Below are 57,456 nucleotides of genomic sequence, written 5' to 3'. Positions count from 1 at the left end.
AAGGAGTCCTTGAACCACTCCACGATGTCGCTGGCGCTGAAGTAGTCAAGGCGGAAGGACTCCGGACCCATTGAGTAGACCTGGCCTGCCTGGACGGAGGGCAGGTTTGCGAGCGTCGGGTCCGCGGTGAACGCTGCCACGGTGTCCTCTGTGGAGCTGATCAGGAAGGCGTAGTCCCCGGTCACGGAGGCAGAGAGGCCCTCGTACGAGGTGAAGGCGAAATCCTCGCGCTTCTGGGCCGAGGTGTCGTACTGCTCATCCGGTTCCGCGACGGTGAAGCCCAGTGCGCCGAGCAGCTGGGCGTGCGGGCCGGTCCCCTTGCCTACAGGGGAGACGTCACCGGCGTTATAGCTGACGATCGACGCCGTCGTGCCCTGCTCGATGTTCAGCGCGTCGGCGGTTTCAGCAAGCGAAGAGTTGAAGTCCTCAACCACAGACGCCGCCTTGTCCTCCAGCCCGGTGGCTTCACCCAGTTCCACGGCCAGGTCCTGCCAGGTCTGGTCCCCGTAGTTGACTACGATGGTCGGCGCGATGTCGCTCAGGGCGTCGTACTGGTCCAGCACTGAGTCCGCGCCGGAGGTGGACACCACAATCAGGTCCGGATCTTCGGCGATCACGGCTTCCAGATCCAGTTCGCCAATGGTGTAGAGCGGCTCCACTCCGCGTTCGAGGGCGGTATCAGCCCACTGCGAGAAGAAGCCGTTTTCATCCGCGGTGCCGCTGCGCGCCTTGCTCACGGACGTCGCGGTGACCGGAGCGTCGATGGCCAGCAGGGTGCCCGTGACGGACAGCGAGGTGGAAACGATGGTCTCCGGCTGGGCGTCGATAACCGTATCGCCGGCTTCGTGCGTGATGGTGCGCGGCCATTCCGCGGAGGATGAGCTGCTGGCGGTGGGTCCGGACTCGGCAGCGTCACTGCTGCAGGCTCCGAGGGTGAGTGCCAGGACGGCTGTGGCAGAGAGTGCCAGGGCCTTTTTGGGCAGGGGGTAGCGCAAGGGGTACTCCTAGGATGCTCGCCGCCACTGCGGGATCGTGGGGCGTATGAAGGTGGTGTATGCGGACTCATTCCGCAGCAGTGTTAGCCTAGCCTAACTTCACGCGAATTACGCAACGTTACTGTTCGCTAATGCCCTGACAAGGTCATTTATCGCAACGGTTCCGAAGCCAGTGAGGAGGCTCTGGTGCAGTCAGAGAGTTGGGCCTATGGTATTTCGCATGCGAAATATTGGGCTGCCGGGGGCGCCTTCAGAGCACGTCAGCATTGGCGTGCGGACCAAGGACAGTTTGAGCGGGATCCTGCGGCTGCCGCCGGACGGGGACCCTCAGGCCGCCGTTGCCATCCATCCGGCCACCGCTGTTCCGCAGCGGCTGTACAGCGGTTTTGCCGAGTATCTGGCCACCCGGGGTTTCGCCGTCCTGACCTACGACTACCGCGGAACCGGATCCTCCGGCAGCGCCCGGGAGAACCGGCGGCTGCGGATGCGGGACTGGATGGACGTGGACGTTCCGGCAGCCGCGGCGTGGCTGCGCGCACGGTATCCGGACCTGCCTCACGTCGCCGTCGGGCACAGCCTGGGCGGCCATGCACTCGCACTGGACAACGGAGGAGAAGGGCTGCTCGGGTTTATGACCGTGGCTTCCCACGCCGGAGTGACCCGTTCAATTCCGGACCGGGCGGAGCGGGCACGGGTGGAACTGATCCTGCGGGTACTGGGTCCCGGCTCGGCACGGGTGCTGGGCTACGTTCCCGGGCGCCGGATGGGGCTCGGGGAGGACATGCCCGCGGCTGCGATGCTGGAGTGGAGCAAATGGTCCAGGACCCCCGGGTACTTCTTCGACGACCCCACCATGCATGCCCGGGAGCGGACGGCACGCGTGCGGACCAGCGTGCTGTGCGTGGGCCTGGATGACGACCCCTGGGCGACGCCCGCGCAGATCGGCGTGATTGCCCGCCAGCTGGTCAACGCGCAGGTCCAGACCCGGACCTACGCGACGTCCGACGCCGGTGTGCCGGCAATCGGGCATATGGGGTACTTCCGCCGTGGTCCCGGGGCCGTGCTGTGGCCGGACGCCGCCGGCTGGCTGGCAGAGCGCGCGGGGATCACCGGGCCATGAAATCCGGCAAACCTCCCCGGCTGGTCTTCCTCACGCTGGAAGCCGAACGGCGGCTGGCACGGTGGATCAGCCGCCGGGGACGCAGCCGCGGAATCAGCGCTCCGGCCGCCGGCGTTCTCTTCCACGTCGCGGCCGCGCCCGGAACCACCACCGGCGAGGTGGCAGCCGCGCTGCACGGCTCCGCTGCCGGTACCTCCGGCCTGCTCGCACGGATGGAGCAGGCCGGGCTGATCCACCGGGAACCTGATCCGGAGGACCGCCGGACCATTCGGGTGAACCTCGCCGAAGCCGGTGAGGACGCCCTTGATGATGTCCGGGCGGCAATCACAGACCTCAACAACCTCATCACCAACGGATTCACCGAGGAGGAACTGGAGACCGTGAGCCGCTGGCTGCGGCACGTTTCGCGGTCCGTGGGATAACGGGGTAACTAGGGAGTGTCCACCGGAGCCGGGTGGGTCAGCACGCCGTCCCGCATCCGCACCACCACGTCAGCCAGGGGAAGGAACTCGACGTCGTGTGTCACCAGGATGGTGGCCACCTTGAATTCCTCCGTGACCTCGCGGAGCAGCTTCATGATCGAGGCGGAGCGCTCATGGTCCAGGGCAGCGGTGGGTTCGTCCACCAGGAGCAGTGACGGGTTCCCCATCAGGGCCCGGGCGATGTTCACGCGCTGCCGCTGGCCGCCGGAGAGCTGGTGCGGGCGCTGGCTCGCCTGCCCGCCCAGCCCCACGATGCCAAGCAGCTCCGCAGCTCGCTCCGCAGCCGGGCCGGTGGATTCGCCCCGCAGGTGCGCCACGGCAACGAGCTGTTCAACGGCGGTGAGGGAGGGCAGCAGGTTCGGCTGCTGGAAGACGATCCCAATTTCCTCCCGCCGCAGCCGGGCCCGGCCGGTGTCATCCAGCCCGCCGACGTCGGACCCGTTGACCTCCACAGTTCCGGATGTAGGCGGGATCAGGGTTGCCGCGACCGCCAGCAGGCTTGACTTGCCGGAACCGGAGGGTCCCGCCAGTCCGGTGACGGTGCCGCGGACGGCGGACAGGCTGACGATGTCCAGTGCCCGGACGGTGTTGTTCTGCCCGTCCGGGTATTCGAGGGTGACGTCCTTCAGGACCAGGGCCGTGGTGGTGTTGTTCATGGGAGTGTTCCTGTCTGTAGCTGGTGGAGTGCACGGGGGATCAGTTCCCGCCCAGGGCCAGGAGGGGGTCTACCTTGGTGACGCGGCGGACGGCGAGCGCTGCGCCGGCCAGGCCAAGGAGGAAGACGCCGGCAACGGGCAGCACCGTGGTGGCGGCGGTGGCGGCGAAGGGTGCAGCCGTGGCGGCCACGGCACCCGCAGCGGTTCCGAGCAGGCCCCCGGCTGCCGCCCCGGCGGCGAGGATGACGGCGGCCTGGACCAGTGCGTCCCGCAGCACGTAGGAACGGGTTGCGCCCAGGGCCCGCAGCACTGCAATGTCCCGGGTGCGCTGCAGTGTCCAGACGGTGAGGAAAGCCACGATCACCAGCGCGGAAATGCCGTACAGGAAGGCCTGCATCATGAGCAGGGATCCGTTCTCGGAGCTGTAGGCGGGCAGCGCCGTCAGGCTGTCCGAGCGTTCCAGGCTGGTGGTTCCGGCGGCGCTGTTCGCAGCGTCCATCGCGGCACCGTCCCGCGTGCCGCCGTCGTAGTCCACGGCCAGGACCGTACCGGCAACATCCGGTTCGGTGTGGGCCGCGTCCTTCCAGTCAGAGAGCGAGATCCAGACGACAGGGGTGTGGCTGTACCACTGGTCTTCCACCACGGAGGCAACGGTGAACGGCTGGCCGTTGACGGACGCCTCCGAGCCGGGCTTCAGCCCCAGGTCATCGGCAAATTGCTGGCTGACCACGGCTTTCCCCGGAGAAACGCCCTCCGGCGCGGTGCCGGCGCCGGGGTTCACTCCGAAGATCGCCGCGGAAGCCGTGCCTCCGGCCTGGATGCGTCCCTGGGTGATGCCCAGCGGCTCGGCACTGCTCACCCCGGGCGCGTCCTGCCACGCCTGCAGCTGCTCGGGGGTGACCGAGGATTCGGTGAAGGAGGCTTTGGGGTCGGTGCCCGCAGGCGCGCCGAAGACCACCTCGTCAGCCGGGAGGAGCTTGATGCTGGAGGTGGACTGGTTGGACAGGCCGGCCGTGAGGCCGGAGAGCATCACGAGCAGGAAGCTGATGAGCGCAACGACCGTTCCCATCAGGGCGAAACGGCCTTTCGCGAAGCGCATTTCTCGCAGGGCCAGGTACATGTGGATTTTCCTTTGATCGTGTAGACCGGTTTTCTCGGGATTCCCCCTGCTTCAACTGTTCCGGCGGGGAGGCTGCCCGGCATCGGTGGACCGTACGGTCCGGGCGCATCAAAGGGTGCAGCGGGCGGTCAACCATTCGGTTGATGCGGTGCTGCGGCCCGGTGGCTAGGCTGGCGGTATGTCCGCTGAGTTGGGCCGGCCGCGGGCCGGCGAGCGGGTCCTGCGTGTGCTGCGCCTGGCCCTGCACGTCGGGTTTGCCCTTCTGCTGGCTGTTGCAGTGGGACGGATGCTCCTGATGGCTCCGCTGTCCTGGAATTCCGCAGCAGCCCTGCTGCTTTCTGCCGTGCTGGCTGCCGTGTATGTGGTGGGCACGGTCGCCGAAAAGCGCGCGTCCGACGGCGTGCGGCGACGCCGGGGGCTGCGTTTCGATCCGGAGCGGCACGGCTTGGCCTGGCTGGGGGTGGTCACCGGTCTCTGGGCCCTGCTTCTGCTCCTCAGCCCGGACTTTTCCTGGCTGGCCTTTCCGCTGTTCTTCCTGCAGCTGCATTTGCTGCCCCTGCGTCCGGCCCTCCTCACCGTTGCGGTGACCACTGCCGCCGTCGTTGCCGCGCAGTGGGCGCACGCTCAGGAGTTCCACGCGGCGATGCTGCTGGGGCCGCTGATCGGAGCGGCATTCGCCGTCATTATGGCGCTCGCCTACCAGGCCCTGTATGCGGAGGTCACCAGCCAGGGAGAAGCCCTGGACGAACTGCGCCGCACCCGTGCAGAACTGGCGCGCAGCCAGCGCGAACAGGGCGTGCTGGAGGAACGTGAGCGCCTGGCCCGTGAAATCCACGACACCCTGGCCCAGGGACTGGCCAGCATCGTGCTGATGAGCCGCTCTGCCCGCGGAGCGCTGGACAGCGGGAACCTCGAAACCGTGCGGGGCAGGCTGGACACGGTCGAGGACACCGCTGCGGAGAACCTGTCCGAAGCCCGGCGTTTCGTCCGGGACCTGCGCGAACCGGAGGATGCCCGCGGCTCCCTGTCGGAACGCCTGGCCCGGGCCTGCCAGTCGGTGCAGGAACGTGCCGCCGCGCAGGGCCGGCAGCTGGCCTGCAGTTTCCGGCTGGAAGGTGACCCCGTACCAATGCCGGCACCCTACGAAGTTGCTGTGCTGCGGGCGGTGCAGGCTACGCTTGCCAACGTCCTCCAGCATGCGGACGCCAGCCGGGCAGTGGTCACGCTGGCCTTCCTTGGCGGGGATATCACGCTGGATATTTTCGACGACGGGCGGGGATTCGATGCGGACGCTGAACGTGCCCGATCAGGTCCGCGCCGGGACGGCACCGGCTATGGGCTGATCTCCATCGCGGACCGGATTGCAGCGCTGGGGGGCAGCCTGGACGTTGAATCAGCTCCGGGGGAAGGGACGGCAGTGGGAATCCGGCTTCCGCTTCCCGAACCGCAGCAGGCCGGGGCTGCACCCGGGCCACAGGCATCCGCTCAAGGCACAGGAAAGGAAAGCCGTGGCTGAACTGCGGGTACTGCTGGTGGATGACCACCCCGTAGTGCGGGCCGGCCTGCGCGCCATGTTCTCCGGGTTCGAGGACGTGTCCGTCGCCGAGGAAGCGGCCAACGGCGATGAGGCGCTGCGGATCCTTGAACGTGAGTTTGCGGTAGGCGGAACAATCGACCTGGTGCTCATGGACCTCCAGATGGCACCGGGCATGGACGGGGTCACGGCGACCCGGCGAATCAAGGAGCAGTACCCGAATCTGCCGGTGCTGGTCCTGACTACGTACGACACGGACGCCGATATCCTCGCCGCAGTGGAAGCAGGTGCCAGCGGCTACATGCTCAAGGACGCTCCGCCAAGCAGCATCCGTGATGCGGCCCGGTCAGCTGCGGCCGGACAGACCGCCCTGGCACCTGAAGTCGCTGCGAGGCTGATGGGGCGGATGCGCAACCCGGCACCTTCGCTGAGTGCCCGTGAGATCGAGCTGGTCGAGCTCCTCGCCACCGGTATGTCCAACCGCGCCATTTCCCGTCGGCTGTTCATCAGTGAAGCCACGGTCAAGACCCATCTGGTCCACATTTACGAAAAGCTCGGTGTGGATAACCGCACCGCCGCCATTGCCGTGGCGCGGGAGCAGAGGATTATCCGCTCCTAGCGGCCGGATATTAGGCCGCCCCTCTGGTGGCGGGTTGAGCGCGGGATTAGTCTCGGCGGCCAGGGTAGGAAACAGGGGTCCCAATGTCACCCCGGGAACGTTTCCACCTCATTACTCGCACCCGAGGGGAACCATGAACACTGAGCAGTCTCCTGCCCGCCGTGGAACCACACGCCGCACGCTGCACCGAAGGCTCAGGGGCATCGCCGTCCTGGTGCTGTCATTCCTGCTGCTGCTCCCCTTCGCCGGGCCGGTCCAGGCGCGCATAGGCGAACCAGTCCGGAACGATCCGGTGGGCACCTCCGAAGAGACGGACATCGTCATCACGTCCCTGGGATTTGGGCAGGCCGTCAACGGGGCGCTGCCGCCGGCCGGCACCACCTGGCCCATCGATTCCTATCCCACGTCCATTCCCGCCGGCTACGAAACAGAGAATGTTGACTTCGCGGGAATCATCGAGACCCAGGACGCCCAGGGCACCACCACCGCCCAGATGTACTGCATCGACCTGCGCACTTCTACCCGCGTGGGCATCGGCTACGTCAACGGCACCTGGTCCGAGGCCAATGTCCCCAATATCGGGTACGTGGAGCGGATCCTGAATACCTACTACCCGTCCTCCAACCTGCCAGCGGGGCTCAACAACAACCAGCGGGCGGCGGCAGTGCAGGCAGCCATCTGGTTCTTTACCGACGGCTACGTGGTGAGGCCCGGTTCCCCGATTTACTCGGCCGTGGCCGGAATCGTGAACGCGACCATCGCCGCCGGCCCCCAGACCGAACCTCCGGCACCGGATATCTCCGTCACTCCTGCCACGGCAGAGGCCTCGGTGAACGGCGTGGCCGGTCCCTACACCGTGCAGGCGCAGGAAGGCGCCGAGATTAACGTCAGCGTGTCCGACGGGTTCACTCTCTATGCCGACGCAGCCGGCACCGTGCCCATCACCAACCCGGTTGAGTCCGGGACCCAGGTATGGGTGAGAAGCGATGCCGGAGACACGGGGCCGGCCACCATCCTGGCGCAGGCGGCGGTATCGGTTCCGACAGGAAACGTGTACCTGTACGACGGCGCCACGTCAGGAACCACCACCGCCCAGAAGCTGATCCTCGCCGCCACCCGGACGCTGACCTCCAACGCCACCGCGCAGGCGGAGTTCTTCGAAGTTGGTTCCCTCGCCGTGACCAAGACGATCGACGGTGCGGCAGCCGGCAGCCAGGGAGCCGTAGCCATCAGCATCGACTGCGGCGAGGGCTACCAGTTCACGTTCAACATCGATGCGGGGACCACGGGATCCGTCAGCGAGACCTTCAACGAGATTCCGGTGGGATCCACCTGCACCATCACCGAGCCCACCAACGGAGCCACGGCTACCGTAGCGGTGAGCACCGTCCTGCCGGACCCGGTGGCCATCACGGCAGGGACCACCGCGACGGCCACCGTCACGGACACCTACACCTTCGTACCCGGAACGCTCTCCGTGGGCAAGACCATCGCCGGTGAAGCTGCCGGCGCCCAGGGCGAGGTAGTTCTCACGGTGGTCTGCACCTCAGGCGAAACGCAGGTGGTCAATGACACCATCACCATCCCGGCCAACGCCACGGAGGTCACCCCCACCGAGTACGGAAACCTGCCCGCTAACACCAGCTGCGTGGTCACGGAAACCAGCAGCGGAGAAACCACCAGCATCGCTGTGGAGACCACAGGTACGGGCACGTACACCGTTCCCGCCGCCGGCAGTGTCCAAGCCGCCGTCACCAACACCTACACCTTCAGGACCGGTGTCCTGGGAGTCCGGAAGCTGATCGAGGGCGCAGCCGCGGGCCAGCAGGGCCCCGTGACGCTGAACGTCGTCTGCACCGGCGCCTCTACCCTCAACGAAACGATCACCATCCCGGCGGGAGCAACCGAGATCGATCCGGTGGAATACACCGGCCTGCTCGCCGGCACGAGCTGCACCGTCACTGAAACGGCCAACGGGTCCAGCACCGAGATTGGCGTCGAGACAGTGTTTGAACCGGCTACGGGTACGGTCACCATTCCTGCGGAGGACGGTGTGGAAATCACCGTCACCAACACCTACACGGTGAACCCGGGCTCATTGACTGTCTCCAAGGCCATCGCCGGAGCAGCGGCGGGACAGCAGGGTGAGGTACAGATAGACATCCTCTGCCGGCTCGACGACGTCACGACCTTCAGCACTTCGGTCACGATTCCGGCGGGGACTACCGCACCGCAATCGCAGACATTCACGGACATCCCGGCCGGCAGCGCGTGCGCAGTGACGGAGTCGGCCACCGGCGAGACTGACGAGATCGCCGTCGTCGTCGACCTGCCGGACACCGCGACCATCCCGGCGGGAGGCACGGCAACTGCCGCGGTCACCAACACCTACACGCAGAAACCCGGCATGATCACGGTCTATAAGAATTTCGATGGTCCGGCTGCCGGCAGCCAGGAAGCTGTCCTGGTTGAGGTCACCTGCACGCTGAACGGGGCGACCGTCCTGGAGGAGACCTTCCAGGGCCCGCCGCAGGCGGCTTCCCCGGTCTTCGGCCGCTTCCTGAACGTGCCGGCGGGGGCATCCTGCTCGGTAACGGAACTGGAGGACGGCAGCACCCCGGCCATCCTGGTGGAGACGGATCTTCCGGATCCGTTCACCGTTCCTGCCGGAGGTGACGTCGAGGCCACCGTCACGAACACCTATACCTTCGCTCCCGGATCAATCTCCGTGAGCAAGGTCATCGACGGTGAAGCGGCCGGGAACCAGGACGACATTGTCCTGCAAACGGTCTGCACCCTGGACGGCGAAACCGTCCTCGACGAATCGTTCACCATCCCGGCAGGTTCCACCGGCACTGAATCGACCCAGTATGAGGACCTGGCGGTAGGCACCGAATGCACCGTCACCGAGACGCAGGACGGCGCAACGGAAACGGTTGGCGTCAGCACCGTGCTGCCGGACCCGGTAACCATCGCGGCCGGTGCCGGGGTTGAAGCCGCAGTCACCAACACGTACACCTTCAATCCCGGTTCGCTCAGCGTCAGCAAGGTGATCGATGGCGAAGCAGCCGGCGCGCAGGAGGACATTGTCCTGGGCATCGTGTGCACCTTGGACGGCGAGACCGTGCTGGATGAGACGGTGACGATCCCCGCCGGAACCACCGGTACCGAAACACAGGAGTTCGAAGACCTTCCCGTGGGTACCGAGTGTGCGGTCGCCGAACCCGGCAGCGGCGCGACGGACGCCGTCGCCGTGACGACGATCCTGCCGGAACCGGTGACCATAGCCGCGGCCACGGTCAGCGAAGCAACGGTGACGAACACCTACACCTTCAATCCCGGAACCCTCGTCGTCACTAAGCAGATTGCCGGTGCGGCCGCGGGGCATCAGGGAGAAGTGGTGCTGAACGTGGTCTGCATCCTGGCCGAGGAAACGGTACTGGATGAAACGGTGACCGTTCCGGCCGGGGCCACCGGCGAGGTGATGTCCACGTTCGGCGGGCTGGCTCAGGGCACTGAGTGCGAAGTGACGGAGACGGCAACGGGCGTGAGCAGCGGACTGGAAGTCAGCACGGTCCTCCCCGAACCGGTTGGCATCACCGCCGCCGGGGCATCCGAGCTGCGCGTCGTCAACACCTACACCGCAACGCAGCCGGCACCGCGTCCCACACCGGACCGGCCGGGCAAGAAGCGACTGCCGTCCACCGGTGCTGAGTTCGCAGGCGGCTTCCTGGCCCTCGGTGCCGGACTGATCGCCGCGGGCGGAGCAGGAGTAGCAGCAGCCAAGCGCCGCCGGGGAAGCAGGAGCTAACCCGCAGAAGAGACTGGGCGGCCGGGAAACCGGCCGCCCAGTCTTTTTAATCCCGTCCGGGATTCTCCGGCTCTTTGTCCTCGGAGCGCGGAACCGCTCCGAACCTGCGGTTGACGCCCGAGCCGTGTCCCATCGAGTCCGGGTTCGGTTTGCCCGCAATGATCATCAGCAGGAAGGTCAGCAGGCACACGATGAACGTGATGCACCCGGCAGCCAGCCCCAGCTGCCAGCGCAGTTCGTTCTCCGCGCCGCCCGTGGAAACCACCGCCGTCGTAACTGCCACGAATCCGGCGATGACTCCGGAGGCGATGACGGGGACGTTGCCGTAGTCCGGTCCGTGGGGTGCCCGCTGGGAGGCGGCCATGCGATCAGCTCCTGGGGATGGTGCGTGGATGCTGCCGTTCTGCGGGACATTCTGCCACTGCTCCGGAACAGCAAAAAGGGCCGCAGGCAATTGCCTGCGGCCCTTTTCCGGCTTTTTCCGGAACGGCTCTAAACCTGCGCCTCAACGGCAGCGGATGCTGCGGTGCTGGAGAGCGCGGGAGCGGTATCGAAGCTCATTTCTACGGCGGAAACTCCTCCGGCCACGAGGGCCGAGGCTACCGCAATCCCTGCGAGGAGGGCGGTTGTCCGGTGTGAAGTCCGTTGGCTTGTCCGGGTCTGGAACATAGGTATGTCCTCCTTTCCAGAACGGGGAGGGGACCAGCACGCAGGCCGGAGTGCCCGCGCCGCTGTGCCTCCATTAAGCCTAGGGGCCCGGCAACCGGCACTTGCATAACGCGGCTCACAATCCGCTGATATAGTGCCGTGGTGTTGGCCACGGCGTGCTGTGCGCCGGGTTACGCCGCCGTCAGTGCCGGCGGAGGTTGCGCAGCGCCTGCCAGGCCCCGGTGGACCAGAGGGCCCAGATGACCAGCAGGGGCTGGAAGAACAGGCGGATGAACCGCAACTGGTCAGTATCCAGCCCAAAGCCGTCCGTCCGCGTCACGTACTGGGAGATATTGCCCGGGAAAATCGCGACGAAGAAAGCGGCCGCAGCCAGACCCACCGGGACTCTTCGGCTGGGCAGCAGGGCCAGCGCGGACCCCAGCCCGATTTCCGCGATACCGGAGAGCAGCACCACCTGGTCCTTGTCCAGGGGAACCCATCCGGGGACCTGGGCCTGGAACTCGTCCCGGGCGAAGGTCAGATGGCTGGTACCGGCGAAGGCCAGGAACAGGCCCAGGACGACGGCGGCGGCCCGGCGCGGGCGGCTGGACCGGGGAGCGCGGGCGGTCAGGGAGCGGATCAGCGGGCTGCGGGACATGCCCTGACGCTAACGCATCCGCCTGCCGCCGGAAAGCGAGGCGGCAGGCGGCAGGGATCAGTGACCGAAGCTGTCCGAGTCCAGAATTCCGGCTTCCCCGGTGTCCAGGGCGGACAGATCCGCGATTTCTGTTTCTTCCAAAGCGAAATCGAAGACCGCCAGGTTTTCCGCGAGATGCGCCGGCGACGAGGCCTTCGGGATGGGAACCAGGCCCTGCTGGACGTGCCAGCGCAGTACGATCTGCCCGGGTTTCTTTCCGTATTTTGCAGCAAGTGCGGTGACTACGGTGTCCTCGAGCAACCCGCCGTCCCGTCCGAGCGGGCTCCACGACTCCGTGACGATGCCCAGCCTGTTGTTTGCCTGGCGGGAGGCTTCCCGAACGTGCCGGGGATCCACCTGGATCTGGTTCAGGTCCGGGATGACGCCTGCTTCAGCAAGGCGCTGCAGGTGGGCGGGCTTGAAGTTGGAGACGCCGATCCCGCGGATCAGGCCCTCCTCCAGCAGGCCCGCCAGGCCTAGGACGGCTTCCACGTACCGGTCCTGGTCCGGGTTGGGCCAGTGCACCAGGAGCAGGTCAATGTATTCGGTACCGAGCCTCCGGGCGGACGCGTCAAAGGCGCGGCGGACGCCGTCGCGGCTGTGCCACTGCTTGTTGAACTTGGTGGTGATGACAACGTCGCTGCGTGCGATGCCGCTGCGCCGGATGCCTTCGCCCACTCCGGCCTCGTTGCCGTAATTCTCCGCTGTGTCGAACAGCCGGTAACCGGCCTCTACTGCGGCGGCAACGGCGTCGGCCGCCTGCGCGTTGTCCATCGGCCACGTGCCCATTCCAAGGGCGGGCAGCTCGAGTCCGTTGCGGAGGGTGACGGTGGGGACGGTGCTCATGACGCTCCTTGCAGGTCGGATTCCTTCCTGCGAGCTTAGCCGTCCCCACCGCAGCTGCAACGCCCTGAGATGGACAGCGAGCTACTACCAGTTGCCCGGAGACCGTTCCGGGCGCAGCATTTTGGGAGGCTGGAATGACGCGAAGGAGCCGCCGCGGCCCAGGCCGTCCGCAGAAGAGATCCTGTCAGCCAAGCGGTTGAGGACTCCAGGGGTGGCCAGGTTGGCCCAACGGCCAGTGTCCAGCCTTTCCTGCAGCGTTGTCACCATGGCAGCAACTTCAGCGTCCGCAAAATTACAGTGCCCGGGCCTGTCCACGAAAGCCTCCCGAAGCAGGGGGTTGTCCCCATTCTGACGCACATGTTCGGCGTAAGTCCCCGCCTGGGCCACTGTGGGAGCGGTGTCTCCGGTCTCGTGGAGGGAGAGCACTGGCCCATCTATATCTCCGGCCGGGGTGGCATTGGCCTGCATGTATGCCACGGCGGCGGGATCGGCGGAAATGCGCTCCGCCGAGCCGACCACCCGGAGATCCTCCGTCAGGGAGAGCCCAGCCTCTGCGTAGAGCGAACGGACCATTTGGGACTGGCCTGACTGGGCCAGGGACCTGGCGTAATCGACTCCTGTATTCCACGAGAAGTTCCCGCCGGCTCGCTCTTCCAAGGGTTGCCGGGGAGAAATCACGCCAAACATGAGAGCTGCGTACAGCTGTTGCTGCTGGGCCGCATAGTCCCGGGGTGAAGGAGCTGGCATTCCCCGCTGGGTCCAGACCGGAAGTTGGGCGACTGATGCTGCCAAGGCAATCCGGGCCCGCCCGGCAGGGGTCGCCTGCGCCTCGTCCAAGACTTCGCGGAAGGCCGCCTGGCGGGTTGGTTCGTGCCTGACGTCCACGAGTTCCAGACGCTCGTCACCGGGCGCCAGGAGCATCTTCAGGACGAAGGCGCCGTCAAGACTCCCGTTCAACATAGGGACGGCGCCGGCAACGGAGCCGCACAGGGGCAGCGCTGCATCGAACAGCTGCCGGTGGGCTTCCATATTTGCCACCGCAGTCAGCCCGCCCATGGAAGAACCCCACGCTATGACGGAGTCCGGTTCGCCGAGCTCGGACCGGATCAGCTCGAGGAGCGCCGGCTGGTTTCCGATCAGTCCTTTGACTCCCCATCCTCCTTCCGCCGCCGTGCTCCCGGCGAGCGCGTACCCCTTCGACAGCAACCAACCCTGGAGTGTTGGATTGGGTGCCGAGGCGGCTTCAGGGGATCCGCCGTAACCCGGGTTCCAAACCAAGACTGATCCGTTCCAGTTTGTAGGCCTTTGCAGGACATACCGCCCGCCGCCGGGCAGGGAACCGCGCAGCTCTGCAGGACGCAGCTCGGCGACGGTGAGAGCGGGTTGTCCTACACCCGGTGCGGCATGGGCTGATGGCACAGGACCCTGGGGCACGGCGAAACTGGCCGCGGCGACGGCGGCCAAGACAGTCAGTCTGGCCTGGGCAGTAATCCGGAATCGTGAACTTGAATGTGGCATGAAGTTCCTTCCATGGCGCGTCCTCGCGCCAGACGGAGGTACATGGCTGTAGCAGGAGCGGCGCGGGCTCTGTTCAATCCTGGGAACGAAGCAGCGAGGCCGAGGCCGCGAAGGTGTGGTGCGTGGCCAACTCGGCCAATGACTCGTCGTGTGCGCGCAGGATCCTGCGAAATCCTGATTCGGCTGCCGGGCCCAGGCTGTCATAGAGGGCTGAGCAAACGGCTACGGCGCGGTGCATGGGGAAATTTCGGCCAAGGAGTTCGTGCGGCAGGCGGGGATCTTGCCGCCGCAGGGTCCGCCAATCGGCCATGATCGACGTCCGCAGCCGGAGGACTGCGTCCCCTGTCCGCGTCCCGGAGTCGGGATCGCGTTGACGGACGGCGTCTGTTCCGTCCATGAGGGTTGAGGTCGCCGGCTCCCATCTGTGGATGAATTCCGAATATCCGTCGGCCAGTGCGTCGAGCCCAAAAGCGGACCGGACAGCCTCCATCCCCGCTGATTCCGGCAGGCGGGCTCCGGTGAACACCGTCAGCTGATTCGTCCCCAGGAGCGCTCCAAGACTGGCCTGCAGGCCTGCCACTGCGTCCGAATGGTTTCCTGGCCGCACCCACAGTGCGTCGTAAAGATTGCCAAACCCCAGCTGCCTGAGCTGGTCCCGGAGAACCCTTCGGGTACCTTTCGCATCCTCCGGCAGGGAGTATCCCACCAAGGTCCAGGAACCGTCCCACTCCTGAGGCAGGTGGCTCATAAAGAGTGATTGGACGTGCCGGTTGATGCGCTCCCGGCTCATGGGGGAAACCGAATAGGAAGTCTGCCTGCCTTCCTTTGTCCCAACGAGGAAGCCCCTCTGCGCCAGTCTTTGAATTGCGGCGCGTGCTCCGCTGGGAGTGACTTCGAAGACCTGGAGCAAGTCCACCAAGGCGGCGGAGGGAATCGGCTCGCTGCGCGCATGCCAATAATCGCCCAGGAGTACGGTCAGCAACTGCTGGGGGCGTGCGCCGTTCTGGAACCGCGGGAGAGTGGGCATGGGTCGATTCTGTCATTGGGCCGACTTGCGGGGACTGGCAGTACGGAAGCCGCCCTTCGAAGACCTTCCCGCGAGGCGGAGGGGAACAGTGCGGGGGCCGTATTCGAGCCAGTTCATCATGACAACGCCTCCTGAGAGCTCAAAGCGGTCGGTGTTTTCCAACAGCACTTCAAGGGCTACGAGCAGTTCCAGTCTGCCCAACGTGGCAGCCGGGCACTTGTGCGCGCCCCTGCCGAAGGCCAGGTGCGAATTATTGGGACGGCGCAGGACAAACGTGTCCGGATCGGGGAACACGGCTTCGTCCCGGTTTCCCGACGGGAACAGGAGCGCAATTGGTTCTCCTTCCCGAACCTCCCGGCCGTGCACCACGGTGTCCCGTTTCGCGGTTCTCGCAAAAACCCGGTAAGGCGCGTGCAGCCGCAGGAATTCCTCAATTGCGGCCGGCAGATCCCCGGGATTCATCCTCAGGTGCTCCTGCAGATCCTGGTCTTGAGCCAGATGCACCAGGCAGCTCCCCAGCACCGCCTGGGGGGCTCCCATGCCCGCCACGATCATCTGCCGGATTGTAGCAATGGCGGTCTGCTCGGTGATGTGGTTCTCCGGGTTGACCGCAGCCTCGTGCAGGCTGGAGACGAGGTCATGCGCCGAGTCGGCACCCGCAGCGAGCCGGTCCCGGTACACCTCCTCAGCTATCCGGTAGAGCTCCGTGCTGCATTCCCCTATAACCGCCTCATCCATGTCCTGGATGGCAAAGGAGTAGCGCACACCGATATCCCTAATGTGCCGGGTCAGCTCGGATGGGACACCGAGGAAGGACGCGAAGCAATCCATGACGAAGGGTGCCGCGAAGTCGCGGACGCCGTCGGCATCCTCTCTCCCGAGGAGCTCCCGCACCAGTTCCGCAGCGCTTTCACGGAACGCTGCCTCGTGGGAGCGGACGATGGCCCGCCGAAGCACAGGGTCTATAGCCTCCCGATAGGCTGTGTGCTCCGGCGGATCGAAGTGCAGCGGTGGACGGCGGGAGGAACGCGGTACGTGGGGAACAACGTTCTGCACAGAGGTGATGAACAGATCGTCATCCTGCGTGATGCGGGCAATGTCCTCGTACGTCGTGGCAGCCCAGAAACCGCCAAAATCTGCGCTCCACGGATAGGGATTGACCCGGCGCAGCTCGGCGTAGTCGCGGTGGGCACTGCCGAAAGTCTCTTCCAGCGAAGGAGACCATTCAGAGCGGCGGGATGCACGCGTGTCCTTCGCGTCTGCCGGTCTCTCCCCGCTATGGGTGTACGGGCACTGGCCCATTTCAAATCACCTTTCTGCGTGCCCATCGGGCTACGGATTCGAGCGCCACCACAACAACAATCAAGCCGATGAGAATGCCTGCCGTTTGCTGATAGTGGAGTGTGGCTACTGATTCATCCAGGAGGAATCCAATTCCGCCTGCTCCAACGATGCCCAGTACCGCCGACTCACGTAGCGCCAGGTCAGAGGTGAACAGGCTGTTCCCGATGAAGCTGGGCACAAACTGTGGCCAGACACCGCTGACGAAGACCTGGATGCGTCCGGCTCCGGTGGCTTCCAGTGCTCGGAGCGGGGCAGGGTCGATGTTCTGGAGTGAGTCCGTAAAGAACTTAGATGCCAGCGCAGTGCAGGAGATGGACAACGCCAGGAAGCCCGCAAACGGGCCCAAGCCGAGAGCTGCCACGAAAATGAGGGCGTAGACGATGTCCGGGATGCCCCTCATAAAGACCACGATGCCTCGAAGTGCCAATGAAAGCGGCTCGAAGCGGACCAGATGGCGGGTGGACAGTACCGCTATGACGAGGCCGACGAGGACGCCGAAGAAGGTGGCCGTGAAGGCCATGATGACGCTTTCGAAAATTCCCAGCAGAATTTCCTCAGTGAATACCGGGGGTACGAATCCGGAGAGGAGCGCCAGGGCGTTGTTCCAAGCCTGGCCGAGGCGGGACAGGTTGAGGGACAGCTGACTCAGCGAGTAGAGGAAAAGGATCACAGCCGATACGGCAGCAGCGGAACGCAGCACTCTTGACCGGTTCCAGCCCGGGGCAGCAGGGGTGGAACCGGCCACATGGAGCTGCGACTGGGTGTGTTCATCGGCGTGTTCTGCGACGGCACGCTGCACGAGGTACGCAACGAGCTCGAGGATGAGCAGCAGTGCAACAATAACCAGGATGATTCCGGCGGCACGGCGGTAGTTGAGGGATCCGATTGCCGTTTGCAGGGCTACTCCGATGCCTCCTGCACCCACCAGGCCAAGAACGGCGGAGGCGCGGACATTGATATCCAGCCGGTAGATAACCAGCGAGGTCACGGCTGGCAGGGCCCGGGTCAAGGTGGTGGACACGAAGTTCTGCAGCCTGCTCGCTCCCACCGAGGCGATGGCCTCGCGTGGGGAAGGGGACTGTTCCTCGAACACGTCAGCCATCATTTTGCCGATCATGCCGATGGAGTGAACGGCAATCGCGAGTCCGCCGGCAAGGGGGCCAAGACCGAAAATCCGCACGAAGAGGATGGCGAAGATCAGCGAAGGAACTGCCCGGGTCACGATGATAATGCCCTGGGCCAGCCAGCGGACCAGCTTCGGTCCGGTGAAGTGCCGGGACGCTGCCGCGGCCAGGAACACTGACGCGATGGTGGCCAGGCCGGTGCCGGCAATGGCGATCCACAGGGTTTCCAGCGCCAGCGTCAGCAAATCGGATACCGGTCCAGTGGTCGGCGGCACCATTCGTTCCAGCAGCCGTGCGATGTCTCCGAAACCGGCTGCTACGGCGGCCGGGCGGATGTCGATCCACCACACGCCGAAAACCGTAACTGCCAGGTAGGCAAGCGGGATGCCCAGGGTTGCTGCGGAAACGCGGGGCCGCTTGGAACCTGGCGGGCTGGTGCGTGGCGCAGCGGGGCGTTGTCCATCCCGTGGCTCGCGGGATCCCGGCCGGGGAGTCCGTGGGTCTTCGACGATTTGTCTGGTTGTGCCGCTCATGAGCGGGTGCCCTTTGCTTCTTCGTAGATGGCCCGGAGTGCCTCCTCCGAGGTATCTGAGGTGCGTGTATCCAGGATGAGCGAACCGTTCCGGACCGCCACAACCCTGTCTGAGACCTGCAGGGCCAGATCAACCTGGTGAAGGGAACAGATAACCGTAAACCCGTCCTCGGCACTGAGCCGCTTCAAGGTGTTCAGCACGGCAAGACTCGCGCTGGGATCTAGTGATGCAACGGGTTCGTCAGCCAGGACTATCTCGGCGTCCTGCATCAGGGTCCGTGCGATCGCAACGCGCTGCTGTTGTCCGCCCGAGAGGGTGTCACAGCGTTGAAAACGCTGGTCCAACAATCCAACACGTTCCAGATTGGCTACCGCTTTTTCACGGAGGGTCTTCGGGTAGGTGGAGATCCCGTAACGAGGCATCCTTAGCGATCCGAGGGTCCCCATCAACACGTTTTCCATGGCGCTAAGCCGTCCAACCAGGCCGAACTGCTGAAAGACGAAGCCCACCCGGGTCCGCAGCCGCTGCAGGTTCCTGCGTCCGCAGGTCGACGGGTTCACGCCCAGGACCGATACCGTCCCGTTCGTGGGGCGGTGACTGCCGTTAACGAGGCGAAGAAGGGTGGATTTACCGGCACCGGACGGACCAACCAGGGCCACAAACTGCCCTGGCTGCACGTCCAGGTTCACGTCCCGGAGAACCTGCTTGGAACCGAAACTGATTCCCAGATTCTGCAGGACGAGGCTGGACGCGATTGCTGAAGGGGTAGGCGCCCCAGCGCTGGACGTGTCTGGGTCTTGAATTCGTTCCGGGGTGGTCATGCTTGGCTCCTGCACCGTTGTTAGTCGTTCCGGCATACTTCGGCCTGCGTGGTTTCGCAGATATCGCGGATGGACGCGAAGTCCTCGTCCGTGGCCGGCTCAAAGGCGAAGGCCCCTGTTCCGCCCCACTCACAGGCCATCTTTTCCGCGTACTCTTCGCCCCAGGGTGCTAGGGCTTCACGCTGGTTCTCCGGGCACAGCCCGGCTTCGGCGGCACTCACCGCGTTGTACTTGAGCACGGCATCCGTGATCTGGTTGCGGAGTTCCTCCGGCAACCAGTTGCCGATCACCATGGGCGTGCCCGGAATGTCCGGGGAAGTCCACACGGTGTCCACGTCGCCGTCCTTGATGATCCCGCGCGCCGGAAGGATGTCAGTGATGAACGTTCCGGCAACAAATGCGACGTCGCAGTCACCGGCCAGCATTTGGGTTACCGCCACATCGTGGGAACCCGCAAAGATGGGGTTGATGTCGTTCTTGGGATCGATGCCGATGGAGATTAGACCGGCTGCGGCAGCAAGATAGCCGGTGCTTGATGCCGGGTCTGTGAAGCAGACATCCCTACCCTTCACCTCCGACAGCTCCGTGATGTCGGACCCCGCTGCTACCACTCCCAAGGACTGGACTGCACCCGAGCCGGCGACAGGGGTCCGCTGGTCCATGGCGACGGGGGTAACGTCCGCGACGTTCTGGGCGAGGTAATAGGAGAATGCACCGTAAGTCGCCACGTCAACCCGTTTGGCGGCTTGGGCTTCGATGACACCTGCGTTGCTGCTGACTGCCTCGATGCTGGTGGGGAGCCCGGTCTCCTTTGCAATGGCGGCAACGATGGGCTTGAAGCTCTCTTCGAGTTCCTTGCTGTCGTCGGTGGGCACCACGGCAAACACGAGGGACTGGGGTCCCTCACTGGAGGACCCGGTCGAGTCCGGCCGTGCATTGGGGCTCGCCCCACAGGCGGTAAGCAGGAGGCTGGCAGCTGCCAGCGCGGTGACGGTCTTGAAGCTCTTGTGCATGATCGACTCTGATCCTCTGGTTGTGCCTGAACGGTGCGGGCCGCCATGCCCGGCCCATTTGAATGTAAGCAACACTTACTTGATCGAAAGCCGGTAGAACTGTGGCCTATCGGTAGAGAGCAGAAAAACGAGGCGGATATGGCGGAGGTCACACTGAATCATCAATCGTTGATTTCGTCAACGAAATACCCAAAGGTGTGCTGAGAACTGACGTTACGCTGAAACGTCCAGGACCCGCACCTCCCACGGGCGCAGTTCAGCGGGGTCCCCCGGCTCGGCGTAGTTGCCCAGAATCAACGGGCCGTCCGAGGCGAGACCCAGCGGAACGTCGAGGACGTCACCAGACACGTTTGCGAGGACGAGCCATGCCGTTTCATCGAGGTGGCGGCGGTAAGCGAACAGGTGCGGGTGTTCAGGGGCTTCCAGATGGAAGTCGCCCAGGACCACAACATCCTGGGTGTGCCGCAGCCGGATGAGGTCCCGGTAGTAGCGGAAGACCGACTTGTCCGCGGAACGGTCGGTCTCGGCATTGATGTCTGCATGGTTCGGGCTGACGTCGATCCACGGCTGCCCCTCGGTAAAACCGGCGTTCGGCCCGGCTGTCCACTGCATCGGTGTGCGGGGATTGTCCCGGCTCATGGCACGCAGGGCCTCCAGGGCTTCCACCGCGGGCATGCCCTGTGCCGTCGATTCGGCATAGAAGTTCAGTGACTCAACGTCCCGGTACTGGTCGATCGAGGTGAAGCCGGCGTTGGTCATGCCGATCTCCTCGCCCTGGTAGACGTAAGGGGTGCCGCGCTGCAGGTGCAGCAGGGTGGCCCAGAGGGTGGCCGATTCGTAGCGGAAACCGGCGTCGTCCCCGAACCGGGACAGGTGCCTGGGCTGGTCATGGTTACTCAGGTACAGGCTGTTCCAGCCGCGGTCCGCGAGTCCGCGCTGCCAGCGGTTCCAGGACGTCTTCAGATCCGGGAGGCTCAGTGGCCGGTAATCCCACTTCCGCCCGCCCACCTGGTCCAGGCTCACATGCTCGAACTGGAACACCATGTCCAGCTCCGCCCGGTACGGGTCGGTGTAGAGCAGGGCCTGCTCAACGGTGGCGCCGGGGGTCTCACCAACGGTGAGGAAATCGCCGTCGCGCCCGGAGAAGACCTCGCGGCGCATCTCCTGGAGGAATTCGTGGATCCGTGGCCCGTTGGTGAAGTGCGGGGAGCCGTCTCCCCAGATACTGCCCGGAGTCACCAGGCCGTCCGGCAGGGTGAGGTCCTTGGAGATGAAATTGATGACGTCCATCCGGAAGCCGTCTACGCCGCGGTCCAGCCACCAGCGCATCGTTTCATACACCGCATGCCGGACGGCGGGGTTTTCCCAATTCAGGTCCGGCTGGTGCGGGGTGAACAGGTGCAGGTAGTACTGCCCGGTCTCGGGCTCGTAGGTCCAGGCAGGTCCGCCGAAATGCGAACCCCAGTTGTTCGGTTCCGCACCCGGCTCCCCGGGTTCGAAGCCGGGCCGTGCGTCCCGCCACCAGAAATAGTCCCGGTACGGATTGTCCCGTGACTTCCGGGCCTCCTGGAACACCGGATGCTCGCTGGAGGTGTGGTTGACCACCAGGTCCATCACCAGCTTCATGCCGCGGACATGAAGCTGTCCCAGCAGTTCGTCGAAGTCCTCTTCGGTGCCAAACAGCCGGTCGATCCGGCGGTAATTGGAGATGTCGTACCCGTTGTCCCGCTGCGGTGACTCGTGCACCGGGGACAGCCAGATGACGTCCACGCCCAAGTCCTGAAGGTAGTCAAGATGCGCGAGGATGCCCCGCAGGTCCCCGATCCCGTCCCCGTTGCCGTCAGCGAAGCTGCGCGGATAGATCTGGTAGACGACGGCGCTGGTCCACCACGCGGGCTGGTGCGGATCGCTCATGGCCGGGTTTCCTCTCGCTGGCGGTGCCTGCGAGTCTACGCGCCGGGATTGTCCCGGTCACCGCTGCTGCGGCGATCAGCTTCGGCCTTCGGAAGCTGCTGGTCCTGTGAGGAGTTTTCTCAGGAGTAGAAAGAGCATGAGCCGTTCCGTCTCATTGAGCGGCTCAAGCCAATGGTGTTCCAGAGCGATGTGGGATTGGTAGGTCCTGATCACCGCCTGTTCGCCCGCGTCAGTTAGTCGCAAGACTGTTGAGCGCTGATCGACAGGGGACGGTTCGCGGCTAATGAGCCCGTCTTCTTCGATTTTCTTGATGGCGGCGGAGACGCTTGCCCGACTCATATTGGTCGTTGCCGCTATCAGATGCGGCGGCATGGGGCCTGCGACCCAAAGCCCGAAGCACACCCTGAAACTGGCCTGCGTCCATCCTTCAGCCTGATGGACCTGGCGGTTGGCATCATCCGTCATCAGCTGGTTTACCTTCCGAAGCATCAGGCTCAGCTTCAGCACCATAGGGTCTTCGAACTCGAGGGTGGACTCAGCCCTGGTCACTGCGGCGTCTACGAAGGATTCGAACCGGCCGCCCCCCGTCGGGTGACGGTGTTCGCCTGCCGAACCGATGCTGGTCCTGCCGTGCTCAGGGCTGCTCATCGTTGGGCTTCCTTTGAGTTGAAGGTAGTACATTTCACTTCAGTGAACTCGTCCAATCCGCCCTGTCCACCCTCACGCCCCAGGCCACTCTCCCTTGCTCCGCCGAAGGGAACCGTAGGGTCTGGATGCGGGAGTGCGTTGACCCAGATCATGCCAGTCTCCAGTCTTTCTGCGATGCGGTCGGCTCGCTCCGTGTCTTCGGTCCAGACCGTGGCGCCTAGGCCAAAACGGCCCGCGTTGACGTTATCAACGACGGGATCGACGTCGGAAAAGGGGACAAGGGGAAGTATAGGACTGAACTGTTCCCCATCCACCAACGGGGCCCCGTCGGTGAGGCCGGTAACGATCGATGGTGAGGCGAAGTTGCCTACCGTGTCGTCAATCGCGCCTGTATGGATGAACTTTCCGCCGCGCTTCCGGGAGTCCTCGGCCAGCCATCGCAGGTGATCTAGCTGTCGCCTGGTCGTCAGGGCAGGCATGGTGGCGTCCTCGGAGAAGGGTCTGCCCGGAACAGCTCGAGCAGACAGTGCTGCCAGTTCCTCGGCGAGCTCGTCGTGGAGGTCCTCGTGGACATAGACCCTTTTGACGGCAACGCAGGCTTGTCCGGCGGAGCCGAATGCGGAACGGAAAATGTTCACGGCGACGTCGGAAACATTGGCGTCCCTGCACACGATGGCCGGATCGTTTCCCCCCAATTCCAGCTGGAGTCGTTTCATGGTCGGCGCAGCAGCAGCCATGATCGCCTTGCCGGTCTCGATGCTTCCAGTGAATGAGACCATGCTGACCTCCGGGCTGGCGGTGAGAGCGGGGCCGGTTTCCGGTCCCCCTGCCAAGATATTGAGCACGCCCGCCGGGACGGCACCGGCTGCCAGCCGGGCAAAGTGCAGTGCGGAAAGAGGTGTGTCAGGTGAGGGCTTGCACACGACCGTGTTGCCGGCAGCCAATGCCGCTCCAATCTTGTTGACCATCATGAGCAGCGGCATATTGAACGGCGTGATAGCTGCCACCACGCCCAGCGGGTCCCGGGTCAGGCGGGTCAGCCGGGCCTCCGTGCGGGTTACGACAGATTCGGACGGCGCCTGTTCCGCCCAGTACCGGAGTCCTGCTATAGCCCCGAGGACCTCGCCCCGGGCCGCCGATTCCAGCTTTCCATTCTCGAAGCAGATGAGTCCGATGAAGACGTCTTGCTCTGCTGCGAGAAGGTCCGCCAAGGTGAGCAGGCAGTTCCTCGCCTGGGACCGGTGCCAGCGGCCGCCCTGACGGGCGGTGTGGGCGGCGGATACTGCCGCGGCCAGGTCATCCAGTCCCGTCTGGGTGTAGCTGACCTTCAAGCGTCGGTCCCAGGGAGCTGATACATCGGCGTGAACGGTCCCCTTCTGGAGGTTCCCGCCGATGAGGTGCCGCGCGTCGGCGGCGATGGAAGCTGCGAGGTCGTGGAGACCAGTGGTGCTCAAATCCGGCATCAGGCCCGTCCTTCGTATGCAGTGGCTAGGGTGTCGCGCTCCCGCAGGAGCCGCTGAGTAAATTCGTCTGCCAGTGCCAGGACGGTCAGGTAGGTGTTTGCACTGACGACGGTGGGCATGATGGAGGCATCCACGACCCGCAGCCCTTCCATTCCGAGTACCCGGCACTGCGGATCAACTACGGTGTCAGGGCTCTCCCGGTCTCCCATCCGCACCGTGCTGGTGAGATGCATAGTGTCCTTGACGGAAGCTTGTATTTCGCCATCGTCCCGCGGCCAGGTGGCGGGTCCGGTGGCGATACTCTGGAACGCCTGGTGCTCCATCAGCCGCCGTGCACGGTCCAGTCCGTCCTTGACCCGGGCCATGTCGAGCGGATCGGAGAGCAGGTTGAGTTCGAAATGGGGATCGGCGTGCGGATCGGCTGACCGGAGCAACATCCGCCCACGGGAGAGGGGCTGTTCCAGCGACACTGCCAGGCCCGCCGTCTCCTTCCCGAACCAGTAGTTGTGGTTGGTGGCCATGATCATCATGTCGTTCGTCCTGCTGCCGGGAAATCCGGAGCTGTAACGCAGAACCACGTTCGTTGGCCGGTTTGCCACGCAGGTCTGGGCCTCGGGACGCACCGGCAGTTCAACGAAAGTGACGGCGTGGTCCTGCGCACCACGGCCGACAGGTAGATCCGCGACCTGGCGGACTCCTGCCTCGGCCAGGTCCTCCACCCTTCCAATTCCCGAGCGCATCAGGATGGCTGGCGAGCCGCATGATCCGGCGGAGAGGATGACCTCGCCGCCGTGTAGGAGCCCATGCACGGCGCCGTCGGCGTCCACCACACCCGTGGCCGTCGTTCCTTCAAAGGTGACTCGATCCGCGAGGACACCGCCACGGATGGTGAGGTTAGGACGGCCCCGTGCAGGATCGATGTAGGCGTGGTTGGTACCGACCCGCTGCCCGTTCCGGATGTTCATGGCCATCGGCGAGACGCCGGTGGCCCGTGGCTCGTTGTGGTCCGGTTGCCATGGATGGCCCGCGTCCATTGCTGCAGCCCGCAGCGCGCGGTCGACGCCGCCCCAGCCAGCTTCGGGCTCGCGGTAGACCGGCGTCGGACCATCCTTGCCGTGGTGGGGCGACCGCGGAAAGTCATGCTCGTCCTCAATGCGGCAGTAGGCGGCGAGCATAGTTTCCGGGCTCCAACCCACCGCCCCCAGCCGTTCCCATTCCACGAAATCGTCAGGGACGCCGCGGATGGCATACAGGCCGTTCACGGTTGAGCTGCCGCCCAGGCCACGGCCGCGCCGGTAGGGGAAGGGTTGCTGGCCGGCCGCCCTGGTGGCGGTGATTCCCTGCCAGTAAAAGTCCGGGTTGAGGTCGTTCCGAGGTGCCTCCAGTGCCAGTCCGAGTCCCTTTGTCCGGTCCCGGAACTCTTTCGGAGTGTCCGCGGCCCGGTAGTCGGGGCCGGCTTCCAGCAACAGGACGCTGCACTTCGGGTCCTCCGACAGGCGGGCGGCAAGCACTGCGCCGGCGCTTCCGCCCCCCACGATGATGTAGTTCCAAGCTGGCATTCTTCGGCCTCCCGACGGATCGCTTTCGTAGTCGCGGCAAACACGCTCAATCGAACGCAGCTGTGCTCAATATAGAACGAATATAAACTAGATTTGTGGTCTTCGGAGACGAGTCTATGCCGTGTTTACAACACTAAAGCGATTCAAATGTGACGTCAATCATACTTATTTATGTATACCTATTGACTATATCTGGACGGTGCTGGCTCAATGGTGGTGTCCAGGCCCCATCGCGTGGAGCCAGGACCACAGTGTCCGCCACAGCCTTCCCCCGGTTGTGAAACGAAGGAAACATCAATGAAGCTGAACTTCAGGATCACCAAACTTCCCCTCGCCGTCATTGCCGGCCTCGCAGCCGGCAGCCTTGCCCTATCCGGCTGCGCCGGCGCCGACTCTGCCCAGGGCTCCGGCGAGCTGGATCTCGGTCCCCTCGGTATTCAGAGCGCCCAGGAGGAAGAGCTCCAGACGCTGTACGACGCCGCGATTGAGTCAGGCGACACGGAGGTGACCATCTACGCAGGCCACCACGATGAGTTTCTGGGGATCTACGCCGCATTCGAAGAGCGGTTCCCTGGCCTCACCGTCGACCCGCAGACCTACGTCGGCGCCGAGCTGCAGACAACGCTGGAAGCGGAGCGCCAGAGCGGAAACCACGTTGTCGACGTCCTTTCCAACCCCAACGCGGACCGGTACGCCGAACAGGGGTTCGCCGAGAAGTATCAGCCGGCCACCTTCGAGCTGCCCGCCTGGATCGACGGCCGTATCAGCGAGGACCAGATCGCAGACCCGAAGGGCTTTTACCATTCGCCCTGGGCACTGATGTTCGCGTCGTCCTACAACACGAACCTGCTCGACGAATCAGATCTGCCCGGGTCCTGGGCCGATCTGGCCGGTGAGGAGTGGGCCGGCAAACTCACCTTCATGACGCCCTCAACCCCCGGTGGGACCATGACCGTTTCGACTGCCCTCCTTCAGGCCGGCGCCGTTGACGAGGCATGGCTGCGGAGTGTCGGAGCCAACGCGAAAATCGTCGCGCAGGACCAGTTGGCCCTCCAATCCATCAGTGCCGGAGAATTCGCCTATCAGCCCCTGTCCGCCACCATTTCCGTCCTGAACGCCAAGGAGGACGGCGCGCCGGTTGAGGTTCAGTTCTTCGATGAGAACAACGTCATTGCCACCGAGAAATGGATGCTGGCCGCCAATGCGCCCTCCAGCGACGCGGGAAAGCTCCTGCTGAACTTCCTTTTCACCGCGGAAGCCCAGGAATTGACCCTTGAGTCGGGCAACTTCCCGATCAACCAGCACGACTCCCTCGAGTCCCCTCACGGATGGCCCAAGCTCGAAGACGCTGCATTCGTCGAACTCCCTGCACAAACCGTGATGCGGGAGAAGATGACCGAATACGGCGACCTCTTCAAGTCGATCACCGCAAATTAGCTCCGGCTCCACCGGCTTGATGGGAAAGGCAGCACCTAGTGAATGACACAGAACTCGCGGAGGAACTCGCCAACCTTCGCCGCAGGATCGATGCACTCGAATCGGTCAAGGCCATCGAGAAGCTGCAGCAGCAGTACGTTCGTGACCTTGGGGACCGGAACTGGGCGGGCGTTGCCCGTGCCTACGCCGAGGACGCCGTGTGCGACATACGTCACCATGGAGTCCATAAGGGCCGGGACGCCATCGCGGGGATGTTCCAGGCGGATCTGGCCGACGTCGTCAAAAGCCAGGACGCGTACATTCTCTCCTCTCCGTCGATCACCGTGTCCGGTGACACGGCGTACGGCGAATGGACCTGGCACAGGATGCAGTGCGACTTCCGGACCTCGTTTGGAATGATGCGCGTCTGGGGTCCGTGGTCGGAGGGCAAATACAAGTGCCGCTACGTCCGGGTCGACGGTGAGTGGAAGATCAAGGACCTGTGGTTCCGGGTGCTGCGTCCGGACTCCGACGATGACCTCGCCAGCCTCCGGGAGGGCGAGGTTATCGGAGGAGGTTACCGTCAGACGGATACTGAGCGGGAGCCCCTGCAATGCTGAAAGGGTGGAGGGCCTTTACCGGCAACCCCCAGTGGGTCATTGCGATCGTCTGTTTCGTCTGTTTCGTCGGCCCCGCCACCATGGTGGTCCAGGGTGCCTTCAAGACACAGATGTTCGGTTCCAGCGGCTCCTACACCGCGGAAATGTTCTGGGAAGTGCTGCGCTCTACAGACACCCATTCAGTCATAATCCAGACAGTGCTGATGGGCCTGGCGACGATCGTGCTGTCGACCTTCTTCGCGTTGCTCTTCGCCACTATCTACGCCAAGACGAACACGGTCTTCCGGCAGGCCATCCCGGTCATCATGTTCATTGTCATTGCCACGCCGGGCCTGTTCTTTGCGATCGCCTGGGGCCTGCTCGGAAACCAGAACGTCGGTCTGTTGAACCAGCTGATGACCGGAGCTTTCGGTGAAGCCGGACGGATCTTCAATATGGAGTCCTGGTGGGGGATTGTGTTCGTCTCCTCCCTGCGCCTAATCGCGCTGCAGTTCTTCCTGCTGCTGGGCCCGTTCCTGGCCATGGATCGTTCCCTTGACGAAGCAGCCCGGCTCAGCGGTGCGGGGCCGGTCAGGACGTTCTTCCAGATCGAACTCCCGATCATGGCTCCGGCCATCACCGGCGCCATGATCCTGGGCTTCGTCCTCTTCCTGGAATCCTTCGATGCGCCACAGATCCTGGGCGTACCCGCGGGCATCTTCGTGATTCCCACCGAGATCTACGCCTATTTGTCCAATTCGACCGGCCCGCTTTTCGCGCAGGCCAGCAGCATTTCCGTGCTCCTCATGGTGGTGCTGATGGTGCTCGTGTTCATCCAGATCAAGGTCCTCGGGCGCCGGTCCTTCGTCACCATCGGAGGGAAGGAATCGCGGGCCCTGCGCCGGGACATCGGTCCATGGCGCTGGCTGTTTTCCGCACTCGTGCTGGGCTTCGCAGCCATCACGATCATCCTTCCAATGGTTCAACTGATCCGTGTGTCGCTCTCCCCGTTCCTGGGCGCCAGCGAGGGCTTCTCCTTCGACAACTATGAAGAAGTACTGACTAACCGCCGGATGGTCTCCGGGTACTGGAACACCATGGGAACCGCCATGCTGGGAGCTTTGCTCGCTGTGTTGGCGGCCACGGCCTTCGCCTGGGCTGCACGTTTCAAGGGTGGGGTGCTGTCCCGGTTCATCGAATACAGCCAGTGGCTGGGGCTGGCAATGCCGGGGCTCATCCTGGCACTCGGTGTGCTCTGGCTGTTCCTGGGCCTGCCGTTCCTCTCCACGTTCTACGGGACACCGGTCCTGATGGTCTTTGCGCTGTTCGTGGCGACGATCCCGCTGGCAAGCCGGACCGCCACCGCGGCGATGGCACAGATACCGAAGTCGCTGGAAGAAGCGGCCTGGGTCTCCGGTGCCTCCAAGTACCGTGCGATCTGGGACATCATCATCCGCCTGATGCTGCCCAGCCTCGTCAGCGGCTGGTTGCTCTGCTTCGTGGTCATCAGTGGTGTGCTCTCCATCCCGCTCCTGCTTTCGACCGCGGGCGCCGACTATCTATCTGTGCAGATCTACAGCCGCTACGTGGAAGGAAAAGCCCCGATCGCCGCGGCGGCTGCCCTGCTGCTCATCGCGAGCTTCCTCGTCGTGGCCGGCACCGCCTACCTCGCCGGCCGCCTGCTGGCACTGACCCGGCCGGAGCAAAGGGCCGGGAAAGGGCCTGGCGGGGGGACGCCGGCGGACCTGCAGGATCCCGTGGGGCCGGATCCCACGACCGAGAGCGCCGGCCCTGCCCAGCAGTTGGCCCGAAGCCGCTAGGAACTCCCAACCGAACGAGGACAAACCATGCGCATCAACATCAGTTCAGTCAGCAAGGCCTTCAACGGCAACCAGATCCTCAAGGATCTGAACCTCTCCATTGAGTCCGGCGAGTTCATTACCCTCCTCGGTCCCAGCGGCTGCGGCAAGACGACCACCCTACGCTGCGTCGCCGGGTTGGAGTCACCGGACCACGGAAGCATCGCCGTCGACGGCCATGAGTTCGTCAATGCCGAGACCAGGACCATGGTTCCGCCGCATAAGCGCAAAGTGGGAATGGTCTTCCAGAGCTACGCCCTATGGCCGCACATGTCCGTGGCCGCGAATGTTGCGTACCCCCTGAAGCGCCGCAAGACCCCGGCAGCAGAGCTCCGCGAACGCGTAGCCACGAGCCTCGAAGCCGTTGGCATGGGTTCCCATGCCAAGCGTTACCCCCATGAGCTCTCCGGCGGCCAGCAGCAGCGCGTTGCACTGGCCCGGGGGCTGGTCTCCGCCAAGGGAGTCATGCTCTTCGACGAGCCCCTCTCCAACCTTGATGCCAAGCTGCGAATTGCGATGCGCAGCGAGATACGGCGGCTGCACGACGAGTTCGGGAACACCTCGCTCTACGTCACCCATGACCAGGACGAGGCCCTCGCCCTCTCGGACCGGGTCATCATCATGCGGGACGGCGTGATCGAGCAGGTCGGGACCCCCTCGGAGGTCCAGCGGCGACCTGTTTCCCGTTTTGCTGCAGATTTCGTCGGGTTCGAGAACATCCTGGAATGCCGGGGCATCACGCAGGAATCCGGGGCTCCGGAAGCGACCTTCGAGGGCGGTCTCAGGACGACGTCCAGCGAGCTGGCCAGCCGCACCGTACCCGGATCCTTCGCAGCCTTCCGCAGCTCCGACGTCGTCCTGGGTGAAACCGCACAGCCGGGCCTGGCCGGGGCAGGGCGGATCCGGGATGCCTCGTTCTCAGCGGAGGCCCGGACGGTCATCGTGGATCTTCCAGGAAACCGCAGCATCACGGTAGCCGTACCAGATGCGGCCATCAACGCCGATTCATACCGGCTTGGGGGAACCAGTGTCCAGCTGTGGGTGCCATCCGAATCACTCGTCATCCTGGACCGTTAGCCGTGAAGGACCCCATGAACATCCAGACTATGCAGCCCATCAACTGCCCCGGCCTCGACCCGGCAACTGCAGAGGGGAAGCCTCCGCTTCCACCGCTCGAACATGTCACTGAAGACCTGGGCGGGCTCACCGTTGAACGCAACACCGCCATCCCGCTGCGGGACGGGATCCGCATCTACGGCGACATCTACCGTCCCGCCGGCATGGACAGGGACCTGCCGGTGCTCCTTGCCTGGGGGCCGTACGGCAAGCACAACCAGAAGGACATGCTTTGGCCCTCCGCAGGGATCGAAGCCGGCTGGATGTCACCGCTGACGGGCTTCGAAGCACCTGATCCCCGGTACTGGTGCCGCAACGGATATGCCGTGGCGTATGTGGATCCCCGCGGCATGTGGCATTCGGAGGGCAACGGCGTCCACAACGGACCGCAGGAAGCCGAGGACGTCTACGACGCCATTGAGTGGCTGGGCGGAGCGGACTGGTCCAACGGCCGCGTCGGTATGCTGGGCGTCTCCTACCTGGCTGGTATCCAGTACATCGCCGGTGCCATGCAGCCGCCATCCCTGAAAGCCATCAGTCCATGGGAGTGCTTCTCCGACTGGTACCGGGAGTTCTGTTATCACGGGGGAATTCCAGAGACGGGATTCATTCCCCGTGCCTCACGGAACATGCGCTATTCGCTCGCCTCGACGGAAGACACGGCGGCCAACGTGGCAGCCAACCCGCTGATGTCGGACTACTACAAGAGCCGATACCCCGACCTGAGAGACATCCAGGTCCCAGCCTTCGTGGTGGCGAGCTGGAGCGATCACGGACTCCACACCCGCGGCACCTTGGAGGCTTTCGCACAGATGTCCTCACCGCAAAAATGGCTCAGGGTCCATGGGCAGAAGAAGTGGCGATACTTCTACGACCCGGAGAATGTGGAAGCCCAACGGGTGTTCTTCGATTACTACCTCCTCGACAACGGTCCGGGACCGCTCTCCTGGCCGCAGGTGCAGTTGGAAGTCCTGGATACCGCGGAAACCATGCGCATCCGCAGCGACATTTTCTGGCCGGTTCCCGATACACAAGCCGTGCGCCTGTACGCAGGGCTGGAGGAACGCACACTTGCTACCCCGGCGCCGGCTGCATCAAGCCAGGTCACCTTCGACCCGATGGCGGAGAGTCTGGACCTGGAGTACGTCTTCCAGGAACCGGCCGACCTGGTGGGCCCGATGCGGCTTCGGCTTTTCCTGCGGGCCAACGATGCAGAGGATGCGGATATCTTCGTGGCGGTTCGGAAGTTCGCGCGAGACGGCGCCGAAGTGCGGTTCGCCTTTAATGCGCTATTCGACGACGGTCCCGTCGCGCTGGGATGGCTGCGCGCCAGCCATCAGCCGCTGGATGAAGAACGGTCCACCGAGCTGCGGCCCGTGCACCTGCACCTTGCAGAGGAACCGCTGATCCCCGGCGAGCCCCGGGCCCTGGATGTCGAAGTCTGGCCCTCCGGGGTGCACTTCGACCAAGGGGAGAAACTGGTGCTCTCCATTCTGGGCCACGACTTTGTCCACCGGGACCCGGATCTAAACTCTCCGGTCATCAGGCATGCGGACCTGAGGAACAAGGGCACCTGGACCGTGCACAGTGGGCCGGGCGCTGAGACCTACCTGGCCCTACCACTTTTCCAACCCGCGCAGGGCAGCGCGAACCCATCCCCGCAACCAACCAACGATGAGGTGTAGCCATGAGCCAAAAGAACATGCAACCGGACCATATGGTGCTGACGACCTTTATGCTCCCGGCGGGGTACCACCGGGACGCGTGGCGGAGGCCCGGAAGCCGGGCCGAGGAACTGGGGAACCTCGATTTCGTCGCGGACCTGACGCAGATGGCCGAGGAAGCGAAGCTGGATGCGGTCTTCTTCGGGGACATCGTCCACGCAAACAACCTTTTCCGTGACGACATCATGATGAACGGGTTCTACGAACCCATCAGTGTTCTTTCCGCTTTGGCGGCGCGGACCAGCAACATCGGCCTCATCGGCACGATGTCAACCTCCTTTGCAGAGCCATACAACGCAGCCCGCCAGTTCGCGGGCCTGGACCACATGTCCGGCGGTCGTGCGGGGTGGAACATCGTGACATCAAAGGACGGTTTCTCCAACTTCGGGGGAGGGGAAGCACCGGACCCCGTCCAGCGGTATGAGCGGGCCACGGAGTTCGTCGACGTCGTGACCAGGCTCTGGGACAGCTGGGCGGACGACGCCGTCATGGCCGACCGGGAGAACGGGCGGTGGGTGGACTCAGCGCGCCTGCGCAGGATCCATCACGAAGGCAGATACTTCACGGTCGAAGGCCCGATCAACATGCCAAGACCACCGCAGGGCCGTCCGGTACTGGTCCAGGCAGGTTCCTCGGGCCCAGGAATGGACTTGGGGTCATCCGTAGCAGACGTTATCTACACCGCGCAGCCTCGCAAGAATCTTGCCCAGGACTTCTACGCCAGGATGCGCTCCTTGGCAGAGAGCCGCGGCAGGAAGGCAGACTCGGTCAAGATCATTCCCGGGATCCTGCCCATCATTGCCGATACGGTTGCTGAGGCGCAGGGCCTGGCCGATGAGTTGGCCGGCCTGCTGGACCTCGACGCAGGACGCAGGCAAATCGGCGGTGATCTGAAGATTCGTTTGGACGATATTGGGTTCGACGAACAGATTCCGGCGGAGCGCTTCTCAGACGACCCGGCCATGGGCAGCCGTTACCAGATTTTCCGGCGAAAGAGTGTGGAAGAGGGGATGACGCTACGGGAATTGATTGTGGACCGCGCCCGCTCCACCGGCCACATGTGGATGGTCGGCACAGCGGACCAGGTGGCCGAAGTCATGATCGACTGGTTCACCTCCGAAGCGTGCGACGGTTTCAATCTGAACTCTCCCTTCAACCCGGGAGGATTTGAGGCGATCTGCCGGAAGCTGGTTCCGGCGCTCCAGGAACGGGGGTACTTCCGCAGCGAGTACGAAGGATCGACGTTGCGGGAAAACCTTAAGCTCGACCGGCCTTCGACTGAGTGGAGCTAACGGGATGAACACTCAGGACCTGCTTCCCATACCGGGATTTGACCAGGACATGTTTCGGCGGGTCGTAGGGCACTTCGCCAGCGGAGTCACAGTTATCACCACGTCGCATGACGGCCGGCTGTACGGTACGACGGCGTCAGCCGTGAGTTCCCTGTCCATGGACCCGCCCATGATGCTGATGTGCCTGAACCGCAGCAGCAGCACTCATGACGCGGTAAGGGCGGCAGGGATCTATGTCATCAACATCCTCGCCGACCACCAGGAAGACCTGGCACTGCGGTTCGGCAGGAAAGGTGCGGACAAGTTCTCCGGTGTCGGATACACGGTCTCGGAGCATGACGGCGTACCTGTGCTGGAAGACGTGCTGGCGACCATCACCTGCGTCGTAACGGAAGCGCCTCAGGGAGGAAGCCACACGGTGTTCTTCGGACAGGTTGTGGACGCCCGTGCGGCATCAGGTAATCCACTGGCCTACTATCGGGGAGCATTCGGACGGCTTGAGAGCGTCCGTGAGCTGGATACGTACCGGAAGGTCCGGAGATGGGTTCTCTCCCGCTCTACGCCCAGCGGCGGCGAACTGGAGATCCATAACCTGGTGAGGGCGCTCGGCGCGGAGCCTGATGACGTCTTCAACTCATTGGTGAAGCTCACAACCGAAGGACTCGTGTCCCGCTCGGACAGTGGCGCCTTCCATGTCACTCCAATAACAGCGGAACTTAGTGACGGACTCTACGAGGGACGAGCCATGATCGAGGCTGGTGTCATCGCAAGCCGCGCACAGGGATTCGACGAAGGCCTGCTTGAGACGCTCTTGCAGCTGACAAAGGACATGGAGGGCATCCGCTGCTCGGCAGACGGATCGTTGAGGGATTTCCTCGAGCTGCATTCCCGGTTCCACCAGTCATTGGTGCGGGCATCGGGGTCCTCCCAGCTGCTTGAGTCCTACCGGAGGCTAAGCATCGCGGGAGTGTGGACCGAAGCGTGGGATGACACGGATTGGCGGGATCTCCTGGACCATGCAGAGCTGAGCCGGCTGGCGGAGGCTCTCCGGACAGGTGAAACGGATGCTGCCATAGACGCAGTGCGCGCCTATACGGAACAGGCGAAGCACTTTGCCCGGCTGGCCATCGCCAGCAGGGGCGGGGCGGTCTGAGACAGAGGCGCTGGCGGTGCCTGCGAGTCTACGCGCCGGGCCCGGAGCCCCAGAAGGGACCCGGGCCCGGGCCGGGCTAGTCTTCCACCGAATCTCCGCGAACCAGGCGCAGTGCCACCTCGGTGAGGAGCTCGACGCCGCGCACGGCGTCCTCATCGCGGGTGAACTCGGCTTCGTTGTGTGAGATGCCTTCCACACTGGGCACGAACAGCATCACGGTGGGGACATGGTCCTTGAGGTTGGTGGAGTCGTGCCCCGCCACGGTCATGATGTCCCTGTGAGTGAAGCCCAGCGCGTCTGCGGCGGCGCGGCCCAGCCGGACGCCGGCCGGCTGGTAAGGGTTCAGGCCCCACTGGTGGGTCAGTGCCAGGGAGACCCCGGTCCGGGACCGGGACTCGGCTTCGGCAATGCGCTTGTCCAGCAGGTCCATGGCGCGGGCGAGGACGGATTCGTCCGGTGAACGCAGGTCCAGGTTCATAACCACCTGGCGGGCGATCGTCACCGGAGAGTTGGGCAGCACCTGCAGCTGGGACACTGAACTGTGCAGCAGGCCCGGCTCGAACTCTTCGGTGAGGTCCCGGGCGGCGGCGATGACCAGCGCCGCTCCGTACAGGGCGTCCCTCCGGTCAACCATCCGCGTGGACCCGGTGTGGGACTGGTCCCCGTCCACCGTGACCTGGTACTTCGCCGCTGCCCAGGTCTTATCCACGATGCCCACCTGGGTGCCGGTTTCCTCGAGGATGCGGCCCTGCTCAATGTGGATCTCGGCATACCGCGCAACGGAGTCCAGGGCCGGGGCAGTACCCGCCGCGGACGGACTGCCCAGTGCCTCGGCCACGGTGGTGCCGGCCAGGTCCGCGGTGGCACGGGCTGTTTCAAGGGACAGCTTTCCCGTGAAGACGCCGCTGCCCATCATGCTGGGGGTGAAGCGGCTGCCTTCCTCATTGAACCAGTTCACTACTGCAAGGTTGAAGGCCGGGGCCAGTTCACCTGCCTCCGCGGCGGCTGCTGCCCGAACCACTGCGTGAGCGGCCGCCAGTACTCCGTAAGCGCCGTCGTACCGTCCGGCCAGCGGCTGCGAATCAAGGTGCGAGCCGAGCAGGACCCACGGCGCTCCGGGCACGAGTTCCACCAGCCCGAACTGGTTGCCGGCCGAATCAACGGCCTCGGTGAGGCCGTGTTCAGCGAGCCAGGTGCTGAACCAGGCGCGGACGGCATGGTCCTCCGGTGTTCCTGCCTGGCGGTCGACGCCGCCTCCCGCAGTTGCGCCGAAGCTGGACATGACGGCGAAATCCGCCAGGAAACTGGAGTTGCTGGTGCTCATCGATTGTCCTTCGCTGAAGTGGGGAAAATGGGGAGGTCCGGATGGAGAAAACGGAGTTCGCCGCCCACCATGGTGCCCAAAACCCGGGTGGTCCCGATCCGGGAGGAATCAACAGTCGTGGGATCCTGGTCCAGGAAAACCAGGTCCGCGAGGAGCCCGGGGGAGAGGCTTCCCTTTTCCCGGGACGTACCGGTGGCTGCAGCGGAGCCGGTGGTGTAGGCCGCCAGAGCCTGCTCGGCGGTGATCCGTTCCGCGGGCCCGTACGCCATACCCGCAGGAGTCAGCCGTTCCACGAAGGACTGCATGACATCCAGCGGCCGACCGTTGGAAACCGGACGGTCGGAACTGCCCGGCAGGACGGCGCCGCGGCGCAGCAGTCCGGCAGCCGGGTAGGAAAGCCCGGTGCGGGCAGGGCCAAGCAGTTCGGCCATGCCGTCGCCGAATTCAGTGATGAAGTGCGGCTGCGGAACCAGGACGATTCCCGCCTCCGCAATCCGGTCCAGCTGTTCCGGCCGGACCACGCCGCCATGCTCGATCCGGTTGGGGAAACAGTTGGGTCCGTAGGATTCCTGGGCCTCAACAATGATGCTGATGGCGTGATCCACTGCAGCGTCGCCAATGGCGTGCATGGCGATCGGCCACCCCGCGCGGTAGGCCGCGAGGGCCGACTCGCGGAGTTCCGCGGCGTCCATTTGCAGGTAGCCGTGGTTGTGCGTGCAGCCCACGTAGTCCTCGGACATGTATGCCGTGCTGCCCAGCAGCGACCCGTCGCTGAAGATCTTTACCGGACCGATGCGCAGCCACTCGTCACCCAGCCCGGAGCGGATGCCGGCGTCCAGTCCCAGGCCGCCGCCGTCGTCCTCGTGACCGGAAAGCGGGCGGAGCGCATCGAGCACCAGCATGGGCTGCATCCGCACCGAGAGCAGGCCCTTGTCCCGGGCAGACAGATAGGCGCCGAACTCCCGGGGGGAGTGGCCAATCCAGCCGCCGGCAATCCCGGCGTCCGTGACACTGGTGATGCCTTCGGTGAGGTAGTGCGCAGTGGCCAGCTCCAGGGCCTTCTCGATGGTCTCCAGCGGATAAGGCAGCATGAGTTCCTGGACCAGCCGCATGGCGTTCTCTTCGAGGAGGCCGGTGGGCCGGCCGTCGTCGCTGCGGACCACGACGCCGCCCTCAATCCCGGCGGTGAGGTCCTGCGTCGCGGCCACGAGGTCCAGTGCTGCGCCGTTCAGGGTGCAGGCGTGGCCCGAGGAATGCTTGATCCACACCGGCCGGCCGCCCGAAGCCTCATCCAGCCGGTCACGGTCCGGCTGGGCACCGCCGAGCAGGAGGGGACTGAAGCCAGAGGCAACCACCCACTCGCCGGGTGCCAGCTGGTCTGCGGCAGCGGAAATCGCCGAATACACGCCGTCCAGCGAGCGGGCATCCCCCAGTGCGGTTTCCATCAGGCCAAGGCCGAACCAGACGCTGTGGCTGTGCACATCGTTGAAGCCGGGCACCACCGTCAGTCCCTCGGCGTCGAACACTGCGCGGGCAGGGATATCAGCGTCCGGGTCCACGGCCAGGATCCTGCCGCCGAGGATCGCCAGGGTACTGGCGCGAGGATGCGCCGGATCCTGGGTAAGGACATGGGCGTTGGTAATCAACAGGTCTGCGAGCATGGGTTCCTAGCCGTTGTTCCGTTCCCACGGCGAAGCACGGAAAATGCACAGCCTGCTGGGTGTCACCCCCATTCAACTATGGCTAAATGTCTCGCTCAATGGACATAAGCCGCCATAGTTGGCGGATAAATTATGCATATCCATAAAGTGGCAGGATGACCGACATCCTCGTCCCGGCCCTGGTTCCATCCGCCCGGACCTTTCCGCTCGAAGCCCCCGCCGGGCACCAGTGGGAAGACCTGATCCGGCGGCTGTGGACCCAGCGGGATTCGCTCGTCACTGACTTCCTCTCCCGCTTCGAAGCCGTGTCCTACGACGACGCAAAGGTACCCGCGGAGGACGTCTACCAGACGGCCGTGGACACCATGGACATGTTCCTGTACCAGATGGCGGGGCTGGAACTGCCGCCGGACCTGCGGAACCTGCCGCGCGAGGTAGCCACCCGCCGCGCGTCACAGGGCGTGCCGCTGCAGTCCTTCCTGGAGGCAGTCCGGAACGACTTCCGCGTCCTGTGGAAGGGCCTGGAGCGGGTTGCGCACGGGGACGGGGTAAACGTCCTGGTGTCCAACATGGACCGGGTGATGGACGTGGTGGAGGGTTACGTATCGAACATCCAGCAGTCCTTCGTGGAAGCCGAAGCGCTCCTGGCCCGGGACAAGCAGCTGTACCGCCAGCGCCTGCTCTCCCGGCTGTTCAGCGGAGAACCCAAAACTCCGCAGGACCTCGAGGACATTGCCGCCGGGCTGGGGGTCCGGACGGCTGACTCATTCGAACTGCTGGCCGTGATCGGCGACGCCGTGGCAGAGGCCCAGCGTGCGTTCCTCCATGACCGGAGGCTGCATTCCTATGAACGGGCCGGAGTCCTGTACATCTTCCGGCAGCGCCGCACCGGTTCCTGGCAGCAGGAACCGCCAGGATTCGCAGCCGGCTACGTCCCAAACATCGCGGGACTGGCGGCAGTGCCGGCTGCTGCCTCATCCGCCCTGGTGCTGGCGCGCAGCGGCGGCCCCGGCCTGCAGACGGTCCAGGAGGCCTGGCAGCGGATCGCTGCCGAACTGCTGGAGCAGACGCTGCCGGGATTCTGCTCCGGAGTCCAGGAAGCACTGGGCCGGTGCACAGACCACGAGCGGGCCCGGCTGCTCCAGGTAGCCGAGAGCTACGCCCGGACGGGATCCATCAAGGAAACCGCGGAAGAGCTCTACTGCCACCGCAACACCGTGGTCAACCGGCTCCACTCGCTGCAGCAGGTCATAGGACTGGACCTGGCCGTCCCCACGGAGGCGGCATGGGCGCTGATCGCGCTCAGCACCCTCGCGGAATATCCGCGCACTGTCTAAATGCCCAATTTCCGCGTAAAAGGTGGGTGAAATTTGTCATTGTTTGGTCAATTGCCGCCTGACTACGCTCAGTGAGATACCTCCCACACCGGCCCGCATGCCCCCCCATCTATGCGATGCGGCCAGCTCGAAAGGCACCATCACTCGTGACTAACACCTCCACTCGACCCGGGGAGCGCGGCGCACCCGCGACGATCTCCGGAAAGGACGCCGGCACCATTGCCCGCGCTTCCTTCGTTGGCACCGCGCTGGAATGGTACGACTACTACCTCTTCGGCACAGCGGCAGCGCTGGTCTTCAACCGCCTGTACTTCACCACCATGGACCCCACTGCGGCGCTGCTGGCCTCCTTCGCCACTTTCGGCGTCGGCTTCGCGGCGCGCCCCATCGGCGCCATCCTCTTCGGCTACATCGGCGACAAGTTCGGCCGCCGGCCGGCACTGCTTGCCACCATCGTGATGATCGGCATCGCTACCGGCCTCATCGGCCTGCTGCCGGACTTCGGCTCAATTGGCCTCGCAGCACCGATCCTCCTGGCTGTCCTGCGACTGGTCCAGGGCCTCGCCGTCGGCGGCGAATGGGGCGGTGCCGTCACCATGGCCATCGAGCACGCGCCAGTAGAGAAGCGCGGCCGGTTCGCGGCCCTGGTGCAGGTCGGTTCGCCGGTAGGTACCCTGCTCTCCTCCGCAGCCTTCTCCCTGGTGCTCCTCTTCCCGTCGGAGACCTTCGACGCCTGGGGCTGGCGCATCCCGTTCCTGATGGCCTTCCCACTGCTGCTCATCGCCCTGTGGATCCGCATCAAGGTTGAAGAATCTCCCATCTTCAAGGATCTCCTGGCCCAGGAAGAGACCTCCAAGGTCCCTGCTCTGGACGTCTTCCGCAACGCCGGCGGCCGCCTGGCCGTAGCCGTGATGGCAGCGCTGCTGGGCGTGGGCGGTTTCTACATGATCACCACCTTCATTGTCAGCTACGGCTCCAACACCCTCGGCGTGGACCGCCAGGTCATGGTCAACGCCACGCTGATTGCCGCCGTCGCCCAGATCTTCGTCACCATCGCGATGGGCCGGCTGTCCGAGAAGATCGGCCCCGGCAAGGTCACCATGTGGGGCGGCATCCTCACCGCTGTTGCGGCCTTCCCGATCTTCGCCATGGTGGATACCAAGTCCACGGTGATGATCATGCTGGCAATCACCATCGGCATTGTGCTGATTGCCGTGGCCTACGCGGTCAACGGTGCGCTGCTGACCGAACTGTTCCCGCCGAAGCTGCGTTACTCCGGCGTTGCCCTGGGCTACAACATTGCAGGCGCCACCAGCGGTTTCATGCCGCTGCTGGCCACCGCGATGCTTGGATTCTCCGGCAACCAGTCCTGGGGCGGCGCGCTCATCCTGGCCATCATTGCCCTGATCACCGCCGTCGGCGGCTTCCTCGGCGAGCGGCTGCGGGTGCAGGACAAGCGGATCGTCTCCGCGGACTGACCCCCCGCGCTGCCGTTACGCGCGGCGGCGAACCACAATCCGGCCGGCAGGGAGTATCCGTTCCCCCATGGACTTCCTGCCGGCCTTTCCAGGCCAGGCCCCGCCGGTTCCCCGCGGCGGGGCCTTTGCCGTGCGCGGACAACGCCCGTCCGTTCAAAGAGCCAGCCGCATCAGCACGCGCGGAAATCCGTTGAGGACTGATGAGGTGTCTGCTGCCTTGGTGAACCCGGCGGTTTCGAAGAGGCTGCGGGTGCCGACGTACGCCATGGTCAGGTCCACTTTCGCGCCCTGGTTGTCCACCGGGTAGGCCTCGACGGCGGGTGCCCCGCTGCGGCGCGCGAAGTCCACGGCACCGGCTACCAGCGCATGCGAGATTCCCCGGCCCCGGTAGCCCGGCCGGACCCGCACGCACCACAGGGACCACACCGGCAAATCATCGAGAAGGGGAATCCTGCGGTTTGTCGCGAACGAGGTGTCCGCCCGCGGATGGATGGCCGCCCATCCGGCCGGTTCGCCGCCGTCGTATGCCAGGACACCGGGCGGAAGGTCTTCGGCCAGCAGTTCCCGAACCCGTTCACCGCGGGCGCGGCGCTGCAGGAACTGGTTCTCCCTGGAACTGGGCAGCCGGTAGCTCAGGCACCAGCAGGCGTTCGATTCGGGATTCCTGGGCCCCAGCACGGCGGCAGTATCCTCGAACACCGTGGCAGGCCGGACCTCGACTGGCATGGCCAAACCATACTCCCTGACGCTTGGCTCACAGAAGCTGAGATCCCCGCGGAAACGGGCTAGACTAGCCGGTTCATCCGGCGGATCCCCCTGCCGGAAGACCAAGGCAGCAGGAAACAGAAAAGAGAGCGCAATGTTCGCCGCTGGAGCGTCCATTACCGAGATCGAGCAGGACGTCGAGGACATGATCGTGCAGCTGGTGCACCGGCTGGGAGACCTGGCCGATGCGGATCCGGATCCGGTGGGGGCCCAGGAACGGGCCTACATCAAGGCCTTCTCCGACGTCCGCGCCAACAGCTCCATGGACCAGGCCGCACTCCTGGAAACAGCCATCAGCCGGCCAAACCTGGCCGAGTCGCTGCTGTACCTGAACCGCCGCCTGGATGCGGCCAACCTGAACCCGCGGGATCCGGCCGGAATCATCGGCGTCGTCATCCGCCTGGCCATGGACGGGCTGTGGGTCAGCGACATCCTGGACTCGAGCCGGTTTACCCGTCCGGAGCGCGAGCGGATCACTAGACTGCTCACGGCGCTGTCCCGGCTGAGTGATGAGCGGATGGCGGAACTGCTCCCGGAGTGCGCCGCCACCCGCTAGCCGTTACTTCCTGTCATCCCCGGTGAGGCGCTGGGACAGGTAGACCGGGATCATCGAGGCCACGATCAGCACGGCGGCGATGACGTTGACCACGGGCGCCTGGTTGGGGCGGGCCATGTTGTTGAAGATCCAGATCGGCAGGGTTTCGGTGCCCGGCGGGGCGGTGAAGGTAGTGACCACCACTTCATCGAAGCTCAGCGCGAAGGCGAGCAGCCCGCCGGCCACGAACGCCGAGCGGAAGCCGGGGAACGTGACCTGGAAGAAGGTTTTCACCACGTTGGCGCCCATGTCCATGGCGGCTTCCTCCAGCCCGCGGTTCATCCGGCCCAGCCGGGCCTGGACGTTGTTGAACACCATGACGATGCAGAACGTCGCGTGGCCCACAATCACGGAGAACAGCCCCAGCCCGATGCCGAGCGGTTCTAGGACGGTCTTGAACGTGTTGTTGAGGGCGACGCCGGTGACAATGCCAGGCAGGGCGATGGGCAGCACCACCAGCAGGTTGATGGTGTTCTTCCCGAAGAAGTCGTAGCGGGACAGGGCGAACGCCACCATGGATCCCAGCAGCAGGGCGATCACCGTGGCCACGGACGCCACCTTCAGCGAGGTCCACAGCGCCTCGCGGACACCTTCGTTGTGCCAGGCAGCGACCCACCAGCGGGTGGTGAACTCCTGAATGGGGAAGGCGCCGGACGTAGTGGCGTTGAACGAATTGGCGATCACCAGCAGCAGCGGCAGGTAGATCGCCGCCATGACCAGGCCTGCGAAGACCCGGAGGGTGATTTTGGCGGAAGCCGATAGCCTCATGGGTCTCTCCTACAGTTGCTTCAGGGCGCCGGACTTGCGGGCCAGGAACAGGTAAAGCACGACGACGAGAATCGGCACGGTGCCGAAGGCTGCCGCGAGCGGCGGGTTGAGGTTGATGTTCGAGGCGATGACGGTGCCGATCACCTGGGTCTTGCCGCCAACGAACTGCGCGGCGATGTAGTCGCCCAGGCTCAGCGAGAAGGTGAAGATGGACCCGGCCACGAAAGCGGGCTTGAGCAGCGGCACGGCCACGGTCCAGACCGTGGACCACGCCTTGGCGCCGAGGTCCGAGGAAGCATCGAAGAGGCTGTCCGGGATTTGCCGGAACGCGTTGTAAACCGGCACCGCCATGTAGGGGAACCAGAGGTAGGCAAGCGTGATGATCAGTGCGGCGGTGCCGTAGCCGGGCCCGGTCAGGCCCAGCGGAGCGAGCAGCCAGTCCAGCGGGCCGCCGGAGGAGAAGGTGATGCGCCAGGAGAAGACCTTCACCAGGTACCCGGCCCACAGCGGGAGCGTGATGCCGATGGCCAGTGCCGCACGCATCTTCGGGGATGCCACCTTGGCCATGTAGAGCCCCAGCGGCAGAGCCAGCGCTGCGCACAGGACGGTGACCGCCAGGGCGATGCCGATGGTCCGCAGTGCGGTCTGCTGGTAGGCGGGGACCGTGATGATTTCGATGAAGTTCTCCAGCGTGAACGCGGGAATGACTTTCGACGTGAAGCTGTCAGTCCGCCAAAAGGCGGTGATGAACAGCAGGATCAGGGACCCGATGTAGAGCACGCCCAGCCAGCCCAGCGGCAGCAGCAGCAGGCCGGTGAGGCGGGCTTTCGGCCGGGCATACAGGATGCGGGAAATGCGGTCGCCCAGGCTGTTCCGGGGCTGCACCGCCGCTGCGGGAGGGGGTGGGGTTTCGTGGATTACTGCCATGGCGCTTTCCGGCGGGATTCCGCCGATTCTCCTCTGGGGCCGGGCTATGAACTGACAAGCCGCAGGGGCGGCTGGGTTGGAAACCGGCGGGCGGCGGCGTCGAACCGCCGCCCGCCGGTGGTCTTGCGGGACGGGCCGCTGGGACTAGCCCTTGACCTCGGTCCAGGCCTTGGTCCATTCCTGGTAGTTGGTGCAGGTCACGTCCGTGCGGCCGTCGACGCACTGCTCAACGGGAGTGGTCCACATCCAGACCTGCTTGTAGTACTCCTCGTCCGTGGCATGGAACGTCTCGCAGTGGGCTGCGTTGGCGTCGGAACCCTCGCAGGCCAGGGCGTTGGCCGGAGCCATGCCGAAGTTCTGCGAGATCTGGGCGTTGACCTCGGCGGAGGAAGCGTAGTCCATCCACTTGTAGGCGCAGTTCGGGTTCTTCGCTTCAGCGGCGATCATCCAGGTGTCGGACCAGCCGGTGGCACCTTCCTTGGGCAGCACGGACTCCACCTTGCCGCCGTCGCCCTGGGCCAGGTTCACGATGACCTGCCAGCCGGTGCCCATGTGGGCGGTGCCGGAGGAGATGGAGCTGACAGCCTTCAGCGCGTCGTTCCAGTATTCGCCCACCAGGCCGTTCTGGGTCTTGAGCAGTTCCACGGCGGCGGCCAGCTGGTCCGCGTCCAGTGCGTAGGGGTTGGTGATGCCGAGGTCCGGCTGGGTGGCCATCAGGTACACGGCGGCGTCGGCGATGTAGATGGGGGAGTCGTAGGCCATGGTCTTGCCGGCGTACTCGGTGTCCTCTTCCCACAGCGGAGCCCAGGAATCCGGGGCTTCGGCAACGTGGTCCGTGTTGTACATCAGGACGTTGGCGCCGCGGCCAATCGGAACGCCGTAGCTCTTGCCGTTGAGCGTGTCATACACCTGGCCCTTGAGTCCGTCGACGATGTTGCCGAAGTTGGGGATTAGCTCCGTGTTGATCGGAGCCACGTCGCCGCCGGCGATCAGGCGCAGTGATGCATCGCCGGACGCGGACACCAGGTCGTACTCGCCGCTGCGCATCAGCTGGACCATTTCATCCGAGGTGGCACCGACTTTGCGGTTCACCTGGCACTTGGTCTCTTCTTCGAACGCGCTGACCCAGTCGGCGTCGGGGTTCGTGGAGCCGTCCTCCACGAAGCCTGCCCAGGCAATGATGTTGACCTGGCCTTCGCTTTCGCCGACTTCCGATGCCATGGGCAGGTCCGGGACCTGGATCCCGGTGGTACCGGAGCCGGAGGTGGAGGCATCTCCGCCGCAGCCGGCCAGGACCAGCGAAAGCGAGGCGAGCGCTGCCAGCGGCAGGGCCTTGGTGATCTTCATGGTGAACCTTTCATAGTGGGTGCGGTGCGGGTGGAGCTGGGCCGGCGGAGCGCCGGCCGGGAGGAGAGAAGTGTCAGGAGACGTGGAAGTTGAAGCGTGCGGGCCACTGGAGCTCGACGGCGTCACCGCGGGAAGCGGCGCTGGCCCGGGAATCGTTCTGTTCCTGGACGATCAGCCGGTCCCCGGTTGCGGTGGACGCCACGTAGCGGGTGGTGGGTCCGGTGTAGACGATTTCCTCGATGATGGCGGGAACGGAGGAGAACCCTTCGGGTGCCGGGGTCCCGGGGGCGGACAGGTGGATGCGTTCGGGGCGGATGCTCACCAGGGAGTCTGTGCCGGTCAGCTGCCGGGCCAGTTCTCCTTCCACGAGGTTGGTGCTTCCGAGGAAGGTCGCCACGAAACGGGTGGCGGGACGCTCGTAAAGGTCCTCCGGGGTTCCCACCTGCTCGATGTTGCCGTTGTTGAAGACGGCAACCCGGTCAGAGAGCGTCAGCGCCTCTTCCTGGTCATGGGTGACGAAGATGAAGGTGATGCCGACTTCGCGCTGGATCTGTTTCAGCTCAATCTGCATCTGTTCACGCAGCTGCTTGTCCAGGGCGCCCAGCGGTTCGTCCAGCAGCAGGACCTGCGGGCGCAGGATCAGCGCACGGGCCAGGGCGATGCGCTGGCGCTGGCCGCCGGAAAGCTGGGAGGGCAGCCGCCCGGCCACCTGCGGCAGGCGCACCATGTCCAGGGCCTCGGCCACCCGGCGCTCACGTTCGGCCTTCGGCGTCTTGCGGAGTTTTAGTCCGTAGCCAACGTTCTGGGCCACGGTCAGGTGGGGGAAGAGGGCGTAGTCCTGGAAGACCGTGTTGACGTCCCGCTCGAACGGAGCCTTTGAGGTGACGTCGGTGCCGTGCAGCTTGATGGTGCCGCTGGTGACGGGTTCGAAGCCGGCCACCATGCGCAGGACGGTGGTCTTGCCGGAGCCTGACGGCCCCAGCAGGGAGAAGAATTCACCGGAGCGGATGTCCAGGTCCAGGTCCTTGACCGCGGTGAACTCGCCGAAGCTCTTGGTCACGGAGGAGAGGCTGATGGCGTCGCCGGACAGCGCCGGTTCCTCTGTGGCGGGGGAGAGTGATGCTGTGCTGGCTCGCACGGTGGATCCTTTCACTTCAGCTGGAGGCGCCGAAGCGCGTCAGGGTGTAAAGCTATGAAACCAGATGTTATATGTAATTCACGTCACGTCAGGTAAATTTCTTGTTACGGATGCGTGGCCCGGCATGCCGGCACCGTCGCGCCCGCCAAGCTGGAAAGATCGTGAACATGCCTCGAAATACCGCTCCGCAGAAACGCCTCCTTACCGCTGTCTTCGCTCCGCTGGGCGACGCCGGCAAGGCCAGCCGCGTCGAAGAGCGCATAGTTCAGGGGATTTCGGCCGGTGCGCTGGCGGACGGTGACCGGCTGCCCACCGAAATGGAACTGGCCGCATCGATGGGGGTGGCCACGGTGACGGCCCGCGAGGCGCTGGCCGGCCTGCGCTCCAGGGGGTTGGTGGAAACGCGCCGCGGCCGCGAAGGCGGCACGTTTATTACGCTGCCTTCCGGAGACAGGTCGGTGCTGGTGCGCCGCCGCCTCACCGGCATGAGCCGGGTTGAACTGCGGGACCTGGCCATCCACTACGCAGCAATCGCGGCCACCGCTGCGGAGCTCGCCGCGGACGCTGCAGACCGCGAGGACGTGGAGGCGCTGGCCCAGCTCCTGGACGCCCCCGAGGGCAGCAGCAACCGCGCTGTGGGCGATTTCCTGCTTGAACTCGCCGCACTCAGCCAGTCCGCCCGGCTGACCCGGGAATACGTGCGGCTGCACACCGAGTACGGTTCGCTGCTGGGCCTGGCCCACGCGGATCCCGGGTTCAACTCCGCGATGGTGGGGCTGTGCCGGCAGATCTGCGAGGCAGTGGCCGGCGCCGACGCCTCCGCCGCACGGTCCCTCGTCCGGCAGTATGTCCAGGCCTCGGTTGCCTGGCTGATTGATGAACACACCCGTCTTCACTCCTCCGCCGACCTCACTACGGCAGAGAAACCACCCGCGCCCGCCAGGAGGAAAGCATGAGCATTTCCCGCATTGACGCAGCAGGACCGTCCCCGGCAGCAACGCCGGCGGACCTTGGCACGTTCTTCCGGGAACTGCTGGAGATCCTGGAGGAATGGAAACCCCGGCTGGAGGTTCTCTTTCGCGACCCCGCGGCGGCGCCCTCGCGCCGCGAAGTGGACGCCGTCGTCGAGCCCCTGACCATCGCCCTGCTCCAGCGCACCGACTACCCGCTGGCGGGAGGTGGCTTCGTGGCCGCCCACAATGCCCTGGGCGATGCCCCCTGGCATATGGCCTGGTGGCAGGGGCGGAGCAAGGAAGTCCAAGTGCTGTCCTCGGTGGAGAGCATGGGGGAAGCCTATTCCCGGCGTGAGTGGTTCACCGTCCCCGTGGAGACCGGCAACAGCCACATCACCGGCCCGTATGCGGATTTCATCTGCACCGATGAATACACAGTGACCCTGACGTCCCCGCTCACCGTCGGCGGGAACGTGGTGGGCGTGGTGGGTGTGGACGTGTTCGTCGAGTCGCTGGAGGAAGTCCTGCTTCCGGACCTGCGCAGGGTGCACCCCGAAGCGTCCCTGGTGAACCGCGTGGGGCGGGTTGTGGTCTCCGCCGATCCCCAGCTGGCGGCCGGACGGCTACTGGTGGGGGACTGGCGGCAGGCTGCAGAGCCGGCGCGGATGGAACTGCGCGGCCCGGAACACACCGGGCGGTTCGCAGCGGTGCACCCCTGCGGAGCGCTTCCGCTCGCCGTCGCCGTCCCGCTCTAGCGCGTCGTTCCCGCCCCGCCGAGAGGCCAGTTACGGCTCTTTTCGGCCGCGAGAAGAGCCGTAACTGGCCTCTCGACGGTGGAGGGACGGTCTCAGGCCGCGGCGGAGCGGGCCGGGATGTGGAAGAACGGCACGGTGCGGTTAACCATGGGCCCGATCAGCAGCGCGAAGGCCACGGTGCCCAGGCCGACGGCGCCGCCCAGGGCCCAGCCAATGGCAAGAACCGTCACTTCGATGCCGGTGCGGACCGCCCACAGCGGCCAGCCGAACCGGGCGTGCAGTCCGGTCATGAGCCCGTCGCGCGGCCCGGGACCCATCCGCGCTCCGATATACAGCCCGGTGGCGACCGCCAACAGGGTCAGCCCTCCGGCAAACAGCAGGATCTGCCCCCACAGTTCGGCCGGCTCGTCCACCACGGCCAGCCCCACCTCCGCGCTGGGTCCCACCAGGAGCACGTTCAGCACGGTCCCGACGCCGGGCTTCTGCCGCAGCGGGATCCACAACAGCAGCACCACCAGCCCAATCAGGTTGGTAACCAGCCCGAACGCGATGCCGGTCTGCAGGCTGGTGCCCTGTGCCAGCACGTCCCACGGGGAGACGCCCAGCCCCGCCCGGATCATCATGCCGATGGAGAAGCCATAGAAGAAGAGGCCGGCGAGCAGCTGCAGCACCCGGCGGAGGAAGTTCGCGGACATGAGAACAACCAAACTCCCCTGCGGGCGGGAATCCAAAAGCCCGGTTCCGCCCGGAGACATATTGGGTAACCGGCAGGGGATCCGCTAGGCGCGGAGGCGGATGACGGCGTCGGCCTTTGCCGCGTGCGCTGCTACCAGATCCGCGTTGGCCTGGTCGCTACCCAGCGCCCAGGCCCGCGCCGCGTCCGGTGCCTTGCCGAAGAGTTCGTGCCGTGCGGCCAGCCGGTCCGTGCGCTCGGTGTCCTCCAGCGTTAGGTACCAGACGGCGTCGAGCCGGTCCCGCGCCTGCGGCCAGGCACCGTCCGGAAGCAGCAGGTAGTTGCCCTCGGTGATGACCAGCGGGACCTCCCGCCGGACCGGCAGCGCAGATCCCACCGGTTCTTCCAGCTCGCGCCGGAACTCCGGCGCGTAGACCACCTGTTCATCTGCGGCCCGGAGCCGGCCCAGCAGGGCCGCGTATCCGCCGTCGTCGAACGTGTCCGGCGCGCCCTTCCGGTCCCGTGCACCCATCTCTTCCAGTACCCGGTTGGCCAGGTGGAAACCATCCATGGGAACTACGACGGCGAGGTCCGGTCCCAGCGCTGCTGCCAGCGCCGCTGCCAGGGTGGATTTGCCGGCGCCTGGCGGGCCGGTGATGCCAAGGATGCGGCGGGAGCCGGCGGCCAGGGCGCGGGCCTGCGCGGTGAGCTCCGCCAGCGAGCGGTCCAGGATCTGCATGCCACCATCTTCGCGCAGCGGGCTGGAATGTTTTGGCGGCAAGGGTGGTTAATGGAGGTGCAACTGAATATGGGGATGATCGGTATCGACGATGTTCGCCGTACCTGGGGAAGCGGGCCGAGGACGCAGGGTTATCTCGCAAACGCCCCCTGTAAACCAATAAGTGCCAAACCTATGCGCACTGACTTCGCCCTCGCCGCCTAGGCCAGAGTGAGTCCGTCAGGCCGGAAACGCTTCCGTTCCGGATCCTGGCGTCGATAAGGAAGCCACTGCCGGACACCGCTGCCGTTCAGGTGTCCGGGACTTGCTGAACGGCTGGGCCCGGATCAGCCACTCGCCTGCGAGATGGCCGGGGCCGAGAAAATCCAGAGCAGGATGCGCCCGGAGAAGCCCAGATACTCCAGCATCGGACGGGGGTTCGATTCCCCCCATCTCCACCCAAGGCCTGTCCGGGACGTGCAGCGTTCCGGACAGGCCTATTTCGGTTCGGGCCCGGCGGAGCCGCCCGAAGACTCCCGCACCACCAGTTCGGGCTGGAACGTGACGTGCCGGTGGTGATGGTCTTCCGCCAGTTCGTCCTCCAGCAGCTCCACCGCAGTGCGGCCGATCAGCCGTGCCGGCTGGCGGATGGAGGACAGCGGAACAATCGCGGACGGCGCGAAGTCAATGTCGTCGTAACCGACCAGGGCAATGTCCTGCGGCACCCGGAGCCGGTGGTCGAAGACGAAGGCCTGCAGCAGCCCGATCGCGAGCAGGTCATTGGCGGCGAACACCGCGTCCGGCCGGGATGTCTCGGGACGGCGGAGCAGCTCCTCGCCGACCCGCCGGCCCTCCAGTACCGTCAGCGCGGCGGTTTCCACGACGTCGAGGGAGGCTCCGGGTACCGCGTCCACGGCTGTCCGGGCACCGGTCTGCCGGTCGGCTACCTGGTGCAGGGCAGCAGGGCCGCCCACGAAGGTGATGCTCCGAGCGCCACCGTCCAGCAGGTGGGCGACGGCCATGCGTCCGCCTTCGACGTCGTCAACTGCCAGGGAGCAGTACTGCGAGGCGGGAGCCTGCTCATCCACCAGCACCACCGGGGTGCCGCGGGAGCGGAGCCGGTCGATGCGGCTGCGGTCTTGGGAGGACTGCGGGGTAATCAGTACTCCGCGCACCCGCTGCTCCTCGAACAGGTCCAGGTAAACCTCTTCGCGGGCGTGGGAGAGTCCGGAGTTGCCCACGATGACGGCCTGGCCAAGCGTATCCGCAGCGGCTTCCGCTCCCCGGGCGATCTCATTGTAGAAGGGGTTCCCGGTGTCCTGGACCACCAGTCCGATGGTCCGGGAACGGCCGGCCTTGAGCTGGCGGGCGACGTCGTTGCGGACGTATCCCAGGTCCTCGATAACCTTCAGGACCCGGCGGCGGCGGTCCTCGGAAACTACCTCCGGGCGGTTAATGACGTTGGAGACAGTGCCGATCGAGACCCGCGCTTCCCGGGCGACGTCCTTGATGCTGACCGGGAATCTGTCCATTTGCTCTTCACTTCCGTCCGGACGGGGTCCACTCCTCCTGGCACCGTCACCGGCGGGCCGGACCCGCGGGACAGGTTCTTATTGTAAGCAGCATGTCCTTTGGGCACCGGAGCGCCGGTATGGATGTTACAGGGCGGCCCGCACCCGCGGTTCGTAGCGGATCGGCTCGAAGGTGCGCGCCACCAGGCGGCGCAGTTCCTCCAGCCCGCCGGTAACCAGTCCGGCGGAGCGGGCCTGGACCAGGACGTTGCCAATGGCGGTGGCTTCCACCGGCCCGGCGAAGACCGTGCGGCCGGTGCGGTCCGCCGTGAGCTGGCACAGGAGGGTGTTCTGCGAGCCGCCGCCCACCACGTGGACGGTGCGGATGCTGCGTCCGGTGAGGCTTTCCATCTGTTCAATGACGTCCGCGTAGGCGGCTGCCAGTGATTCAAGGATTGAACGGACCATTTCGGCCCGCCCGCGCGGCGGCCGCAGGCCATGTTCCTCGCACCAGGCGGTGACCCTGGCGGGCATGTCCCCCGGGGCGGTGAATCGCTCGTCCTGAACGTCGAACACCGGCACCGGAGCGGTAACGGCCGCAGCCTGGCTGATCAGCTCGGCAAGGTTGCTGGTGCGCTGGGAATCGGTGGTGCCGGGTCCGTCCCAGGTGCGGATCGATTCGGAGAGCAGCCACAGCCCGGACACGTTCTTCAGGTACCGGATGCGCCCGTCCACGCCGCCCTCATTGGTGAAGTTTGCGGCGTGGCTCTCCGGGGTGAGGACCGGGCCGGGCAGCTCCAGGCCAACAAGTGACCAGGTGCCGGAGGAGATGAACGCAGCGTTCTCGTCGGTGAACGGCACTGCCACCACGGCGGACGCGGTGTCATGCGAACCAACGGCGGTGACCGGCACTCCGGCCGGGGCGCCCAGCTCTTCCGCCACACCGGAGAGGAGTCCGCCGATCCGCTCGCCGGGGACAATGAGCGGAGCGAAGAGGCCTTCCGGGAGCCCAAGGCGGTCCATCAGGCCGGTGTCCCACTGCCGGGTGCGGGCATCCAGCAGTCCGGTGGTGGCCGCGTTGGTCTCCTCAGTGACCTGCCTGCCCGTGAGCCAGTAGGCAATGAGGTCAGGGACCATCAGGGCCCGGTCCGCCATGGCCAGGTCACCGCGTTCCCGGTCCACCGCCAGCTGGAACACCGTATTGAACGGCAGGTGCTGCAGTCCGCTGCGGGAATACAGCTCTTCCGGAGTCACTGCCGCATGCACGGACCGCACCCCGTCAGCGGTGCGTCCGTCCCGGTAGTGGTAGGGCAGGCCCAGCAGCTTGCCGCCGCGCAGCAGCCCGTAGTCCACGGCCCAGGAGTCGACGCCGATGGACCGGACGTCCGGTTCCTCCCGGAACGCCTGGGCCAGCCCGGCGGCCAGCGACCGGTAGAGCTCCGTGATGTTCCAGTGCAGGCCGGGCCCGTTCCCCTCGTGCAGCCGAACCGGCTGGTTGGCGAAACGGGCCACGTGCCGCATCCGGATCCGGCCGCCGGAGACGCCGCCAAGGATGACGCGGCCACTGGTGGCCCCGAGGTCGACGGCCGCTACGGATGCAGCTTGCTCCATGCTCAGTCCTTTCCTGCCGCGCCGCTTAGCGCAGGAACGCGGCGGCGACGCCGGCGTCCACCGGGATGTGCAGGCCGGTGGTGTGGGAGAGGTCAGAGCTGGTCAGGACCGCGGCGGCGTTGGCCACGTTCTCCGGCAGCACCTCGCGCTTGAGCAGGGTGCGCTGGGCGTAGAACTTGCCCAGCTCATCCTCGGGAACACCGTAGACCGCCGCCCGCTTGGCGCCCCAGCCGCCGGCGAAGATGCCGGAGCCTCGGACAACGCCGTCGGGGTTGATGCCGTTAACCTTGATGCCGTGCTCGCCCAGTTCCGCGGCCAGCAGGCGCACCTGGTGGGCCTGGTCTGCCTTGACGGCGGAGTAGGCAATGTTGTTCGGGCCGGCGAAGACGGAGTTCTTCGAGGAGATGTAGAGGATGTCCCCGCCCATCTCCTGGGCGATCATGGCCTTGGCTGCGGCCTTGGCGACCAGGAAGGAACCCTTGGCCATCACATCGTGCTGCAGGTCCCAGTCCTTTTCGGTGGTTTCCAGCAGCGGCTTTGAGATAGACAGGCCGGCGTTGTTCACCACCAGGTCGATTCCGCCGAAGGCCAGTACCGTGGCGTCGACGGCGGCAGCAACCTGTGCGGCATCGGTGACGTCGGCGCGGACGCCAATGGCAACGTCGGAGCCGCCCAGCTCGGCGGCCACCTGCTCGGCGGCCTCCAGGTTCAGGTCGGCGATCACCACGCAGGCGCCTTCCGCGGCGAGGCGGGTGGCAATGGCTTTGCCGATGCCCGACGCCGCGCCGGTTACCAGCGCGATGCGGGTGGCGTGGCTGCGGGGCTTGGGCATGCGGGCCAGCTTGGCTTCCTCCAGCGCCCAGTATTCGATGCGGAACTTCTCCGACTCATCGATCGGAGCGTAGCTTGAGATGCCTTCGGCGCCCCGCATGACATTGATGGCGTTGAGGTAGAACTCGCCGGCCACGCGGGCGGTCTGCTTGTCCTTGCCCCAGGAGAACATGCCGACGCCGGGAACCAGCACGATCGCCGGGTCGGCTCCGCGCATGGCGGGGGAATCGGCGTCGGCGTGCCGTTCGTAGTAGGCCTGGTAGTCGGCCCGGTAGGCCTCGTGCAGCTCCTTCAGGCGGGTGACGCAGTCTTCAACGGGTGCGTCGGCCGGCAGGTCCAGGACCAGCGGCTTCACCTTGGTGCGCAGGAAATGGTCCGGGCAGGAAGTGCCCAGTGCTGCCAGCCGGGGGTGTTCGGCGGCGGCGAGGAAGTCCAGGACGCGTGGGTCGTCCATGTAGTGGCCCACCTGGGGGCGGTCGTGCGAGGCCAGGCCGCGAATCACCGGGGCCAGGGCGGCGGCTTTGGCATGGCGCTCCGCCACCGGAAGCGCTTCGTAGCCGGCCAGGGCCTGGCCGAACGGTTCAGCCTTGGAGTGTTCGGCGATGAAGGCCTCGGCGGTGTCGATGATCCACCGGGAGTTCGCCTCCGCCTCGTCGCTGGTATCGCCCCAGGCCGTGATGCCGTGGCCGCCCAGGATGGTGCCGACGGCACCGGGGTTGGCTTCCTTGATCGCGGCGATGTCCAGGCCCAGCTGGAAACCGGGACGGCGCCAGGGCACCCAAACCACCTTGTCACCAAAGATCCTGGCGGTCAGTTCCTCGCCGTCCGCCGCTGTTGCGACGGCGATGCCGGAGTCCGGGTGCAGGTGGTCAACGTGGGCTGCATCGACCAGTCCGTGCATGGCGGTATCGATCGACGGCGCTGCACCGCCCTTGCCGTGCAGGCAGTAGTCGAACGCCGCAACCATCTCGTCCTCGTGCTCCACCCCGCGGTAGACGTTCTTCAGCGCCTGGACCCGGTCCAGGCGCAGCACGGCGAGCCCCTTCTCCGTGAGCGTTCCGAGGTCCCCGCCGGATCCCTTAACCCACAGCAGCTCGACGTCCTCACCGGTCACCGGGTCCGCCGCGGTGCCCTTGGCGGAGGTGTTGCCGCCGGCGTAGTTGGTGTTCTTCGGGTCCGAACCGAGCCGGTTGGAACGGGCGATGAGGTCCGCGGCGACGGTCCGTTCGGTCGTCGAATTGCTGGAGTGGGCGTTCATGCGAAGGTCTCCTCGTGGAGTGGATGTAAGTCGGTGGTGGGGGACGGCGCGGAAGGTTTAGGAGCCCCAGGAAGCCTGGGTACCGCCGACGCGCTCCTCTGCGATGCGCTGCTGGTACCCGGACGCTGCGTAGGCGGCCATTGGATTGGCTGGCAGGCCGCGGGATTCGCGCCAGGCCGCCAGCTGCGGGCGGACATCGGTGTAGAACGCGTCCATCAGCACCTCATGGGCGCCGAGGACGTCCCCTGCAGCCTGCGCAGTAGCGAGTGCTTCGCCGTCGATCAGCAGGGCGCGGGCCGTCATTTCCTGAACATTGAGCACCGAGCGGATCTGCCCGGGGATCTTGTCCTCGACGTTGTGGCACTGGTCAAGCATGAAGGCCACACCGTTGTCCGGTTCGAGTCCGCCGCCGCGCACCACCTCGACCATGATGCGGAAAAGCTGGAACGGGTCTGCGGCGCCGACGATCAGGTCGTCGTCGGCGTAGTTGCGCGAGTTGAAGTCGAAGGACCCAAGCTTGCCCAGGCGCAGCAGCTGCATCACGATGAATTCGATGTTGGTTCCCGGCGCGTGGTGGCCGGTGTCCAGGCAGACCTTCGCCTTGTCGCCCAGCGCGGCAACCTGGGTGTAGGCGGTGCCCCAGTCCGGCACATCGGTGTGGTAGAAAGCCGGTTCGAAGAACTTGTACTCCAGCACCAGGCGCTGTTCCTCACCCAGGTTGGCGTAGATTTCCGCCAGCGACTCGGCCAGGCGGTCCTGGCGTCCGCGCATGTCCTGCTGGCCGGCGTAGTTGGTGCCGTCGGCCAGCCAGATCTTCAGGTCACTCGACCCGGTGGCGTCCATGATCTCCAGGCACTCGAGGTGATGGTCGATCGCTTTGCGGCGCACGCCGGGATCGGCGTGAGTCAGGGAGCCGAACTTGTACTCCTCGTCCTGGAAGGTATTGGAGTTGATGGTGCCCAGCGAGACGCCCTGGTCCGCAGCGTAGCGGGCGAGGGCGGCGTAATCGTCCACCTTGTCCCACGGGATGTGGAGGGCGACGGCGGGGGCCAGCCCGGTGAAGCGGTGGACCTGGGCGGCGTCGGCGATTTTCTCCTGCACCGTCCGCGGCGTTCCCGGCGTCGAGAAAACCTTGAAGCGGGTTCCGGAGTTGCCGAAGGCCCAGGACGGGAGTTCGATGGCCTGGGCGGCCAGCTGGGGGGCGATGTCGTCGAATTCAGGCATATGCGTCACTTCTCTGTGGTGGCCGGCGGGCGGCACCGCGAGTTTTCTGGGGCACCGCATTGAATCGTTTCATCAAAGTATGCCGTCCACGTCGGGAAGGTCAAACGTGCCCGCCGTGTACATCGCTGAACGTTGCAGTAATGACTTCTTGAAACGTCTCAATTTTTGGGTACTATGAGTCCGGCAGTGCATGAGAGGTCCCTCACAGGAACCGCTCGACCGGCGCCTCCCCGCGGACGTGACCATCCCTGCTGCCGCCACAGGTGCGACGTCCGCCAGGACCCGCCACATTACAAAGGAGTGATGCATGGGCTCTTCCCCCGCCCCGGCCGATCTGCAGGAACTGGTTCAGCTTCCTGCGGAGATTACCGCCACCCGCGGATGCTTCCTGCTGCACATCCGTCCTGAGCGGCTCGCCGAGTACGTCGAGGTCCACCAGCGGGTCTGGCCGGAAATGCTGGATGCGCTGCGCGAGACCGGATGGCGGAACTATTCGCTGTTCCTTCGCCCGGAAGACGGCCTGGTTGTGGGCTACTTCGAGGCGGAGAACGCCGAAGCTACCCAGAAGCTCATGGATGCACATCCGGTCAACACCCGGTGGCAGGCCGAAATGGCCCAGTACTTCACGGAAGGCAGTTCGCCACAGGCGCTGACGCAGTACTTCCACCTTTCCTGATCCCGTTTTATCCGGGGCACGCCCGTGCCCGCTTCACAGCACCTTCTTCACTGTTGCAGAAAGGCTCGCCATGAGCACCACGAAGCTCGGCGGATGGAAAGCAACCATCGCCGTGTCCATGTCCAACTACATCGAGGCCGGTTCGATCATCGCACTGGCCACCAGCCTGTCCCTCTGGCAGGAGTATTTCGGGTTCAGCAACCTTCTGGTCGGCCTGGTGGCGGCGCTGAGCGCCAACGCGTTCGGTGCGGCCATCGGTGCCCTCATCGGCGGACCGCTGGGGGACCGGTACGGCCGGAAGTTCATCTACACCTATGACCTGATCCTCTACATGCTGGGCACCCTGCTGGTCATCTTCGCCGTGGCTCCGTGGATGCTCATCACCGGTGTCATCCTGACCGGTATCGCCGTCGGCGCCGGTGTGCCCGTGGCCTGGACCTACATCGCCGAGGAAGCTCCGGCGGAACACCGCGCCAAGCACGTGGGCACGGCCCAGCTGGCCTGGTCCCTCGGCCCGGCCCTGGTATTCCTGTTCGCCACCATCGTGGTGCCGCTGGGCCTTACCGGCAGCCGCATCATCTTCGCCCACCTCTTCGTGGTCGCTTTCGTCACCTGGTGGATCCGCCGCGGCCTGTCCGAATCCATCACCTGGAAGAAGTCGGACGAAGAGCGCCGTACGGCCGAGGCCGGCGGAATCAAGCGCCGCAACTACCGTGAACTGCTCACCAACGCCACCAACCTCAAGGCCCTGCTGTTCCTGACCGGCGTCTACGCTCTCTGGAACCTGGTGGCTGGCCAGATGGGCATCTTCATGCCGCGCGTCTACGAGACCGCCGGCGTCGAATCGGCCACGGCGCAGAACCTGCTGCAGGTGCTCCTGTGGACCCTCACCGTGGCAGCCACCTACTTCGGCTTCATGAAGTACGGAGACCGGGTTGACCGCCGCAAGCTCTACGGCTTGGGTGCCGTGCTGGGCATCATCGCCTGGCTGCTCCTGGTCTTTGCGCACGTGACCATGCCCATCCTGATCCTGTTCGCCGCCCTCTGGGGTATCAGTGCAGGCATCGGCGCGCAGGCGTTCTACGCGCTCTGGGCAGCCGAGATGTTCCCCACCCGCCTGCGTGCCAGCGCCCAGGGCGTACTGTTCTTCGTGGCCCGGATCGTCGTCGGCGTGCTCAGCTACTGGTTCCCCACCCTGCTGGCCGAACAGGGCGTGCCATTCGTGGGCATGATCATGATCGGTGCCCTCGTGGCT

At 65.3% G+C, this 57,456-nt stretch carries 48 protein-coding genes and 1 other RNA gene (2 of these 49 cut by a window edge); 20 read left to right on the top strand and 29 right to left on the bottom strand.

What is annotated here, in order from left to right; all coding sequences use genetic code 11:
* On the bottom strand, nucleotides 1–995 hold the 5' portion of the coding sequence (fepB, locus tag GD628_RS04515) for a Fe2+-enterobactin ABC transporter substrate-binding protein (RefSeq protein WP_226802332.1). It extends 13 nt beyond the left edge of the window; 995 of the gene's 1,008 nt are visible here — the first part of the coding sequence; its start codon is at nucleotides 993–995; its stop codon lies beyond the left edge, outside the window.
* 220 nt (nucleotides 996–1,215) lie between these two features.
* Here fepB and GD628_RS04510 point away from each other — a divergent pair, with 220 nt between their 5' ends.
* Both GD628_RS04510 and GD628_RS04505 read left to right on the top strand, forming a co-directional pair.
* The gene (locus tag GD628_RS04510; RefSeq protein WP_091601321.1) at nucleotides 1,216–2,115 is read left to right on the top strand and encodes an alpha/beta hydrolase family protein; all 900 of its coding nucleotides are present in this window, start codon (nucleotides 1,216–1,218) and stop codon (nucleotides 2,113–2,115) included.
* Nucleotides 2,112–2,537, top strand: coding sequence for a MarR family winged helix-turn-helix transcriptional regulator (locus GD628_RS04505; protein WP_152273937.1), 426 nt, complete (start codon nucleotides 2,112–2,114; stop codon nucleotides 2,535–2,537). The genes GD628_RS04510 and GD628_RS04505 overlap by 4 nt, the downstream gene beginning before the upstream one ends.
* 8 nt (nucleotides 2,538–2,545) lie before the next feature.
* Here GD628_RS04505 and GD628_RS04500 read toward each other — a convergent pair whose 3' ends face one another.
* Nucleotides 2,546–3,253 (bottom strand): ABC transporter ATP-binding protein, encoded by a 708-nt coding sequence (locus GD628_RS04500; protein ID WP_152273936.1) that lies wholly within the window; start codon nucleotides 3,251–3,253, stop codon nucleotides 2,546–2,548.
* A gap of 40 nt (nucleotides 3,254–3,293) precedes the next feature.
* On the bottom strand, nucleotides 3,294–4,373 hold the full coding sequence (locus GD628_RS04495; protein ID WP_152273935.1) for an ABC transporter permease: 1,080 nt from the start codon (nucleotides 4,371–4,373) through the stop codon (nucleotides 3,294–3,296).
* A 178-nt stretch (nucleotides 4,374–4,551) separates the two neighbouring features.
* Between GD628_RS04495 and GD628_RS04490 the strand changes: the two genes are divergently transcribed.
* From GD628_RS04490 to GD628_RS04480, 3 genes are all read left to right on the top strand, one after another.
* The gene (locus tag GD628_RS04490; protein WP_152273934.1) at nucleotides 4,552–5,889 is read left to right on the top strand and encodes a sensor histidine kinase; all 1,338 of its coding nucleotides are present in this window, start codon (nucleotides 4,552–4,554) and stop codon (nucleotides 5,887–5,889) included.
* The gene (locus GD628_RS04485; protein ID WP_091601331.1) at nucleotides 5,882–6,526 is read left to right on the top strand and encodes a response regulator; all 645 of its coding nucleotides are present in this window, start codon (nucleotides 5,882–5,884) and stop codon (nucleotides 6,524–6,526) included. Before GD628_RS04490 ends, GD628_RS04485 begins: the two co-directional genes overlap by 8 nt.
* 133 nt (nucleotides 6,527–6,659) lie before the next feature.
* A complete protein-coding gene (locus GD628_RS04480; protein ID WP_152273933.1) occupies nucleotides 6,660–10,337 on the top strand; it encodes a thioester domain-containing protein in 3,678 nt (1,225 codons plus the stop codon).
* Nucleotides 10,338–10,383: 46 nt separating this feature from the next.
* On the opposite strand, the gene GD628_RS04475 is transcribed toward GD628_RS04480, so the two are convergent.
* From GD628_RS04475 to GD628_RS04415, 13 genes are all read right to left on the bottom strand, one after another.
* Entirely contained in the window at nucleotides 10,384–10,701 is a 318-nt protein-coding gene (locus GD628_RS04475) for a hypothetical protein (protein ID WP_091601335.1), read from the bottom strand.
* A gap of 486 nt (nucleotides 10,702–11,187) precedes the next feature.
* On the bottom strand, nucleotides 11,188–11,643 hold the full coding sequence (locus GD628_RS04470; protein ID WP_152273932.1) for a DoxX family protein: 456 nt from the start codon (nucleotides 11,641–11,643) through the stop codon (nucleotides 11,188–11,190).
* 57 nt (nucleotides 11,644–11,700) lie between these two features.
* A complete protein-coding gene (locus GD628_RS04465) occupies nucleotides 11,701–12,528 on the bottom strand; it encodes an aldo/keto reductase (protein WP_091601339.1) in 828 nt (275 codons plus the stop codon).
* Nucleotides 12,529–12,612: 84 nt separating this feature from the next.
* Nucleotides 12,613–13,806 carry a hypothetical protein gene (locus GD628_RS04460; RefSeq protein WP_152273931.1) on the bottom strand — a complete coding sequence of 398 codons (1,194 nt, stop codon included), beginning with the start codon at nucleotides 13,804–13,806 and terminating at the stop codon, nucleotides 12,613–12,615.
* Nucleotides 13,807–14,119: 313 nt separating this feature from the next.
* On the bottom strand, nucleotides 14,120–15,073 hold the full coding sequence (locus GD628_RS04455) for a PaaX family transcriptional regulator (RefSeq protein ID WP_152273930.1): 954 nt from the start codon (nucleotides 15,071–15,073) through the stop codon (nucleotides 14,120–14,122).
* Between the two features lie 12 nt (nucleotides 15,074–15,085).
* A complete protein-coding gene (locus GD628_RS04450) occupies nucleotides 15,086–16,375 on the bottom strand; it encodes a cytochrome P450 (protein ID WP_152273929.1) in 1,290 nt (429 codons plus the stop codon).
* Between the two features lies 1 nt (nucleotide 16,376).
* The gene (gene phnE, locus GD628_RS04445) at nucleotides 16,377–18,074 is read right to left on the bottom strand and encodes a phosphonate ABC transporter, permease protein PhnE (RefSeq protein WP_091601347.1); all 1,698 of its coding nucleotides are present in this window, start codon (nucleotides 18,072–18,074) and stop codon (nucleotides 16,377–16,379) included.
* Nucleotides 18,071–18,895 carry a phosphonate ABC transporter ATP-binding protein gene (gene phnC / locus GD628_RS04440; RefSeq protein WP_152273928.1) on the bottom strand — a complete coding sequence of 275 codons (825 nt, stop codon included), beginning with the start codon at nucleotides 18,893–18,895 and terminating at the stop codon, nucleotides 18,071–18,073. Before phnC ends, phnE begins: the two co-directional genes overlap by 4 nt.
* A gap of 20 nt (nucleotides 18,896–18,915) precedes the next feature.
* Nucleotides 18,916–19,908, bottom strand: a complete 993-nt coding sequence (locus GD628_RS04435; RefSeq protein ID WP_152273927.1) for a phosphate/phosphite/phosphonate ABC transporter substrate-binding protein — start codon at nucleotides 19,906–19,908, stop codon at nucleotides 18,916–18,918.
* A gap of 213 nt (nucleotides 19,909–20,121) precedes the next feature.
* A complete protein-coding gene (locus GD628_RS04430; RefSeq protein ID WP_091601353.1) occupies nucleotides 20,122–21,822 on the bottom strand; it encodes an alpha-glucosidase in 1,701 nt (566 codons plus the stop codon).
* 75 nt (nucleotides 21,823–21,897) lie between these two features.
* The gene (locus GD628_RS04425) at nucleotides 21,898–22,470 is read right to left on the bottom strand and encodes a MarR family winged helix-turn-helix transcriptional regulator (RefSeq protein WP_176697509.1); all 573 of its coding nucleotides are present in this window, start codon (nucleotides 22,468–22,470) and stop codon (nucleotides 21,898–21,900) included.
* The gene (locus tag GD628_RS04420; RefSeq protein ID WP_091601357.1) at nucleotides 22,467–23,933 is read right to left on the bottom strand and encodes an aldehyde dehydrogenase family protein; all 1,467 of its coding nucleotides are present in this window, start codon (nucleotides 23,931–23,933) and stop codon (nucleotides 22,467–22,469) included. The genes GD628_RS04425 and GD628_RS04420 overlap by 4 nt, the downstream gene beginning before the upstream one ends.
* The gene (locus tag GD628_RS04415; protein ID WP_091601359.1) at nucleotides 23,933–25,492 is read right to left on the bottom strand and encodes a GMC family oxidoreductase; all 1,560 of its coding nucleotides are present in this window, start codon (nucleotides 25,490–25,492) and stop codon (nucleotides 23,933–23,935) included. Before GD628_RS04415 ends, GD628_RS04420 begins: the two co-directional genes overlap by 1 nt.
* Nucleotides 25,493–25,789: 297 nt before the next feature.
* Between GD628_RS04415 and GD628_RS04410 the strand changes: the two genes are divergently transcribed.
* From GD628_RS04410 to GD628_RS04380, 7 genes are read left to right on the top strand one after another with little or no spacing between them, the layout of a single operon-like run.
* Nucleotides 25,790–26,929: an extracellular solute-binding protein gene (locus GD628_RS04410; RefSeq protein ID WP_176697510.1), complete on the top strand. Its 1,140-nt coding sequence runs from the start codon at nucleotides 25,790–25,792 to the stop codon at nucleotides 26,927–26,929.
* A gap of 38 nt (nucleotides 26,930–26,967) precedes the next feature.
* Nucleotides 26,968–27,528, top strand: a complete 561-nt coding sequence (locus GD628_RS04405) for a nuclear transport factor 2 family protein (protein ID WP_091601363.1) — start codon at nucleotides 26,968–26,970, stop codon at nucleotides 27,526–27,528.
* A complete protein-coding gene (locus GD628_RS04400) occupies nucleotides 27,522–29,327 on the top strand; it encodes an ABC transporter permease (protein WP_152273926.1) in 1,806 nt (601 codons plus the stop codon). Before GD628_RS04405 ends, GD628_RS04400 begins: the two co-directional genes overlap by 7 nt.
* A gap of 27 nt (nucleotides 29,328–29,354) precedes the next feature.
* On the top strand, nucleotides 29,355–30,443 hold the full coding sequence (locus GD628_RS04395) for an ABC transporter ATP-binding protein (RefSeq protein ID WP_091601367.1): 1,089 nt from the start codon (nucleotides 29,355–29,357) through the stop codon (nucleotides 30,441–30,443).
* A gap of 14 nt (nucleotides 30,444–30,457) precedes the next feature.
* Entirely contained in the window at nucleotides 30,458–32,167 is a 1,710-nt protein-coding gene (locus GD628_RS04390; RefSeq protein WP_152273925.1) for a CocE/NonD family hydrolase, read from the top strand.
* A 2-nt stretch (nucleotides 32,168–32,169) separates the two neighbouring features.
* Nucleotides 32,170–33,498: an NtaA/DmoA family FMN-dependent monooxygenase gene (locus GD628_RS04385; RefSeq protein WP_091601371.1), complete on the top strand. Its 1,329-nt coding sequence runs from the start codon at nucleotides 32,170–32,172 to the stop codon at nucleotides 33,496–33,498.
* A 4-nt stretch (nucleotides 33,499–33,502) separates the two neighbouring features.
* Nucleotides 33,503–34,651 (top strand): flavin reductase, encoded by a 1,149-nt coding sequence (locus GD628_RS04380; RefSeq protein WP_091601373.1) that lies wholly within the window; start codon nucleotides 33,503–33,505, stop codon nucleotides 34,649–34,651.
* Between the two features lie 76 nt (nucleotides 34,652–34,727).
* On the opposite strand, the gene GD628_RS04375 is transcribed toward GD628_RS04380, so the two are convergent.
* Both GD628_RS04375 and GD628_RS04370 read right to left on the bottom strand, forming a co-directional pair.
* On the bottom strand, nucleotides 34,728–35,975 hold the full coding sequence (locus GD628_RS04375; protein ID WP_091601375.1) for a M20 family metallo-hydrolase: 1,248 nt from the start codon (nucleotides 35,973–35,975) through the stop codon (nucleotides 34,728–34,730).
* On the bottom strand, nucleotides 35,972–37,636 hold the full coding sequence (locus GD628_RS04370) for an amidohydrolase (protein ID WP_091601377.1): 1,665 nt from the start codon (nucleotides 37,634–37,636) through the stop codon (nucleotides 35,972–35,974). Before GD628_RS04370 ends, GD628_RS04375 begins: the two co-directional genes overlap by 4 nt.
* Nucleotides 37,637–37,791: 155 nt before the next feature.
* Here GD628_RS04370 and GD628_RS04365 point away from each other — a divergent pair, with 155 nt between their 5' ends.
* Both GD628_RS04365 and GD628_RS04360 read left to right on the top strand, forming a co-directional pair.
* Nucleotides 37,792–38,973: an RsbRD N-terminal domain-containing protein gene (locus tag GD628_RS04365; RefSeq protein WP_091601379.1), complete on the top strand. Its 1,182-nt coding sequence runs from the start codon at nucleotides 37,792–37,794 to the stop codon at nucleotides 38,971–38,973.
* Between the two features lie 146 nt (nucleotides 38,974–39,119).
* Nucleotides 39,120–40,451 carry an MFS transporter gene (locus GD628_RS04360; protein ID WP_226802331.1) on the top strand — a complete coding sequence of 444 codons (1,332 nt, stop codon included), beginning with the start codon at nucleotides 39,120–39,122 and terminating at the stop codon, nucleotides 40,449–40,451.
* Nucleotides 40,452–40,604: 153 nt separating this feature from the next.
* On the opposite strand, the gene GD628_RS04355 is transcribed toward GD628_RS04360, so the two are convergent.
* Entirely contained in the window at nucleotides 40,605–41,177 is a 573-nt protein-coding gene (locus GD628_RS04355; protein ID WP_152273924.1) for a GNAT family N-acetyltransferase, read from the bottom strand.
* Between the two features lie 133 nt (nucleotides 41,178–41,310).
* Between GD628_RS04355 and GD628_RS04350 the strand changes: the two genes are divergently transcribed.
* Nucleotides 41,311–41,772 carry a TetR family transcriptional regulator gene (locus tag GD628_RS04350; RefSeq protein WP_091601383.1) on the top strand — a complete coding sequence of 154 codons (462 nt, stop codon included), beginning with the start codon at nucleotides 41,311–41,313 and terminating at the stop codon, nucleotides 41,770–41,772.
* Between the two features lie 3 nt (nucleotides 41,773–41,775).
* Here the strand turns inward: GD628_RS04350 and GD628_RS04345 are convergent, their stop codons facing one another.
* The 4 genes from GD628_RS04345 to GD628_RS04330 form a co-directional block, all read right to left on the bottom strand.
* Entirely contained in the window at nucleotides 41,776–42,579 is an 804-nt protein-coding gene (locus GD628_RS04345) for an ABC transporter permease (protein ID WP_091601385.1), read from the bottom strand.
* A gap of 9 nt (nucleotides 42,580–42,588) precedes the next feature.
* Complete coding sequence (locus GD628_RS04340; protein ID WP_152273923.1) at nucleotides 42,589–43,506, bottom strand: ABC transporter permease; 918 nt, start codon at nucleotides 43,504–43,506, stop codon at nucleotides 42,589–42,591.
* Between the two features lie 144 nt (nucleotides 43,507–43,650).
* On the bottom strand, nucleotides 43,651–44,853 hold the full coding sequence (locus tag GD628_RS04335) for an extracellular solute-binding protein (protein ID WP_152273922.1): 1,203 nt from the start codon (nucleotides 44,851–44,853) through the stop codon (nucleotides 43,651–43,653).
* Nucleotides 44,854–44,926: 73 nt separating this feature from the next.
* Nucleotides 44,927–45,991 (bottom strand): ABC transporter ATP-binding protein, encoded by a 1,065-nt coding sequence (locus tag GD628_RS04330; protein WP_226802330.1) that lies wholly within the window; start codon nucleotides 45,989–45,991, stop codon nucleotides 44,927–44,929.
* A gap of 167 nt (nucleotides 45,992–46,158) precedes the next feature.
* On the opposite strand from GD628_RS04330, the gene GD628_RS04325 reads away from it, so the two are divergent.
* On the top strand, nucleotides 46,159–46,947 hold the full coding sequence (locus tag GD628_RS04325; protein WP_193313190.1) for a GntR family transcriptional regulator: 789 nt from the start codon (nucleotides 46,159–46,161) through the stop codon (nucleotides 46,945–46,947).
* On the top strand, nucleotides 46,944–47,699 hold the full coding sequence (locus GD628_RS04320; RefSeq protein ID WP_152273920.1) for a PDC sensor domain-containing protein: 756 nt from the start codon (nucleotides 46,944–46,946) through the stop codon (nucleotides 47,697–47,699). The genes GD628_RS04325 and GD628_RS04320 overlap by 4 nt, the downstream gene beginning before the upstream one ends.
* Before the next feature lie 92 nt (nucleotides 47,700–47,791).
* Here GD628_RS04320 and yczE read toward each other — a convergent pair whose 3' ends face one another.
* The gene (gene yczE, locus GD628_RS04315) at nucleotides 47,792–48,394 is read right to left on the bottom strand and encodes a membrane protein YczE (protein ID WP_091601393.1); all 603 of its coding nucleotides are present in this window, start codon (nucleotides 48,392–48,394) and stop codon (nucleotides 47,792–47,794) included.
* An 84-nt stretch (nucleotides 48,395–48,478) separates the two neighbouring features.
* Nucleotides 48,479–49,111: a nucleoside/nucleotide kinase family protein gene (locus tag GD628_RS04310; protein WP_152273919.1), complete on the bottom strand. Its 633-nt coding sequence runs from the start codon at nucleotides 49,109–49,111 to the stop codon at nucleotides 48,479–48,481.
* Nucleotides 49,112–49,182: 71 nt separating this feature from the next.
* On the opposite strand from GD628_RS04310, the gene ssrA reads away from it, so the two are divergent.
* Nucleotides 49,183–49,551: a transfer-messenger RNA gene (gene ssrA / locus GD628_RS04305) on the top strand.
* 36 nt (nucleotides 49,552–49,587) lie between these two features.
* Here the strand turns inward: ssrA and GD628_RS04300 are convergent.
* From GD628_RS04300 to rhaI, 4 genes are all read right to left on the bottom strand, one after another.
* Entirely contained in the window at nucleotides 49,588–50,622 is a 1,035-nt protein-coding gene (locus GD628_RS04300; protein WP_091601397.1) for a LacI family DNA-binding transcriptional regulator, read from the bottom strand.
* A gap of 126 nt (nucleotides 50,623–50,748) precedes the next feature.
* On the bottom strand, nucleotides 50,749–52,212 hold the full coding sequence (locus GD628_RS04295) for a rhamnulokinase (RefSeq protein ID WP_152273918.1): 1,464 nt from the start codon (nucleotides 52,210–52,212) through the stop codon (nucleotides 50,749–50,751).
* A gap of 25 nt (nucleotides 52,213–52,237) precedes the next feature.
* The gene (locus GD628_RS04290) at nucleotides 52,238–54,301 is read right to left on the bottom strand and encodes a bifunctional aldolase/short-chain dehydrogenase (RefSeq protein ID WP_152273917.1); all 2,064 of its coding nucleotides are present in this window, start codon (nucleotides 54,299–54,301) and stop codon (nucleotides 52,238–52,240) included.
* A 57-nt stretch (nucleotides 54,302–54,358) separates the two neighbouring features.
* A complete protein-coding gene (gene rhaI, locus GD628_RS04285) occupies nucleotides 54,359–55,525 on the bottom strand; it encodes an L-rhamnose isomerase (protein WP_152273916.1) in 1,167 nt (388 codons plus the stop codon).
* Nucleotides 55,526–55,832: 307 nt separating this feature from the next.
* Here rhaI and GD628_RS04280 point away from each other — a divergent pair, with 307 nt between their 5' ends.
* Both GD628_RS04280 and GD628_RS04275 read left to right on the top strand, forming a co-directional pair.
* A complete protein-coding gene (locus GD628_RS04280) occupies nucleotides 55,833–56,201 on the top strand; it encodes an L-rhamnose mutarotase (protein WP_091601405.1) in 369 nt (122 codons plus the stop codon).
* A 70-nt stretch (nucleotides 56,202–56,271) separates the two neighbouring features.
* Nucleotides 56,272–57,456 carry the 5' portion of an MFS transporter gene (locus tag GD628_RS04275; RefSeq protein WP_091601407.1) on the top strand. The gene runs 111 nt beyond the window's last position, so 1,185 of the gene's 1,296 nt are visible here — the first part of the coding sequence; it begins with the start codon at nucleotides 56,272–56,274; its stop codon lies off the right edge, out of view.

It is taken from the genome of Arthrobacter koreensis (genome assembly GCF_009193255.1).
Lineage (GTDB): Bacteria > Actinomycetota > Actinomycetes > Actinomycetales > Micrococcaceae > Arthrobacter_B > Arthrobacter_B koreensis.
This window is presented reverse-complemented; position numbering and strand designations above follow the sequence as displayed.

Coding starts and splice junctions, on each gene's coding strand:
- GD628_RS04380 (WP_091601373.1), top strand. CDS start 33,503: ATGAACACTCAGGACCTGCTTCCCATACCGGGATTTGACCAGGACATG.
- GD628_RS04435 (WP_152273927.1), bottom strand. CDS start 19,908: ATGCACAAGAGCTTCAAGACCGTCACCGCGCTGGCAGCTGCCAGCCTC.
- GD628_RS04390 (WP_152273925.1), top strand. CDS start 30,458: ATGAACATCCAGACTATGCAGCCCATCAACTGCCCCGGCCTCGACCCG.
- GD628_RS04475 (WP_091601335.1), bottom strand. CDS start 10,701: ATGGCCGCCTCCCAGCGGGCACCCCACGGACCGGACTACGGCAACGTC.
- GD628_RS04425 (WP_176697509.1), bottom strand. CDS start 22,470: ATGAGCAGCCCTGAGCACGGCAGGACCAGCATCGGTTCGGCAGGCGAA.
- GD628_RS04385 (WP_091601371.1), top strand. CDS start 32,170: ATGAGCCAAAAGAACATGCAACCGGACCATATGGTGCTGACGACCTTT.
- GD628_RS04325 (WP_193313190.1), top strand. CDS start 46,159: ATGCCTCGAAATACCGCTCCGCAGAAACGCCTCCTTACCGCTGTCTTC.
- GD628_RS04300 (WP_091601397.1), bottom strand. CDS start 50,622: ATGGACAGATTCCCGGTCAGCATCAAGGACGTCGCCCGGGAAGCGCGG.
- GD628_RS04470 (WP_152273932.1), bottom strand. CDS start 11,643: ATGTCCCGCAGCCCGCTGATCCGCTCCCTGACCGCCCGCGCTCCCCGG.
- GD628_RS04465 (WP_091601339.1), bottom strand. CDS start 12,528: ATGAGCACCGTCCCCACCGTCACCCTCCGCAACGGACTCGAGCTGCCC.
- GD628_RS04415 (WP_091601359.1), bottom strand. CDS start 25,492: ATGCCAGCTTGGAACTACATCATCGTGGGGGGCGGAAGCGCCGGCGCA.
- GD628_RS04420 (WP_091601357.1), bottom strand. CDS start 23,933: ATGCCGGATTTGAGCACCACTGGTCTCCACGACCTCGCAGCTTCCATC.
- GD628_RS04375 (WP_091601375.1), bottom strand. CDS start 35,975: ATGAGCACCAGCAACTCCAGTTTCCTGGCGGATTTCGCCGTCATGTCC.
- GD628_RS04350 (WP_091601383.1), top strand. CDS start 41,311: ATGTTCGCCGCTGGAGCGTCCATTACCGAGATCGAGCAGGACGTCGAG.
- rhaI (WP_152273916.1), bottom strand. CDS start 55,525: ATGCCTGAATTCGACGACATCGCCCCCCAGCTGGCCGCCCAGGCCATC.
- GD628_RS04500 (WP_152273936.1), bottom strand. CDS start 3,253: ATGAACAACACCACCACGGCCCTGGTCCTGAAGGACGTCACCCTCGAA.
- GD628_RS04450 (WP_152273929.1), bottom strand. CDS start 16,375: ATGGGCCAGTGCCCGTACACCCATAGCGGGGAGAGACCGGCAGACGCG.
- phnC (WP_152273928.1), bottom strand. CDS start 18,895: ATGACCACCCCGGAACGAATTCAAGACCCAGACACGTCCAGCGCTGGG.
- GD628_RS04370 (WP_091601377.1), bottom strand. CDS start 37,636: ATGCTCGCAGACCTGTTGATTACCAACGCCCATGTCCTTACCCAGGAT.
- GD628_RS04295 (WP_152273918.1), bottom strand. CDS start 52,212: ATGGAGCAAGCTGCATCCGTAGCGGCCGTCGACCTCGGGGCCACCAGT.
- GD628_RS04480 (WP_152273933.1), top strand. CDS start 6,660: ATGAACACTGAGCAGTCTCCTGCCCGCCGTGGAACCACACGCCGCACG.
- GD628_RS04505 (WP_152273937.1), top strand. CDS start 2,112: ATGAAATCCGGCAAACCTCCCCGGCTGGTCTTCCTCACGCTGGAAGCC.
- GD628_RS04430 (WP_091601353.1), bottom strand. CDS start 21,822: ATGAGCGATCCGCACCAGCCCGCGTGGTGGACCAGCGCCGTCGTCTAC.
- GD628_RS04495 (WP_152273935.1), bottom strand. CDS start 4,373: ATGTACCTGGCCCTGCGAGAAATGCGCTTCGCGAAAGGCCGTTTCGCC.
- GD628_RS04490 (WP_152273934.1), top strand. CDS start 4,552: ATGTCCGCTGAGTTGGGCCGGCCGCGGGCCGGCGAGCGGGTCCTGCGT.
- GD628_RS04345 (WP_091601385.1), bottom strand. CDS start 42,579: ATGAGGCTATCGGCTTCCGCCAAAATCACCCTCCGGGTCTTCGCAGGC.
- GD628_RS04320 (WP_152273920.1), top strand. CDS start 46,944: ATGAGCATTTCCCGCATTGACGCAGCAGGACCGTCCCCGGCAGCAACG.
- GD628_RS04365 (WP_091601379.1), top strand. CDS start 37,792: ATGACCGACATCCTCGTCCCGGCCCTGGTTCCATCCGCCCGGACCTTT.
- GD628_RS04335 (WP_152273922.1), bottom strand. CDS start 44,853: ATGAAGATCACCAAGGCCCTGCCGCTGGCAGCGCTCGCCTCGCTTTCG.
- GD628_RS04510 (WP_091601321.1), top strand. CDS start 1,216: ATGCGAAATATTGGGCTGCCGGGGGCGCCTTCAGAGCACGTCAGCATT.
- GD628_RS04400 (WP_152273926.1), top strand. CDS start 27,522: ATGCTGAAAGGGTGGAGGGCCTTTACCGGCAACCCCCAGTGGGTCATT.
- GD628_RS04340 (WP_152273923.1), bottom strand. CDS start 43,506: ATGGCAGTAATCCACGAAACCCCACCCCCTCCCGCAGCGGCGGTGCAG.
- GD628_RS04410 (WP_176697510.1), top strand. CDS start 25,790: ATGAAGCTGAACTTCAGGATCACCAAACTTCCCCTCGCCGTCATTGCC.
- phnE (WP_091601347.1), bottom strand. CDS start 18,074: ATGAGCGGCACAACCAGACAAATCGTCGAAGACCCACGGACTCCCCGG.
- GD628_RS04310 (WP_152273919.1), bottom strand. CDS start 49,111: ATGCAGATCCTGGACCGCTCGCTGGCGGAGCTCACCGCGCAGGCCCGC.
- yczE (WP_091601393.1), bottom strand. CDS start 48,394: ATGTCCGCGAACTTCCTCCGCCGGGTGCTGCAGCTGCTCGCCGGCCTC.
- GD628_RS04280 (WP_091601405.1), top strand. CDS start 55,833: ATGGGCTCTTCCCCCGCCCCGGCCGATCTGCAGGAACTGGTTCAGCTT.
- GD628_RS04290 (WP_152273917.1), bottom strand. CDS start 54,301: ATGAACGCCCACTCCAGCAATTCGACGACCGAACGGACCGTCGCCGCG.
- GD628_RS04355 (WP_152273924.1), bottom strand. CDS start 41,177: ATGCCAGTCGAGGTCCGGCCTGCCACGGTGTTCGAGGATACTGCCGCC.
- GD628_RS04395 (WP_091601367.1), top strand. CDS start 29,355: ATGCGCATCAACATCAGTTCAGTCAGCAAGGCCTTCAACGGCAACCAG.
- GD628_RS04455 (WP_152273930.1), bottom strand. CDS start 15,073: ATGCCCACTCTCCCGCGGTTCCAGAACGGCGCACGCCCCCAGCAGTTG.